The 57,671-nt window shown below is 65.3% G+C and carries 47 protein-coding genes (2 of these 47 only partly in view); 31 read left to right on the top strand and 16 right to left on the bottom strand.

Going from position 1 to position 57,671, the window contains the following annotated elements; genetic code table 11:
- Nucleotides 1–833: the 5' portion of an O-acetylhomoserine aminocarboxypropyltransferase/cysteine synthase family protein gene (locus LDB05_RS14725; protein ID WP_226004744.1), read on the bottom strand. The gene continues 586 nt to the left of window position 1, outside the view; the window shows 833 of its 1,419 coding nt (coding positions 1–833); it begins with the start codon at nt 831–833; its stop codon lies beyond the left edge, outside the window.
- Between the two features lie 165 nt (nt 834–998).
- On the opposite strand from LDB05_RS14725, the gene LDB05_RS14720 reads away from it, so the two are divergent.
- The gene (locus tag LDB05_RS14720; protein WP_226004743.1) at nt 999–1,337 is read left to right on the top strand and encodes a DsrE family protein; all 339 of its coding nucleotides are present in this window, start codon (nt 999–1,001) and stop codon (nt 1,335–1,337) included.
- Between the two features lie 56 nt (nt 1,338–1,393).
- Here the strand turns inward: LDB05_RS14720 and LDB05_RS14715 are convergent, their stop codons facing one another.
- Nucleotides 1,394–2,050, bottom strand: coding sequence for a DUF6517 family protein (locus LDB05_RS14715; protein ID WP_226004742.1), 657 nt, complete (start codon nt 2,048–2,050; stop codon nt 1,394–1,396).
- Nucleotides 2,051–2,189: 139 nt separating this feature from the next.
- Between LDB05_RS14715 and LDB05_RS14710 the strand changes: the two genes are divergently transcribed.
- The 3 genes from LDB05_RS14710 (at nt 2,190) to LDB05_RS14700 (ending at nt 5,370) form a co-directional block, all read left to right on the top strand.
- Entirely contained in the window at nt 2,190–3,422 is a 1,233-nt protein-coding gene (locus tag LDB05_RS14710; protein WP_226007918.1) for an MFS transporter, read from the top strand.
- Nucleotides 3,423–3,543: 121 nt separating this feature from the next.
- Complete coding sequence (locus tag LDB05_RS14705) at nt 3,544–4,035, top strand: plastocyanin/azurin family copper-binding protein (RefSeq protein ID WP_226004741.1); 492 nt, start codon at nt 3,544–3,546, stop codon at nt 4,033–4,035.
- Between the two features lie 222 nt (nt 4,036–4,257).
- Nucleotides 4,258–5,370 (top strand): pyridoxal-phosphate-dependent aminotransferase family protein, encoded by a 1,113-nt coding sequence (locus LDB05_RS14700; RefSeq protein ID WP_226004740.1) that lies wholly within the window; start codon nt 4,258–4,260, stop codon nt 5,368–5,370.
- Nucleotides 5,371–5,708: 338 nt separating this feature from the next.
- Here the strand turns inward: LDB05_RS14700 and eif1A are convergent, their stop codons facing one another.
- A complete protein-coding gene (eif1A, locus tag LDB05_RS14695) occupies nt 5,709–5,999 on the bottom strand; it encodes a translation initiation factor eIF-1A (RefSeq protein ID WP_226004739.1) in 291 nt (96 codons plus the stop codon).
- Between the two features lie 129 nt (nt 6,000–6,128).
- Here eif1A and LDB05_RS14690 point away from each other — a divergent pair, with 129 nt between their 5' ends.
- Together LDB05_RS14690 and LDB05_RS14685 are read left to right on the top strand one after the other, a co-directional pair.
- Nucleotides 6,129–6,308 (top strand): DUF7470 family protein, encoded by a 180-nt coding sequence (locus tag LDB05_RS14690; protein ID WP_226004738.1) that lies wholly within the window; start codon nt 6,129–6,131, stop codon nt 6,306–6,308.
- Between the two features lie 68 nt (nt 6,309–6,376).
- A complete protein-coding gene (locus tag LDB05_RS14685) occupies nt 6,377–6,637 on the top strand; it encodes a DUF8015 family protein (RefSeq protein ID WP_226004737.1) in 261 nt (86 codons plus the stop codon).
- A gap of 6 nt (nt 6,638–6,643) precedes the next feature.
- Here LDB05_RS14685 and LDB05_RS14680 read toward each other — a convergent pair whose 3' ends face one another.
- On the bottom strand, nt 6,644–8,617 hold the full coding sequence (locus LDB05_RS14680) for a DUF460 domain-containing protein (RefSeq protein WP_226004736.1): 1,974 nt from the start codon (nt 8,615–8,617) through the stop codon (nt 6,644–6,646).
- A gap of 710 nt (nt 8,618–9,327) precedes the next feature.
- Between LDB05_RS14680 and LDB05_RS14675 the strand changes: the two genes are divergently transcribed.
- The 6 genes from LDB05_RS14675 to LDB05_RS14650 all read left to right on the top strand — a co-directional run bounded on the left by LDB05_RS14675 (nt 9,328) and on the right by LDB05_RS14650 (nt 20,592).
- Complete coding sequence (locus LDB05_RS14675; protein WP_226004735.1) at nt 9,328–11,133, top strand: cellulase family glycosylhydrolase; 1,806 nt, start codon at nt 9,328–9,330, stop codon at nt 11,131–11,133.
- A gap of 43 nt (nt 11,134–11,176) precedes the next feature.
- Complete coding sequence (locus LDB05_RS14670; protein WP_226004734.1) at nt 11,177–13,684, top strand: fibronectin type III domain-containing protein; 2,508 nt, start codon at nt 11,177–11,179, stop codon at nt 13,682–13,684.
- A 223-nt stretch (nt 13,685–13,907) separates the two neighbouring features.
- A complete protein-coding gene (locus tag LDB05_RS14665; protein WP_226004733.1) occupies nt 13,908–14,630 on the top strand; it encodes a hypothetical protein in 723 nt (240 codons plus the stop codon).
- A 443-nt stretch (nt 14,631–15,073) separates the two neighbouring features.
- A complete protein-coding gene (locus tag LDB05_RS14660) occupies nt 15,074–17,146 on the top strand; it encodes a cellulase family glycosylhydrolase (RefSeq protein WP_226004732.1) in 2,073 nt (690 codons plus the stop codon).
- Between the two features lie 144 nt (nt 17,147–17,290).
- Entirely contained in the window at nt 17,291–18,796 is a 1,506-nt protein-coding gene (locus LDB05_RS14655; protein WP_226004731.1) for a glycoside hydrolase family 5 protein, read from the top strand.
- A 317-nt stretch (nt 18,797–19,113) separates the two neighbouring features.
- Nucleotides 19,114–20,592, top strand: coding sequence for a glycoside hydrolase 5 family protein (locus tag LDB05_RS14650; RefSeq protein ID WP_226004730.1), 1,479 nt, complete (start codon nt 19,114–19,116; stop codon nt 20,590–20,592).
- Between the two features lie 84 nt (nt 20,593–20,676).
- Here the strand turns inward: LDB05_RS14650 and rnz are convergent, their stop codons facing one another.
- Nucleotides 20,677–21,603, bottom strand: a complete 927-nt coding sequence (gene rnz, locus LDB05_RS14645) for a ribonuclease Z (RefSeq protein ID WP_226004729.1) — start codon at nt 21,601–21,603, stop codon at nt 20,677–20,679.
- 301 nt (nt 21,604–21,904) lie between these two features.
- Here rnz and LDB05_RS14640 point away from each other — a divergent pair, with 301 nt between their 5' ends.
- Together LDB05_RS14640 and LDB05_RS14635 are read left to right on the top strand one after the other, a co-directional pair.
- Nucleotides 21,905–23,026, top strand: coding sequence for a DUF7282 domain-containing protein (locus tag LDB05_RS14640; RefSeq protein ID WP_226004728.1), 1,122 nt, complete (start codon nt 21,905–21,907; stop codon nt 23,024–23,026).
- 54 nt (nt 23,027–23,080) lie between these two features.
- Complete coding sequence (locus LDB05_RS14635; protein ID WP_226004727.1) at nt 23,081–24,085, top strand: AAA family ATPase; 1,005 nt, start codon at nt 23,081–23,083, stop codon at nt 24,083–24,085.
- Nucleotides 24,086–24,114: 29 nt separating this feature from the next.
- Here LDB05_RS14635 and LDB05_RS14630 read toward each other — a convergent pair whose 3' ends face one another.
- A complete protein-coding gene (locus LDB05_RS14630) occupies nt 24,115–24,630 on the bottom strand; it encodes a CNNM domain-containing protein (protein ID WP_226004726.1) in 516 nt (171 codons plus the stop codon).
- Nucleotides 24,631–24,729: 99 nt separating this feature from the next.
- On the opposite strand from LDB05_RS14630, the gene LDB05_RS14625 reads away from it, so the two are divergent.
- Both LDB05_RS14625 and LDB05_RS14620 read left to right on the top strand, forming a co-directional pair.
- Nucleotides 24,730–25,167, top strand: coding sequence for an acyl-CoA thioesterase (locus tag LDB05_RS14625; RefSeq protein WP_226004725.1), 438 nt, complete (start codon nt 24,730–24,732; stop codon nt 25,165–25,167).
- A 95-nt stretch (nt 25,168–25,262) separates the two neighbouring features.
- Complete coding sequence (locus LDB05_RS14620; protein WP_226004724.1) at nt 25,263–27,509, top strand: carboxylesterase family protein; 2,247 nt, start codon at nt 25,263–25,265, stop codon at nt 27,507–27,509.
- A 152-nt stretch (nt 27,510–27,661) separates the two neighbouring features.
- Here the strand turns inward: LDB05_RS14620 and LDB05_RS14615 are convergent, their stop codons facing one another.
- Nucleotides 27,662–28,756, bottom strand: a complete 1,095-nt coding sequence (locus LDB05_RS14615) for a TIGR01177 family methyltransferase (protein ID WP_226004723.1) — start codon at nt 28,754–28,756, stop codon at nt 27,662–27,664.
- 204 nt (nt 28,757–28,960) lie between these two features.
- On the opposite strand from LDB05_RS14615, the gene LDB05_RS14610 reads away from it, so the two are divergent.
- Nucleotides 28,961–29,521, top strand: coding sequence for a TATA-box-binding protein (locus LDB05_RS14610; protein WP_007109921.1), 561 nt, complete (start codon nt 28,961–28,963; stop codon nt 29,519–29,521).
- Nucleotides 29,522–29,883: 362 nt separating this feature from the next.
- Entirely contained in the window at nt 29,884–30,303 is a 420-nt protein-coding gene (locus LDB05_RS14605) for a DUF7344 domain-containing protein (RefSeq protein WP_226007917.1), read from the top strand.
- A gap of 35 nt (nt 30,304–30,338) precedes the next feature.
- Here the strand turns inward: LDB05_RS14605 and hisG are convergent, their stop codons facing one another.
- Nucleotides 30,339–31,199 (bottom strand): ATP phosphoribosyltransferase, encoded by an 861-nt coding sequence (gene hisG / locus LDB05_RS14600; RefSeq protein WP_226004722.1) that lies wholly within the window; start codon nt 31,197–31,199, stop codon nt 30,339–30,341.
- A 146-nt stretch (nt 31,200–31,345) separates the two neighbouring features.
- On the opposite strand from hisG, the gene LDB05_RS14595 reads away from it, so the two are divergent.
- Both LDB05_RS14595 and merB read left to right on the top strand, forming a co-directional pair.
- Nucleotides 31,346–33,610 carry a copper-translocating P-type ATPase gene (locus LDB05_RS14595; RefSeq protein ID WP_425498571.1) on the top strand — a complete coding sequence of 755 codons (2,265 nt, stop codon included), beginning with the start codon at nt 31,346–31,348 and terminating at the stop codon, nt 33,608–33,610.
- A 110-nt stretch (nt 33,611–33,720) separates the two neighbouring features.
- Nucleotides 33,721–34,359, top strand: a complete 639-nt coding sequence (gene merB, locus LDB05_RS14590) for an organomercurial lyase (protein ID WP_226004721.1) — start codon at nt 33,721–33,723, stop codon at nt 34,357–34,359.
- Nucleotides 34,360–34,400: 41 nt separating this feature from the next.
- Here the strand turns inward: merB and LDB05_RS14585 are convergent, their stop codons facing one another.
- A complete protein-coding gene (locus LDB05_RS14585) occupies nt 34,401–35,018 on the bottom strand; it encodes a helix-turn-helix domain-containing protein (RefSeq protein WP_226004720.1) in 618 nt (205 codons plus the stop codon).
- 187 nt (nt 35,019–35,205) lie between these two features.
- On the opposite strand from LDB05_RS14585, the gene LDB05_RS14580 reads away from it, so the two are divergent.
- Entirely contained in the window at nt 35,206–36,159 is a 954-nt protein-coding gene (locus tag LDB05_RS14580) for an ABC transporter ATP-binding protein (protein ID WP_226004719.1), read from the top strand.
- Nucleotides 36,156–37,052, top strand: coding sequence for an ABC transporter permease subunit (locus tag LDB05_RS14575; protein ID WP_226004718.1), 897 nt, complete (start codon nt 36,156–36,158; stop codon nt 37,050–37,052). Before LDB05_RS14580 ends, LDB05_RS14575 begins: the two co-directional genes overlap by 4 nt.
- A gap of 84 nt (nt 37,053–37,136) precedes the next feature.
- Here LDB05_RS14575 and LDB05_RS14570 read toward each other — a convergent pair whose 3' ends face one another.
- Nucleotides 37,137–37,505, bottom strand: coding sequence for an SHOCT domain-containing protein (locus LDB05_RS14570; RefSeq protein ID WP_226004717.1), 369 nt, complete (start codon nt 37,503–37,505; stop codon nt 37,137–37,139).
- Between the two features lie 467 nt (nt 37,506–37,972).
- Between LDB05_RS14570 and LDB05_RS14565 the strand changes: the two genes are divergently transcribed.
- Nucleotides 37,973–39,370 carry a permease gene (locus LDB05_RS14565; protein WP_226004716.1) on the top strand — a complete coding sequence of 466 codons (1,398 nt, stop codon included), beginning with the start codon at nt 37,973–37,975 and terminating at the stop codon, nt 39,368–39,370.
- 99 nt (nt 39,371–39,469) lie between these two features.
- Here the strand turns inward: LDB05_RS14565 and LDB05_RS14560 are convergent, their stop codons facing one another.
- Complete coding sequence (locus LDB05_RS14560; protein WP_226004715.1) at nt 39,470–39,667, bottom strand: CopZ family metallochaperone; 198 nt, start codon at nt 39,665–39,667, stop codon at nt 39,470–39,472.
- 127 nt (nt 39,668–39,794) lie between these two features.
- On the opposite strand from LDB05_RS14560, the gene LDB05_RS14555 reads away from it, so the two are divergent.
- Both LDB05_RS14555 and LDB05_RS14550 read left to right on the top strand, forming a co-directional pair.
- Complete coding sequence (locus LDB05_RS14555; RefSeq protein ID WP_226004714.1) at nt 39,795–40,385, top strand: AsnC family transcriptional regulator; 591 nt, start codon at nt 39,795–39,797, stop codon at nt 40,383–40,385.
- A gap of 107 nt (nt 40,386–40,492) precedes the next feature.
- Entirely contained in the window at nt 40,493–43,084 is a 2,592-nt protein-coding gene (locus LDB05_RS14550; RefSeq protein ID WP_226004713.1) for a heavy metal translocating P-type ATPase, read from the top strand.
- A 77-nt stretch (nt 43,085–43,161) separates the two neighbouring features.
- On the opposite strand, the gene LDB05_RS14545 is transcribed toward LDB05_RS14550, so the two are convergent.
- Both LDB05_RS14545 and LDB05_RS14540 read right to left on the bottom strand, forming a co-directional pair.
- Nucleotides 43,162–44,133, bottom strand: coding sequence for a DUF4382 domain-containing protein (locus tag LDB05_RS14545; protein WP_226004712.1), 972 nt, complete (start codon nt 44,131–44,133; stop codon nt 43,162–43,164).
- Nucleotides 44,134–44,246: 113 nt separating this feature from the next.
- A complete protein-coding gene (locus tag LDB05_RS14540; RefSeq protein ID WP_226004711.1) occupies nt 44,247–44,921 on the bottom strand; it encodes a stage II sporulation protein M in 675 nt (224 codons plus the stop codon).
- Between the two features lie 101 nt (nt 44,922–45,022).
- Between LDB05_RS14540 and LDB05_RS14535 the strand changes: the two genes are divergently transcribed.
- The 3 genes from LDB05_RS14535 (at nt 45,023) to LDB05_RS14525 (ending at nt 48,673) form a co-directional block, all read left to right on the top strand.
- Nucleotides 45,023–46,318, top strand: coding sequence for an amidohydrolase (locus LDB05_RS14535; protein ID WP_226004710.1), 1,296 nt, complete (start codon nt 45,023–45,025; stop codon nt 46,316–46,318).
- A gap of 129 nt (nt 46,319–46,447) precedes the next feature.
- Nucleotides 46,448–47,098 carry a hypothetical protein gene (locus LDB05_RS14530; RefSeq protein WP_226004709.1) on the top strand — a complete coding sequence of 217 codons (651 nt, stop codon included), beginning with the start codon at nt 46,448–46,450 and terminating at the stop codon, nt 47,096–47,098.
- A 285-nt stretch (nt 47,099–47,383) separates the two neighbouring features.
- Nucleotides 47,384–48,673 carry an adenosylhomocysteinase gene (locus LDB05_RS14525; protein ID WP_226004708.1) on the top strand — a complete coding sequence of 430 codons (1,290 nt, stop codon included), beginning with the start codon at nt 47,384–47,386 and terminating at the stop codon, nt 48,671–48,673.
- 258 nt (nt 48,674–48,931) lie between these two features.
- Here LDB05_RS14525 and LDB05_RS14520 read toward each other — a convergent pair whose 3' ends face one another.
- Together LDB05_RS14520 and ddfA are read right to left on the bottom strand one after the other, a co-directional pair.
- Nucleotides 48,932–49,750, bottom strand: coding sequence for a PAS domain-containing protein (locus LDB05_RS14520; RefSeq protein WP_226004707.1), 819 nt, complete (start codon nt 49,748–49,750; stop codon nt 48,932–48,934).
- Between the two features lie 45 nt (nt 49,751–49,795).
- Nucleotides 49,796–50,053 carry a DdfA family disk-determining factor gene (ddfA, locus tag LDB05_RS14515; RefSeq protein ID WP_226004706.1) on the bottom strand — a complete coding sequence of 86 codons (258 nt, stop codon included), beginning with the start codon at nt 50,051–50,053 and terminating at the stop codon, nt 49,796–49,798.
- 277 nt (nt 50,054–50,330) lie between these two features.
- Between ddfA and LDB05_RS14510 the strand changes: the two genes are divergently transcribed.
- The 3 genes from LDB05_RS14510 to hjc all read left to right on the top strand — a co-directional run bounded on the left by LDB05_RS14510 (nt 50,331) and on the right by hjc (nt 57,098).
- Entirely contained in the window at nt 50,331–55,607 is a 5,277-nt protein-coding gene (locus LDB05_RS14510) for a PAS domain S-box protein (protein WP_425498570.1), read from the top strand.
- Nucleotides 55,608–55,693: 86 nt separating this feature from the next.
- Entirely contained in the window at nt 55,694–56,506 is an 813-nt protein-coding gene (locus LDB05_RS14505; protein ID WP_226004704.1) for a CPBP family intramembrane glutamic endopeptidase, read from the top strand.
- A 70-nt stretch (nt 56,507–56,576) separates the two neighbouring features.
- Complete coding sequence (gene hjc, locus LDB05_RS14500; RefSeq protein WP_226004703.1) at nt 56,577–57,098, top strand: Holliday junction resolvase Hjc; 522 nt, start codon at nt 56,577–56,579, stop codon at nt 57,096–57,098.
- A 50-nt stretch (nt 57,099–57,148) separates the two neighbouring features.
- Here the strand turns inward: hjc and LDB05_RS14495 are convergent, their stop codons facing one another.
- Nucleotides 57,149–57,671 carry the final stretch of an acyl-CoA dehydrogenase family protein gene (locus tag LDB05_RS14495; protein ID WP_226004702.1) on the bottom strand. The gene runs 1,316 nt beyond the window's last position, so the window shows 523 of its 1,839 coding nt (coding positions 1,317–1,839); its start codon lies off the right edge, out of view; it ends in the stop codon at nt 57,149–57,151.

The raw sequence follows: 57,671 nt of genomic DNA, 5'->3' as shown, positions 1-57,671 counted from the left end.
TTCAGCCCCGCGATCTCCTCGTAGCCGTGCTCGCCCCAGGGGAACGAGCCGCCGTCGACGAGGACCCCGCCGACCGTCGTGCCCGAGCCGTGGAGCCACTTGGTGGTCGACTCCCAGACGACGTCAGCCCCGTGCTCGAGGGGGCGACAGAGCGCCGGCGTCGCGAAGGTGTTGTCCACGACTAGCGGCACGCCGTTCTCGTGGGCGATCTCGGCGACGCGCTCGAAGTCGGGCGTCACCAGCGAGGGGTTCCCGATCGTCTCGACGTGGACGAAGGCGGTGTCCTCGTCGATGGCGTCCTCGTAGGCGTCGTACTCGAGGGTGGGGACGAATTTCGGCTCGATGTCCCGTCGGGTCGCCGTCTTCGAGAAGTAGGCGGTCGTCCCGCCGTAGGTGTCGGTCGAACAGACCACGTTGTCGCCCGCCTCGGCGAGGATCAGTACTGCAGAATCCAGCGCGGCCATGCCGCTGCCCGTCGCGACCGCGCCCGCGCCGCCCTCGAGGTCCGCGAGGCGATCCTCGAGCGTGCTGACGGTCGGGTTCGCGATGCGAGAGTAGATGTAGCCGTCGTCCTCGAGGGCGTACCGGTCGGCGGCCGTGTCGGCGTCCTCGAAGACGTAGGAGGTCGTCTGGTAGATCGGCGGTGCCATCGCGCCGGTCTCCGGATCGGGGGACTGTCCGGCGTGGACGCTGCGCGTGCCGAGACCGCGCTCGCCGTCTCGGGACCTCGGAGACGTCTCGCGATCGGAGTCGGCGGTTTCACCGCCTCCTTTTCGAGACGCCGGAGGCGTCTCGCCATCGGCGTCGTGCCCGTCGCTCGCGTCGTCGCTCATGTTTAGTATGCATACTCCCCCACATTCATATGCGTCGCAGTAACGGCAAAAAACGAAGACTAGAGAATGTCACGCACGACTCTCGGACGCTCGAGCCGTCGGTTGCGTCGAATGCGTTCGCTCGCAGGCTCAACCACTATTGGGAGACGCCTGTGTTGTCAATACGTGCAGACCGTTTTCCACCTCATCGCAGACGAGCCGGCGCAGCAACAGACCGCACTCACCATCGCGGAGAACCTCACGAAGGACGACTCCGTGGAAATCGAGGACGTCGCCGTCGTCGCGCAAGCTGACGGGATCGAGCCCCTGACGATCGGCGGAGACGGCAGCGAGATGGTCGAGTCGCTGCTCGAGACCGGTATCGAAGTCAAAGCCTGTAGCAACACGCTCGACTTGAAAGACCTCGCCGAATCGGACCTCGTCGAGGGCGTCGAAACAGTGCCCTCCGGTGGCGGCGAACTCACCCGCCTGCAGAGCGAGGGATACGCCTACATTCGCCCGTAGTCCTGGTGTGTTTCGAGACCACATTCGTCCGTAGATCCCGCCGCGTTTCGAGGGCCTTACTCGTGCTCGAGGGACTCGAGCATCGTCCGCACGGCCCCCGACTCGGTCTCGAGGCCCTGAAACTGCGGGTAGACCGCGATGCCGATCACGAAGTCGTCCCCGTGGGCGACGGGTTCGCTGATCTGCAGGTAGACGTCGAGCGTCACGCCGGGATCGAGCAGTCGAGCGCGCCCCTCGTACCGGGCGAGCGTCGTTTCGGTGCCGAGAATCGATACCGACTCCTCGCCGGCGGACTGGACGTCATCGAGCCGGTCGTATCGGCTCTGGATCAGTTCGACGAGCTCGTCGGTCGAGTACTCGCCGACGGGATTGAACGTCTTCCCGAGGATGGATACCTGCGGCGTCGTGAGGACGGAGACGATCGCCGCTTGTGCGCGCGTCAGACCGACCGAATCGAGCGCGATCGACCGATCGTACTCGGCGTACCAGTTCCGTGCCTCGATCGTCCGTTCGATTCCGAACCGGCCGACGGTCCGTTCCACAATGACCTCCTCGACGGCGTGTTCGTTGTACCCGGTCTCCTCGAGCGCCTCCTCGGACACGGTCCCCGGCGTCGACGAGAGCGAATCCCGGACGATATCCGTACAGCCGGCGACGACTCCCGTTCCGGCGGTCGCTCCCGCGGCGAGGAGCTGTCGGCGAGTGACTGTCATCGATAGCTCCGAGTTCTCGGTGAACGAAAACGCGTCGATTCCGACCGCCAGAATAGGGTACCGCTACCGATCCGGGGAAATCACGTTCGTCCGCGTCGAAACGAACGAGTTCATACTCCCGGAGAACCAAGGGACGTCCGTGCACTCGAGCGACCGCGATCGGGTGGTGCTCGCCGCGCTCGTCTTCGCGGTGTTGTTCTCGCAGCTCCTGCTCTACCCGGGCGTCGCGACGCTCGTCGAGACGCTGGGCGCCGACGCGGCGACCTCGGCGTTCGCGGCGACGCCCCTCGACGCGAGCATGTGGTTCCTGGTCGCGGAGTTCGCCGCCTACGTCGGGTTCGTCGGGGTCTGGGGACTCGCGAGCGACGTGACCGGACGCCGCACCCCGTTCATCGTCGTCGGCGCGCTCGGCGGCGCGCTCAGCTACGCCTCCCTCGCCGCCGTCCCCGCCGTCGGCTCGGTCCCCTTCGAGGGTGTGCTTCTCCTGCGCGTCGTTCAGGGCGCGATGACCATCGGCGCGTTCTCCCTGACGATGACCATGCTAATGGACCTCGAGGGCGGCCACGGCCGGAACATGGGCGCGGCCGGGATCGCGATCGGGCTCGGTGCCGCGCTCGGCGCACCGATCGGCGGGCAGCTGACGGCGGTCGATCCGATCGCGCCGTTGCTCGTCGCCGCCGGCTTGCTCGTCTGCGTGGGCGCCCTCGTTACGCTCGTCGAGGATCGGATTCCCGACGAGCGCCGGAGTATCAGTGCGCTCGTGGACGGAATCCGCCGGCGGCCGACGTTATCCATCCCGTACGCGTTCGGCTTCGTCGACCGGCTCACGGCGGGCTTCTTCGCGCTCGTCGGAACGCTCTACTTCCAGGAGGCGTTCGGCCTCGACGCCCGAACGACCGGGCTCCTGTTGGCGTGTTTCTTCGCACCCTTCGCGCTCTTGCAGTATCCGATGGGTGCCCTCTCGGACCGGATCGGCCGAACGATCCCGATCGTCGTCGGATCCGTCTGTTACGGCGGCGGGATCCTCCTCGTCGGTGCCTCCCCCTCGGTGGCGACCGCCGCGATCGCGATGGCGGGCGTCGGCGTCCTCGGCGCGCTCGTCGCCCCTGCGACGATGGCGCTGGTCACTGACCTCGCGGACGAGAACGAGCGCGGCGTCGCCATGGCGGGGTTCAACCTCGCCGGAAGCCTCGGCTTTCTCGGCGGCTTCCTCGTCGGCGGCACCGTCGCCGGCACCTACGGCTACGAACTCGCGTTCGTCGTCGTCGGCGGCCTCGAGATCGCGATCGCCGTCGTCACCGTGCCAGCGTTCCTGCGGCTCTCGCTCGAGTCGACTGATCGGTTCCGATCGGGGGATCGAGGTGACGCCTGAGCTCCGGTAAGGACGTGCAGTGTCTCCCTGGTCGACAATACATATATTATGGTATGCATTGTCATAACATCGGAGTGATAGAAGGTATCAATTTTTATGTTACCGACCCCAAATCCCGATGATGGCACGAGACAAGGCAGTTTCACGGCGGACAGCACTGAAGCTTACGGGCGCGGCCGCATCGACGGCGCTCGTCGCCGGCTGCAGTGGCGGTAACGGCGGCGGTAACGGTAACGGCAACGGAAACGGTAACGGCAACGGTGGCGGCGCAAGCGAGTACGAAGCCAGCGCTGGCGACGAGATCATGTTCAGCGGCCAGACCTCCCACTGGGAAGGCGTCAGCCCGTCGGCGATCGAAGGGTCGGAGAACCCAACGATCATCCTCTCGGAGGGTGAGGAGTACACGATCGGCTGGAACGAGGGCAACGGCCAGCCACACAACATCGAGATCCGCAACAGCGACGGTAGCGTCGTCAACGACCTCTCGACCGAGCAGGTGTCTTCCGAGGAGCCTTCGGACCAGACGCTGACCTTTACGGCCAGCAGCGAGATGGCCCAGTACGTCTGCCAGCCCCACTCCTCGCAGATGGTCGGCGACATCACGGTCGAGTAACGACTCTCACCGCCGTTTCCGACAGCGACTGCCGTTGAGGACTCTCTCGCGGCTCGCATCCGATCGCACGGCTGTCGGGCCGGAGAGGCGCAGGCCGTTTTCTCACCGCGGTTACCGCTCTCATTGCAGCGACCGCTGCGTCACTCTCCCCGCCACTCCCGGTGTGGTATCAAAAGTACCATACCGTCACGCGTCCCAGTGACCCGTACTCGAGTGGTTTCCGTGACCAAGAAACGCGAATACAAAGACGACTATCCCGACAAGACGCTGTATATCCCGGGTCCGACGGAAGTGCGCGACGACGTCATCGAGGCGATGTGCGAGCCGATGTTCGGCCACCGTATGGACCGGATGACGGACCTGTACACGACTATCGTCGAGGACACGAAGGAATTCCTCGGCACCGACAACGAGGTGGTCATCTTGACAGGGTCGGGAACGGAATTCTGGGAGGCCTCGACGCTCAACCTCGTCGACGAGAACATCCTCGTCCCGACCTGTGGCAGTTTCAGCGAGCGCCACGCCAACGTGGCCGAGCGATTGGGCAAGGACGTCGACAGGCTCGAGTACGAGTGGGGACAGGCGATCAAGCCCGAAGACATTCGCGAGACCCTCGAATCGAGCGACAAGCACTACGACGTCGTCGCCACCGTAATGAACGAGTCCTCGACGGGCGTCCGCAACCCCATTGAGGAGATCGGCGACGTCGTCGCGGAGTACCCTGATACGTACTTCGTCGTCGACGCGGTTTCCGCGCTGGGCGGGGACGTCGTCGATATCGACGAACACGACATCGACGTCATCTTCGCCTCGAGCCAGAAGGCGTTCGCCATGCCGCCGGGGCTCGCCATCTGCGTCGTCAGCGACGACGCCTACGAGCGCGAACTCGAGAAGGATTCGGCATCGTGGTACGGCGGCTTCCAGCGCACGATCGACTACTACGACCGGAAGGGGCAGACCCACTCCACGCCCGCGATTCCGATCATGCTGGCCTACCGCAAACAGATGAAACGCATGCTCGATGAGGGCCACGACGCGCGCGATCAGCGCCACCGGGAGATGGCCGAGTACACCCGCGAGTGGGCCCGCGAGCACTTCGACGTGTTCCCCGAGGAAGGGTACGAATCGCAGACGGTGAGCTGCATCGAGAACACGCAGGGGATCGACGTCGCCGCGACGATCGAGGCCGTCAGCGAGGAGTACGACATGGTCTTCTCGAACGGCTACGGCTCGCAACTCGGCGAGGAGACGTTCCGAATCGGCCACATGGGCGAACACGACCTCGAGAGCATCAAAACGCTGACCGACGCTATCGAAGACGTCGCAGATCTGTAGCCTGTCATTCGTAGTACGATTCGAAGAACGGATATTTCTCGAATCCGGGGCTGCTCCATCGCCTATTAGATGTCGAATTGCAGATATCACCTCGAGTATTGTCGGCGAGCGAGCGGTTCGAAGAACCCGAGTGAAGCCGTTCACCGCGAGCGCCGTCGGCGCTCGCGGGCCGACGACTGACTCGGAACGAACGGAGTGAGTGGAGAGGAAGGAGGAGTACTTTTGATCGAAACTGAGCGGGATCGAAGATCCCGCGGTGTCCAAAAGAGCGCTTCGCGCTCTTTTGAAGATTTTGCCGAGGGCGCGGCGAAGCCGCGCCCGCAGAGCAAAATTTCGTTTTACTGGATATGACCTTCCTCGCGGAGCTGGTCGGCCTCGCTCTTCTCGTAGCGCCAGGTGATGTCGGCCTTCTCGTCCTGCCAGTCCCAGGGTTCGACGAGCACGACGTCGTCCTCGCGGATCCAGATGCGCTTTTGCATCTTGCCGGGGATGCGAGCGGTGCGTTCCGTCCCGTCGGCACAGCGTACTTTGACCCGATTCGCCCCGAGCATGTCGGTGACGGTCGCGAAGACCTCGTCATCCTCGGGCATCCGGAGGTTATTCCGACCGCCGTCTCCGTCGTCGCTCATGGCCGCGGCTTTGCGTTCGAGGGGTTTAACCCTTTATCGTTCTTTCTCCCCGATCACCGGACGCGAGCGTCTCTTCCACCCGATCGGGGAACCACGTCGTTTATTCCGCTCGGCTCTCCATCCGTGGGTATGTTACGGAACCTCGGTGCGCTCGGTATTGCGGGAATCGTGATTCTCCTCGCCGGGATCGGTCTGATCGCGTCGCAGAACCTGCTGATCGCTGCCGGGATGGCACTCATCGTCGCCGGCCTCGGATTGGTCGTCAAATCGTTGATTTCGGGGATGCTCCAGAACTTCGGCATGTTCTGATTCGTCTCGAGGACGAACCCCGGACTCTCGGGATCAAACGTTTTGCCGCTGTATCCCGTTGTTCCGGTATGGGATACTCGCTACACTATTACGATCTCGTGTTGCTCTCTATCGCGGCCAGTCTCGGCACTGGAGCGATCGTCGGCTACGCGACGGCCGTCCCGTTTACGGCCGCCGTCATGGCGCTCGGCATCGTCGCGATCGGATTCATCGCTCACGCGTTGTTCGTCAACGGACCGGTCGACAGCACCGAGGATCTGACCGAGGAGGTCGAACTCGAGGAGGTCCCGCGGGTACTGTCGCCGATGGAATCGGGGCCGGAAACGTAGGCCCGATCAGACTTCGTTGTCGCCCGCCCGGTGCTCGCTGATGAGCTGGTCGACCATCGATGCCTTGCGGTCGCGCTTGCGTTCTTCCGCACGGTCGTGCCAGTCGTCGATCGCGGCTTCGACGTCGTCCTCGCGGGCCACGGCCAGTTCGTCGACCTCCTGCATGGCGACGTCGTCGGCCGGACCGACCGGAATTTCGGCCTCGAAGAGGATCTCGTCCGCGATCTCCGAGAGGCCGCCGTCCTTGAGGACGACGCGAGGGTCGAACTCCGCGAGCAGTTCGGCGGTCGACCGGCCCGCACCGCTCGCATCGCGGATGTAGACGACGTCGCCGCTCGCGATGCCGTACTGGTCGTCGGCCTCGCGGATCGCGCCCTTCGTGAACTTCTCGACGACCTTGACCGGGACCAGCCCCTCCTTTTCCGCGGAGACGTCGCTGAAATTGGAGTGGTCGAGCTTCCAGAGGGCCTTCATCCGCTCGACTTTCCCCTCGAGCGCCTCGACTTCCTCACGGGCTTCATCGCGCTCGCGCTCGAGTCGGTTCGCCTTTCGCTCGAGACGACTCACTTCTCGGTCCCGGCGGACTTCCTTGCGTTCCTCGCGGCGGGCGACGCCGAGTTCGGTCTCGAGCTCGTCGATCCGGTCGTCGCGCTCGGCGACGCGGCCCTCGAGGCGGTCGACGTGCGACTGGAGGCGCTCGACCTGTCGCTCGAGGTCTTTGATCCGCTTTTCCTCCGCGGTGAGTTCGCGGGGCTCGTGTTCGGTGGATTCCTCCTCGGTTTCCTCGCCGTCGTCGAGATCGGTCAGGACGGCTTCGACGCTCTCTTCGCCGGCGACGACGCGAGCGGTGACTTCGCCGCGGTCGACGCCCGGCGGGAGCTTGTCGGCGATCCGCTCGAACTGATCTTCGTGGGCGTCGATGGCATATAGCGCGGCGGCCATCGCGTCGCGCTGGTGGTCGTCATCATATGGATGTTCGCGCGTGCGGTGTTGTTTCTCGTCGACGGGGAGGTCGCTCTCGGGGGTCCAGCCCGCGGCGTCGAAACTCCGGCGGAACTTCTCGACGGTTTCGGGAATCGGCGTCACGTCGGCCGCGACGATGATCGGACGGCCGCGCTCGACGATCCACTCGATCACGTCGGCGGTGTCGCTGGTTCGCGAACTCCAGACGTCGAGGACGTCGCCCTCGAGGTCGACGATGGCGACGGCGGTCGTCGTTCCCGGATCGATGCCGACGACGACGTGATCGCGCCGCTTGACCAGCGGTTCGAATTCGATGCCGTCGCGGCGCTCGCGCTCGATTTCGACTCGAACGTCGCCCGAGCGATTTCGAGAGACGGGGATGTCACTGGGCCGGGCTTCCACGGTGAAGACGGCGTTGGCGAAGCCGCCGTAGGCCTCTCGGACCTCTCGCTCGTACTCGAGGTTCGCGTCCTCGAGTTCGGACTCGACCTCTCGTGCCCGTTTCCTGACGGAGCCGTGAATGCGGCGGGTGTAGCGGTCTTCGCTCCAGCCGCCGCTGCCGGTCGAGCGGCCGCGGGCGACCTTGACTTCCGTCGTGTCGGTAAAGGCCGATACTTCGTGGCCGACGTTGTGGGCGGCCAGTCGGGCGGCGGCTTCGGCCTCTTGCATCGGGTCCTTTCCGTACGGGACGTTGTGGCGTTTCGCGACGCGGGAGAGGGGCTCGGGCTGTTCGGCACCCGTTACCTGCACGAGCATGGTGTCGGACGGGAGCGAACCCAGAAAGTGGATGAGTTCGTCCTTATCCGCGGCCAGCTCGTACATGTTGTCGGTCGCGACGATCGTCGGCTCCTCGTCGTCGATCAGTCGTCTGAGCTTCCGGTGGCTGACGACGTCCCGGCTGACGTCCTCGCCGTCGTAGATCGCGAGTGCGTACGACGGGGCGTCGCCGCGCACGTCACCGCTCTGGATGTCGACACCGAAGACGACCGCATCGAGCGCACTCGTTCGCGTACTCACAGGGGGTCGTAGGAACGAGGTAGCTATAAATCCGGCGCGGGGTTTCAGCGGTCGAATCGAACGTGGGCATGATGCCCTCGAGGGGACGTAGCGGTCGTCGGTTACAAATGGGTGTCCGGTGTCGGTTTTCCGTGGTTGATTCCCGACGTGGTCCGTGAGTGAGCGTCCCATCGCGGACGGCAACGGACCGATAGTCGATGGCGGCGAGTTCGAGTGACGTCTGACCGTCGCTGGTTCGTGAAGCGCTACGCGAAAATGTAATATAATTCACAACATATCCTGAATATGGCGGCTAAAAATCATTTTTGTCGCAAATTGTATTCGGAGATCGGAAGCAGAGACTAACTACTCGTATTCCTCAAACCGGAATATATCTGTTTTTGTTGGATATATGGCCTGAATATGCTTACTTGGGACTCTCGTTACTCGTCCGTTATTCTCGCGTAATAGTTCCCCACCAAACATATTGGTCCGTTTATTTTTGTACGACTCAAACGTAATGTTTATCACAATAATCAAAAATTTCATTACTATTGATCGAAATTATATATCGAGGAGGATCCAAAACGCCTCCGCATTCCCAGTGAACGAATCGCACATCTCGTTCGCGGGGTATCCATCACACCATGTCAAAGAATACGAATCAAACAGACTCAGCGGCTCGGTCGAATAGGAGCGGCCGCGGCGTCTCGACGTCGCGACGAACGATAATGAAGGCCACAGGGACGAGCGTGGTTGCGCTCGGCGGTCTCGGCAGCGTCACGAGTTCTGCAGCGGCCCAAGAGGTCGACCTCCCGCCGCTGGCACGGGACGGAAACAAGATCGTCGATCCGAGCGGTAAGGAAGTCCGTCTTCGCGGCGTGAACATCGCAGATCCCGGCGAACAGAGCCGAACCTGGCGGGGACAGACCGCGCCAGAGACGTTCGAGCTAGCGACGAACGAGGCCGAGGGATGGTACACCAACGTCGTCCGGGTACCGGTAATGCCGTCGTTCCTCGCGGCCGGGACGAAGAACGCGAAACCGAGCGAAATGCCCCACGGCGACGACTGGGGTCCGGCCCTGCCGGGACAGTTCGACAGGGACGACGTCAAGTGGTACTGTCGGACCTTCCTCGACGAACTCGTCGAACTCGGTGCCCAGCGCGGTGCCTACGTGATGATCGACTACCACCGTCACTACCCGGTCTTCCACCAGGAGGATCACAAGAATCACGGCGTCGATCCCAACGTCTGGCAATGCTCGAGCGACGGCGGCGAGGACTGGCGGCATCCGGAAGTCTGTGGCGAGCGCGGCGTGCTCTGGCACGGCGAGGACCAGGTCGACGAGATCTGGGACCTGATCCACGAACAGAACATCCTCGAGGCGTACGACCTCGAGGAGGACGACATCTTCCTCGAGCCGCCGGAGATCTCGAACGCGCTCGACGAGGAGTTGCACATGTTCTGGGAGATCGTCGCCAGCCGGTACGCGGACGACGATCACGTGATCTTCGACGTGTACAACGAGCCGAACGGCCCGTACGGCGGCGACTGGGGCGGCCCGCAGCGGCAGGCGGGGGAACTCTCCGCTCCGGCGGAGGCCCCCGGCGATGGGGACGCGTCCAATTACGACGTCGCCAGCGAGGACATGAAAGCCTGGTACGACCTGTGGGTCGATCGTGCCCAGCCGTGGGTCGACACGGTCGAGGAGAACGCGAACGGACAGTTGATAACGATCGGGAGTCCGCGCTGGAGTCAGTACACCTACTGGGCGCCACACAACGAGTTCGACACCGAGAACATGTGCTATACGGCCCACGTCTACACCCAGGACGATCTGCGGCCGCTCTCGAAGTACTTCGGCCAGCCGTCCGAACACGTGCCGGTCTTCTTCAGCGAGTTCGGCTGGATCGAAGGCGGCGGAATGCACGTCGATACGCCGTGGATGGACTGTAGCGGTAAGCACGACGGCGACTGTCAGCCGTACATCCAGGAGTACGAGGAGTTCATCAAGAATTACGACGTCCACCCGCTGGCGTGGTGTTTCGACCACACCTACGAGCCGAATATGTTCGAGCACGGGACCCCCGGTCTGAACGACGGGGCGAAGGGCGCCGACGACTGGATGAATTACCTGAACGACGAGACGCCCGGCGTCTGGTGGCACGAACTGAACCAGGAGATGGCCGACGGCTACGACGACTTCGCGCCCGGCGACGACCCGTATCCGGACGCCGACAACGGCGAGAACGACCTCCACATCGGTCCGGGTGACATCACCGGGGATCCCTACCCCGACGACGGCGGCGACGGCAACGAGACGATCTCGGTCGGCGAGTACGAGGCGCGGGATCTCGACGGCGACGGCCGCTACGAGGACGTCAACGGGGACAACGAGACGACTCACGGCGACGTCAATGCCCTCTTCGAGAACCGAAACGCCGACGGCGTCCAGAACAACCCCGAGAAGTTCGACTTCGACGGCAACGGCCGCTTCGGCTTCTCGGACATCCTCGAGCTGCTCGAGAAGATCTAACGAGAGTCGAAGTCACACCGAAAAACACGACACTACAAATCCAATGACCAACGACAACAACACGTACGACGACGCACAGCTCACCGATCAGCAGACGGACTCGTCCGCGTCGCGACGCACCTTCATGCAGGCCGCCGGGGCCAGTGCGGGCGCACTCGCGGTCGGGACGTCGACCGTCGCAGCCGACGACCACGTCACGCTCTCGGCCGACCTCGCCGACGACCAGATCGGGGCTGGCGAGACCACGACCGTGACGTTTTCGATTTCGAACGGACCCACCGGAGTGATGGGCTGGGGCCTCGAGGCCACGGTCGATTCCGCGGTCGCGGAGATCGTCGGCGTCACCCTCGGCGACGAGTGGCCGTCGAACTGGGATGATCGAAACAGCGTCGACGAGCCGACCGACTCGTTCCGGGCGGACTACGCTGCGTTCAGGCAGGACGGCGGGGTCATGGACGTCGGAACGAGCGAGTACGAGTTCGCCACCTTCGTCCTCGAGGCACAGGAAGACGGGACGACCGACGTCGAACTGTCGGACTTCCTGCTGACCGACGCCGAGGACGAAGCGGTCGCGGTCGACTACGAGACGCCGACGCTCAGGGTCGGCGACGACCCCAGCGTGCCCGATATGCCCGCGGACCTCGCGGTCGTCGACGAGAGCGAGACCTCGGTCGAGGTCGAGTGGAGTCCGGTACCGGACGCCCTCGAGTACGCGGTTTCCGTCGACGGCGAGCAGGAGCTGACGACGACCTCGAGCAGCGCGACAATCACGGGGCTCGAGGCCGACACGACCTACGATATCGGCGTCAGTGCCGTCGGTGAGGGCGAAACCGCCTCCGGGATGGCGACGGTGCAGGCCACGACCGTCGCGGGGTCGGAGCCGGAGACGCCCACGGTGACCGTGGATCTCGCCGACGCTCAGGTCGATCCGGGCCAGACGACGACCGTCGATATCGGCATGACGGCGGTCCCCAACGGGCTGTCCGGGTTCGAACTCGATATCGACGTCAACACCGAGGCCGCGATCATCGTCGACGCCGAGATCGGTGAGACGTTCGCCGATTCCCTGTTCCCGCCCGAGATCGACGTGACCGACGGGTCCGCGACCGTCGCAGCGGCGGGAAAACGGATCAGCGAAGGAACGACCGACCTCGACCTCGCAACCGTCGAACTCGAGGGCGTCGCCGACGGCGAGACGGTCGTCGACGTCGCGGAGGGGAACACCCCGATGGAAACGCTTCCCGGCAACGACGGCGCGAAACTCATCGAACCGAAATTCGAAGAGGCGATGCTCACCGTCGGCGACGGCGAACCGGACGAGAAGCCGCCGAGCGTTCCCGAGGATCTCGAAGTGGTCGCCGAAACCGAGACCTCGATCGAGGTCGCGTGGGCGACCGATCCGAACGCCGACGAGTACGCCGTGTACGTCGACGGCGAGCAGGAAACGACCACGACAGCGACCAGCGCCACCGTCACCGACCTCGAGTCGGGCACGACCTATCAGATCGGTGTTAGCGCCATCGGCGGGGAGGACACCGAGACCGACCCCGCGACGATTTCCGCCACGACCGCGGAGGCCAATACGCCGCCGAGCACGCCCGAGGGTCTCGAGGTCGTCGCCGAGAACGAGACGTCGATCGAAGTCGCGTGGGACTCTGACCCGAACGCCGTCGAGTACAACGTCTGGGCCCGCGGGGAGGAGACGCTCACCACGACCTCGACCAGCATTACGGTCCCCGATCTCGAGTCGGGAACCACCTACGACATCAACGTCAGCGCGGTCGGCGAGGAAGGGACGGAGACCGACCCCGCTACGGTCTCCGCCACGACTGCGGAGCCCCACGTGCCGCCGAGCACGCCCGAGGGCCTCGAGGTCGTCGCCGAGAACGAGACGTCGATCGAAGTCGCGTGGAGTTCCGACCCGAACGCCGTCGAATACGTCGTCTCCGTCGACGGTACCGAGGAAACGACCACGAGCTCGACCAGCGCCACCGTCACCGACCTCGAGGCCGAGACGACCTACGAGATCGGCGTCAGCGCGGTCGGTGAGGAGGGGACGGAGACCGATCCCGCGACGGTCTCCGCCACGACTGCGGGAGGTGACGACGGCGACAACGAAGACGGTGGCGACAGCGAGTATCCCGAGTGGGACGCCAACACGCTCTACCAGAGCGGCGAGCGCGTTCACTGGAACGGCGAAGACTGGGAAGCACGGTGGACGAACCAGGGTACGGAACCGAAGTACGAGGAAAATTACGCCTGGGAGCCCGTCGACGGCGAGATTCCCCTCGAGGTCGACCACCTCGCGAAGATCGACCCGAGCGCCACGGACGTCGAGACCGGCGAGCGCATCGGCTTCCATGTCAGGGACGACACGCCCGGCGATATCTGGATCACTGGGCTCGAGTGGGACCTCGGCGACGGAACGTCCGTCAGCGGCTGGTACGCCGGGCATTCCTACGAGTCCAGTGGCACCTACACGGTGACGCTTACCGCGACGGATCAGCGCGGACGGCAGACGACCCACGACGTCGAGATCACGGTCTCGTAATCCCGACGTCGGGGGGACCGACCGCCGTCGTCGCGTCGGTACCTCGAATTCGGTACCCCGTCGACTCCCGTTTCGATGCGGGGTTCGACGGAATACCGTGACATCGAGGCGAACAACGAGAACGAATCGATTCGAACGAGTGCCGTCCGTTGCCACCGCCGGCCCGGTCGTCGAGCGACGATCTGCGGGACGCGGTCGGTGGCCCTGACGGAGTTGTCTACCAATGCACGAAACTACGGAAACGAAACGGGTGGAAGGGGCGAGTCAGTGCGCCGTAACGTCCGACGATGCGATCGGCCGGCGGGGATTCCTGGCGGCCGCCGGCCTCGTCAGTGCGGGCGTAGCGGCCGGACCGGTCGCCGGGAAGACTGGACCGGTTGCCGAGACGAGTGAGACACCGACGGTAACGATGACGCCGGCGGAGACGGCGATCGATTCGGGCGAGACCACGACGGTCGATATCGGCCTGACCGAGGCCCCCGATGGACTCTCGGGGTTCGATCTCGAGGTCACCGTCGACACGGACGTCGCGACCGTCGCCGACGCCGGGCTCGGCGAGACGTTCGCCGACGCCCTGGTTCAGGACGTCGAAACGACGGACGGGACGGCGAGTCTCGCCGCGGCGAAGTCGATCGATGCCGGTGCTACTGACCTCGATGTCGGCTACGTGGAAGTCGAGGGAGTGGCAGTCGGTGAAACCACAGCCGAGGTCGAGATCGTCCGGCTCGAGGACGGCGACGGCAAGGTCGTCGAATCGACGGGCGAATCGGCGGCGCTCACCGTCGGAGATGGCGAATCGGCGGACGGTGGCGGTGGACCTGAGACGACTGCCGGTACCGACGACGAAATTCCGGGCTTCGGTCCCTCGGCTACGGTGATCGGCGCTGCAGGGCGGATCGCGTACGCGCTCGGGAGACGGGGTGACCGATCCGGGAGGTCGGAGTGAGAGTCGACTGAGGCGTCGGCTGTACTCGGAGTCCGAACCGGCGGCCGGTTCGATCTGGATCGCGAGGCCACTCGTGTGGGTGGCGATCCGACCGGACTGGTACTGCCCGGACTACCGACCGAGAACAGGCGGCCGACGAATACAGCGACACTCGTCGGACCGACGCTCTCGAGATCGTCGTCCAGACGCGGGCCGAAGGCCGTTCCAGAATGCGATCGCGGTCGTCGAGATGCGAGATCGTGGGTACGGGCTCGCCGCTGCCCTTCGAGGAGCACGGTCGGGCGGTTACGTGTATGGAATGTTACAACAAGGCGCGTAACAATAATTTCTTCTACTACTCTAGTTAATTTTAATGTGGTAGAAAGAAGACTTGTGGGTGGATCTTCGCAGATATCGCGGACGACCCGTGACGGACGCACGCGGATCCGATCGACGAAATGACAATGAAACAGACTGATAACGCGCAGCAGACGGACGAACCGACGAACGAGAGCACGCGACGAAGTGTACTGAAGCGGACGGAGGACGACGCGACGTCGCCGATCAACCTCACTCGGCGTAGCGTGATGCGAACGACCGCCGCCGCGGGCGTCGCCGGCCTCGGGATGAGCGCCGGCTTCGCCGGCAGTGCGGCGGCCGGCGGGCTCGACGAGTTCCAGGACCTGACGGTCAGCGACGACAACCGAATCGTCAACGAGGACGGCGAGACGTTCAAAATGCGGGGGCTCAGCATTCCCGATCCGAAGCGGCTCCACCGGACGCGGAACCTCCGCGGGAAGACGCCGGAACAGCTCCTCGATATGGTCACGAACAACGAAGCCGGCTGGCACCCGCGGGTTATCCGGGTTCCCGCACAGCCACAGGACATCGGCACGAAGGACGACGGTTCGCACCACCCGATGGGACACACCGGACCCGAGTACGAGTACGGCGAACTCGAGTCGCCCCAGGCGGTCGACGACGACCGGCGCAAGCAGCGCCCGGCACAGCCACAGGCGTTCACGCGAGAAGAACTCGAGGACTACCTCGAGAACTACTACGACCCGATCGTCGAACGCTGCAAGGAGCGCGGCGTCTACTGCATCGTCGACTACCACCGCCACTGGCACGAGCAGCCGCCGGGCATCGAGGAACCCGCCTACGCCGAGAACCACCTGCCCTACAACAGCGAGTACACGAACTACTGGGCGTACAACAGCCACGAGATGTTCGGCAAGGACGCGCCCGGCTCCTGGGGGTACGTCGACCAGACGTACATCGAGAACACGCCCGGTGACGACTACGTCGAAGGGATTAGCGAGGGCAACCTCGAGGGCACGCCGTACGCGTACGAGAACTGGACGGTCAACCAGGAGCTGCTCGACGAAGTCCTCATGTTCTGGGACGTGGTGGCCGAGCGCTACGGCGAGATGGAGCACGTGCTCTTCGAGCCGTACAACGAGCCGACCGCGCCGGGGATCTGGGGTCCCGTCGAGGGTTGCGGGGCGTTCAAGCAGAAGCCCCTCTGGGACACGTTCCTCGATCAGTTCATGGGACCGATCATCGAGAAGATCAGGGAGTACCAGTCCGATCGCGTCCTGCTGGTCGGCGTCCCCGGCTGGTGTCAGTCGGTGCAGGCGCTTCACTGGCGGAACTTCAACGACGCGGGCTACGACAACATCGCCGTCACCTGGCACAACTACGCGGGCCACGACGTCAGCCAGATGAACAACTGGTTCAACGACACGAACTACCAGAGCCCCGACGCGGTCGAGGCCGAAACCGGCGAGGACCTCGAGAGCCCCTATCTCCCGGTGGAGGACGACCCCTACGAGCAGGAGTGTTACGGCTGGGAAGCCTACGAGGCGGCGGGTCTGCAGAACGCGATGGAGCACCACCCCGTCGCGATCACCGAGTTCGGCTGGATCAACGACGCGGACGTCTCCCACTGGCTGCGCGGGACGACCACCGGGCAGGGGACGCTCCCCGAGTACGGTGTTCCGTTCCTCGACCAGGTCGAGCAGGACGACCGAATCAGCTGGGTCGGCTGGTGTGCCGACGTCCGCTGGCTGCCGAAGATGTTCGACAACCCGAACGCGCCGGAAGAGGGCGAACTCGACCTCGTCAACGACAACTTCTACGACACGCCCTTCGAGGACCTCCCGGTCGGATGCGACGAGCTTCCCTGCGAGTGGGACCTGATCGGGGGCGAGGACAGCGGCGTCTACATCAAGCAGATGCTCGAGGAGCACAAAAACGACAAGGTTCCCTTCGACACGCGGACAATCGGTGACGGGGACGACGGCGGCGACGGCAACGAGACGATATCGGTCGGCGAGTACGAGGCGCGGGATCTCGACGGCGACGGCCGTTACGAGGACGTCAACGGGGACAACGAGACGACCCACGGCGACGTCAACGCCCTCTTCGAGAACCGAAACGCCGACGGCGTCCAGAACAACCCCGAGAAGTTCGACTTCGACGGCAACGGCCGCTTCGGCTTCTCGGACATCCTCGAGTTGCTCGAGCGGATATAACGCAGAGCGCTTCGGGATACGAGCGACCGCAGTCGAGACCCCGTTCCAGTAGCGTCGCACTCGCACAGTATCCGCGCTCGAGCGACATTTTATTACACGCTTGAGTAAGTTATATTTGACTTCGAACCATGCGTGATAGTAAATATGGTAGATCATAACACTACGGGAGAGAATCGGCAACCAGAACGGGGAGATCGGGGATCGCTCCGACCGACGCGACGGACGTTCGTGAAAGCGGCGGGCGTCGGCGCGGCCGGGCTCGCACTCGGCGGGCTGTCGGGATCGGTAGCGGCCGTGGACAACCCGACGCCGCGACTGGGAACCGACGGCAAGTGGATCGTCACCGAGGACGGGAAGCGAGTGAAACTTCGCGGCCTCTCGCCGGCGTCGCTGGATTACATCGACGCGTCGTGGTTCCCGAAGAGTCAGCGGGAGATCCTCGAGCACGCGACCGACGGGGACCGGTGGCATCCGAACGTCGTCAGGCTCCCGGTCGGGGAGGACGCGGTCCACGAAGAGGGAACGGACTACATCGTGGAGGACCTGTTGCGGCCGGCCGTCGACCTGCTGGCCGACCGGGGGGTCTACGCGATGATCGACTTCCACCTCATTCGACCGTACGTGGAGGCGATGGCCCACGGGGAAGGAATGGTCGACGACGGGTGGGCCGATAGCCTCGACGGCCTCGGGTTCGATCCACACGTCGACACCGACGACCTGTTGACGGAGTTCTGGGGCGCGGTCGCCCCGGCCTTCGCCGACGACGAGAACGTCCTCTTCGAACTGTACAACGAACCGACGCTCCCAGTCACGTGGTCGTCGTACGGGGAGCACGGGCCGGATATTCGGACGCGCGAAGACGAGTGGTTGCTGTGGCGCGATACCGCGCAGTCGTGGGTCGACCTGATTCGGAACGACGCTCCCGAGACGCCGATCGTCATCGGCTCACCCGACTGGACCTCTCGGACCAAGTTCGCCCCCGAGTACCCCTTCGAGGGCGAGAACCTGATCTACGCCGCCCACATCTATCCGGCCCACGGACTCCCCTACGAGACGGTCGAACGGGGGTCGGAAGGCGACACCGAGGAGGTCGGCCCGTTCGATCCGGAGTACGGTGCGCCGGCCGATGACGTCCCAGTGGTCGTCACCGAATTCGGGTGGGATCCCGCCGAGGAATTCGAAGAAAACGTCGATTCCGGCACGACGAGCGACTGGGGAGAACCCGTTCGCGAGTGGATGGAGTCCTACGAGAACATGGGCTGGCTCGCCTGGTGTTTCGACGACACGTGGGCTCCGACCTTCTTCGACTCGCCCGGCGAGGGGGCCGCCGAACCGTGGGAACTGAAAGACGACCCCGAACAGATGGGCTGGTTCGTTCGGGAGTGGCTCGAGGACACGAAAGACGACACGTTCGTCGGCGGCGGCGACTCCGACTGGATCGATCTGGGCGACCACAGGGCCTACGACAGGGACGGCGACGGCCGCTACGAGGACGTCAACGGGGACAACGAGACGACCCACGGGGACGTCAACGCTCTGTTCGAACATCGGAACTCCGAGGGCGTCCAGAACAACCCCGAGAAGTTCGACTTCGACGGCAACGGTCGTTTCGGTTTCTCGGACATCCTCGAGTTGCTCGAGGAGCTCTGAACGGGGTCGCGGGAGGACAGAAAAATTACATATGGCCGAGGAAAACGAATTATTTCCTAATAAAAATACTTGTACAAATACGGGGTAGAGCGAGTGTAGTCGGACCGAGAACGGGAGCCGAGACGGAATCGCCGTTACCGGCTCCCAACTCTCGGCCGGTCCCGGAACGCGGACGACGTGCGAAACCGGATGCCGAACGAGCAACGCGAGCACTGGCGATCGCCAGTCACGGATCGACCACTTACCGATCGCTCGGTACGCGTGCGTGTGTCCGGTGACCCACAGCGACCGCTCGGCGAAGACGAATCCCGATACACATGACCAGGAACGAATCGATTGCGGACGGTCGCACGACTGATCGAACAGCACAGCACACCCGTCGCCGCTTCGTCAAAGCGATCGGCGCCGGTGCGGCGATCGCCTCGACGGGCATCGGCACTGCAGCGGCAGCCGCGGAGCCGATGACCGACCCCGACGACCTCGCGTTCGTCGAGACCGACGGAACCGAGTTCGTCGTCGACGGCGAACCGGTCTACTTCAACGGGGCGAACAACTTCTGGATCACCCACGAATACGAGGGAACCAGGCAACGCATCGACGACGTCCTGGATCTCTACCAGGAGCTGGGGATCGACCTCGTCCGGTTCTGGGCGCACGGCGAGGGGAAAGACGGTCCCCTCGCACTCCAGCCCGAACCCGGCGAGTACAACGAGGAGGCCCTCCAGAACCTCGATTACCTGATCGAAGCGGCCAGGGAGCGGGGCATCAGGCTCATCGCGACGCTCGTGGACAACTGGGACCACGAGGGCGGCATGCTCCAGTACGCCGAGTGGGCCGGGGGCGAGTCGCGCTACGAGTTCTACACGATGGACGAAACCCGGGAGATGTACCGTACCCACGTCGAAACCATCCTCACACGGGAGAACTCGATCAGCGGAATCGAGTGGCGCGAGGATCCCACCATCGCACTCTGGGAACTGGCCAACGAACCGCGCCTCGAGCAGGACGACGTCCCCGACGACATGGACTCCCTCGAGTCGCCCGAACACCGCGAGATCCTCGGGACCTGGTTCGAAGACATGTCGACGTACGTCAACGACCTCGACGGGAATCACCTCGTCTCGACGGGGTCGGAGGGCCACTACTACGGAACCCGGGAGGACGAGTACCCGGACGGCAACTGGGACGGGCAGGACTACGTCGACCACCACTCGATCGAGACGATCGACGCCTGCTCGTTCCACCTGTATCCGGATCACTGGAATTTCCCGCTCGAGGAGGGGGCGGCGTACATCCGGAACCGCGTCGTCGACGCCCACGAGGAGATCGGCAAGCCCGCCTACCTCGGCGAGTTCAACGTCGACGACACCCAGCACGACCTCGAGACGAAAAACGAGACGCTCGCGTCGTGGTACGACGTCGCCGACGAGTACGATTGCAACGCCGTCCTCCCGTGGCAAGTCGTCCTCGAAGAAACCCAGGACCACGACGGGTTCCAGCTCTACGCGAGCGAGTCCGGCCACCTCATCGAGGAGTACGCGGCGATCGTCGACGAGAAGAGCGGCGGGTCCGGCCACGACACGATCTCGGTCGGCGAGTACGAGGCCCGGGATCTCGACGACGACGGTCTGTACGAGGACGTCAACGGGGACAACGAGACGACTCACGGCGACGTCAACGCCCTCTTCGAGCACCGGGATTCGGACGGCGTCCGGAACAACCCCGAGAAGTTCGACTTCGACGGGAACGGCCGTTTCGGCTTCTCGGACATCCTCGAGTTGCTCGAGGAGATCTGAGGTCGGATCGCCATCGAAGCGGATCGGACACGAGTCGTCAGCGCTCCCGGAGCTGTCTCGAACGCCGGCCGAACGGGCGATCGATCAGTCGTCGAGGTACGGAAGTTCGAGTTTCTCACCGTCGTGGGGGACGAACGCCGTTCCCTCGAATACCTCGCGGGCCTCCCGTTCGTGATCGTCGGTGTTGCCAGCGTACCGGGAGGAGAGGTGCATCAGTGCGAGCCGGTCCGCGCCCGCCCGGTTTGCGATTTCGGCGGCCTGTCGAGCCGTCGAGTGAGCCGTGTCGGTCGCTCGATCGGCGCGATCGTCGGCGAAGGTCGCGTCGTGAATCAGCAGGTCCGGGTCGTCGGCGACCTCGATCGTCGCCTCCGCGGGGCGGGTGTCGCCGGTGTACACGATCGAGCGGCCGGGGCGGGGCTCGCCGACCACCTGCTCGGGGTCAACGACGGTGCCGTCCTCGAGTTCGACGGACTCGCCCTCGTGAAGCCGCGAGAACTTGGGACCGACCGGGACGCCGAGTTCTTCGGCGCGCTCGCGGTCGAACCGGCCCTTGCGGTCGTCTTCGACGAGCGCGTAGCCGACCGACCGGGTGTCGTGGTCGGTGTCGAACGCGCGGACCTCGTACTCGTCGGCGCGGTAGGCGACGTCGCCGCCGCCGACCTCGCTGATCCGCACGGGAAACGAGGGCCGGTTCCCGAGCGCGTTCACGAGCGATTTCAGCTGGCCGCGCGTGCCGTGGGGCGTATGGATCGCGAGGGGCTCCTCGCGATCGTTGAAGGCCATCGTCTGGAGCAGGCCCGGAATCCCGAGCACGTGATCGCCGTGGAGGTGCGTGACGAACAGGTGCGAGACCGAAAATCCCGTCCCGAACCGCATCATCTGACGCTGGGTTCCCTCGCCGGCGTCGAACAACAACCCCTCGCCGTCCCGGGCGACGAAGACGCTACTCGGATTCCGCTCGGTCGTCGGAATCGCCCCCGCTGTCCCCAGAAACGTCACGCGCAGTGGCATCGGTACACGCTCCGCGGGCCGCGACTAAACCGGCTTCGGATCGCTCGAGCGTCAATCTCGCTCGTCCCACCAGCCTCAGTACCTGGGAACCGCGGTCGATCGGGGTTAAGTCGGCTACTGATCCCGTCTCGAGCGTTGGAATCTTTTTCCGGCGCAGCGTCAGTTCCAACGACGAACGGGGCGGGTGAACTGTCGTAACTGGCGCCTATTCGGGCAACCCGTCGCGGAACGAGCCACCGTCCTGCGAACGGACGGCGCATTTTACCTTCGTCCGGTACGAAACGACAACCGACGACACCCAATGAGTTCGAGATTGACGTTCGGGACGCTCAAGCGGATCATCGCCATCCTGATCGCGATCGCGGTCGTACTCGCGGCCGGTATCATCGTCGGCCAGGCGCCCGCCATCTTCGGCGTCGAGCAGGATCCCGAGGCCTCGATCACGTTCGAGGATCAACAGGGCGACGGGACCAACGTCACGATTCAGTCCGTCTCCCTGTCGGACGGTGGCTACGTCGTCATCACTGGCAGTGGCGGCGAGACGCTCGCCGTCTCCGACCGCCTCGAATCCGGCAGCCACGAGAACGTCACCGTCGAGCGCGACGACGAGGCGCCCCGCGAACTCGTCGGCCAGCTCACGGCGACGGTCCACCGAGACACCTCGGAGCAGGACGGCTACGCGTACGAGGCGACCGACGGCGAGGAGGATCGCCCTTACCTCGAGGACGGGTTCCCAGTCAGCGACACCGCGACGGTGACGACGAGCGAGGAACCCATCGGAGGCGACTCCTTCGTCGTGGACTCGATCGACGCGCCCGCGAACGCGACGACGAACGAGACCATCGAACTCAGTGCCGAGATTCGCAACCCGACCGAGTTCCAGACCCAACAGGCCATCACGGTTCGCATCGACGGAGCGGTCTTCGAGCGGCAGGTGCTCGAACTCGAAGGCGGCGAATCGCGGACGGTGACGTTCGAGACGGACACGAGCGGTGCAGCGCCCGGAAACCGGACGATCGGCGTCTACACCGACGCTGACGGCGCGGTCGCGCCGATCGAACTCGAGTTCCACACCGATCCGAGCGTCACCGTCGACGACGCAGGCAATGAGAGCGTGACGGTCGCCGCCGCGATCCCCGAGACGGGGTTCGTCGCCGTCGAACGGAACGGCACGGTACTGGGAACGAGCGGCGAACTCGAGCCCGGCGAACACGAGAACGTCACCGTCGATCTCTCGGAGAACGCCTCCGTCGCCGAGGACGACGAACTGACGGCGACGCTCTACGGCGGCGCTCCGGGCGATGTCGATTCCGCGTCGCCGATCGAACACGAGGGCGAGCCGGTCCGAACGACGTTCACGCTCGCGGACGCGGGCGACGGCTCGAGCGACGGCAGTACCGGGAACGAGTCGACCGGCGGATAGCGGACCGATCGATAACCGACCGATTCTTACCCGTACCGGCCCTATCCGCTGGCGATGGACGCGCCGCTGTGGACCGAAACCCACGCCCCGGAGCTGGCCGAGTTGCCACAGGACGACGCTCGCGAGTACTTACAGCGAGCGGTCGAGGAGCCGATCAACCTCCTCCTGCAGGGACCGCCCGGGAGCGGGAAGACCGCGGCGGCGCGCGCACTGGCCCGCGAGGCACACGAGGACCCTGACAACGATTTCGTCGAGATCAACGTCGCCGACTTCTTCGGCCGGACCAAGACCGAGATCAAGAACGATCCCCGCTTCGAGCACTTCCTCGTCGGTCGCTCCTCGATGTCCAAGCGGGACATGATCAACCACGTCCTCAAGGAGTCCGCGAGTTACGCGCCCGTTTCGGGCGGCTACACGACGGTCCTCCTGGACAACGCCGAGGACGTCCGCGAGGACTTCCAGCAGGCCCTGCGCCGGATCATGGAGCAACACCACCGGACGACGCAGTTCATCGTCGCGACGCGCCAGCCCACCAAGCTCATCCCGCCGATCCGCTCGCGGTGTTTCCCCGTCTCCTTCCCCTCGCCGACCAGCGAGGAGATCGTCACCGTCCTCGAGCGAATCGTCGAGGCCGAGGGCGTCGACTACGACGACGACAGCCTCGAGTTCGTCGCGGGCTATGCCAACGGCAACCTCCGGCAGGCGATTCTGGCTGCCCAGACGACCGTCGAGGACGAGGGCGAGCTCACGATGAGCGCGGCCTACGAGACGATCGGCGAGGTCGGTCTGGACGAGGAGATCGAGTCGATGCTCGACGACGCCGAAGCCGGCGAATTTACGGACGCACGGTCGACTCTCGACGACCTGCTCGTCGACGAAGGGTTGGACGGCAACGAGGTGCTCGAGGCGATCCTCCGCATCGCTCGCAAGCGGTATCAGGGCGACCAGCTCGCCGAGATCCACCAGTTGGCCGCGGACATCGATTTCGAGATGCACGAAGGCACGAGCGATCGAGTTCACGTCTCGCATCTGCTGGCGGAACTCGGCCGGGACGCCTGACTGTCCCGGACGACTGGCCGGCTCGTTTTTCAATCGACGTACGGCTTCTCGAGATCGGTCGTCCCGCCGAGGCGGTCGCTGATCCACCCGGTCACGACGTCGAAGACGGTCACCAGCGGCGACAGTGCGCGCTCGACCAGCGAGACCGGTCGGGCGACCCGCATCGCCCACCCCTGGGCATTGCCCAGTCCGTAGGACTTCGGGACGATCTCGCCGAAGACGAGGATGACGACGCTGACGGCCACCGTCGCGGCAGTGACGGCGATGCCGGTCGGCAGGTAGGTGGCGAAGACGACCGTCACGATGCTCGAGAGGGCGACGTTGACGACGTTGTTGCCGACCAGAACCGTCACCAGCAACCGGTGTGGGTCGTCCCGTAACCCCTTGAGCACGCCCGCCCGCGGATCGTCGGTCGCTGCCTGCTCGTCGACCCACGCCATCGGGAGGGTGAAGATCGCGGTTTCCGCGCTCGAGAAGAAGGCGCTACAACACAGCAAGACGACGGTGGCACCGAGTCCGAACCAGGCCAGCGTGAGGTCAACCATGGCCCCCGATTTAGAGACGACCCTCAAGAAGGAACGGGATTCACCGGCCAATATCGTGACGGCACGGGTCGTTTTCCGATCGCCGGACGAAGGGCGGGTATGCCCACGCTTCTCGAGACGCACATCCGGAACCGATTTCGCGTGCAGCCCAACCACGCGAACAACAACGACACGCTCCACGGCGGCAACCTGATGAAGTGGCTCGACGAGGTGAGCGCGATGTCTGCGATGCGCTTCGCCGGCGAGACCTGCGTCACCGCCCGCGTGAACGAACTCGACTTCGAGCGGCCGATTCAGATCGGCGATACGGCCCTCGTCGAGGCCTACGTCTACGACGCCGGCCGGACGAGCGTCCACGTCGCGCTGCGCGCGTGGCGGGAGGAACCCCGCAGCGGCGAGACCGAGAAGACCACCGAGTCCACGTTCACGTTCGTCGCGATCGACGAAAACGGCGAGAAGGTCCCCGTACCCGACCTTTCCGTTGAGTCCGAGGAAGGAGCGCGACTTCGGGATCGCGTCCACGAGTTCGACAGCTAACCCGATCCCCCGTTCTCATCCGCTCGAGGAATGCGAACAGTTCTCTTGGATGGAATTGTCACAATGCCTTTTGTCGGAATCGTGCCAGGGGTGGTATGGGTTATGAACGCACAGCCCCTACCGACCACGAGATCGAGAATGAATCGTCCCGTCGACGCGTGCTCCGCGCCCTCGGTGCGGCCTCCGCCGGCGGCCTACTCGGTGCTGGTACCGGCCCGACGGGCGTTGCCGCCGAGCCCGACGGCTGTCCCGGTGCCGACCACCTCGAGTCGCCGCGACCCGGCCCCGACGTGCTGTACGACGACCCCGTGACGCCGCCGGAACTCGAGCCGACCGACGGCTGGAGCGCGGATCCCCTGCTCGTCTGCGGCCGGACCGCCTACGCCGACGGCGAGTTCCTCGCGCAGGCGTGGCCGTTCGACGACCGCGGGGCGAACAACGAGCGCAGCTATCCGGACGGGGACCGTTACGCGAACAACGCCGCGGATATCCTCGAGGTCCGCGTCCGGTCGACGGCGGACGGGATCGCCTACCGGATCGCACTGAACGCGATGGTCGAGTCCGACGCCGCGATCATCGCTCTCGGGATCGATACCGGGGGCGGCGATCGCACCGACTGGAGACACGGTCTCGGTGACCTGGGCGCCGGCGTCGACCACGTGGTCGCGACCTGGGGTACCGGCGCGACGCTGGACGGCGAACCGCTGCCCGACGACGCGGTCGCGGTCGATCCCGAGCGCAATCAGCTGGAAATCGAGGTGCCCCTCGAGCCCGGCCGGGAGACGTGGCGTCACTACGCGGTGTCCGGGGTTCACGACGGAGACGGTGGATTCTCCCGCGATTCGGGCCCGTTCGACGCGAACGAGCCGCCGGTCTACGACGTCGGGTTCCGGACCGTCGCGGACGAACCGCTCGAGTCGCGCGAGGAGGACCGGGACGCCCTCTCCGAGACGGGGGACTACACGACGCTCCTCTCGGACGGCGAGGGGATGTGGCGTGCAGCGGGACAGGCCGAGGCGCTCTCCGAGCGCGACGTTTCCGCACTCGGTGCCGACGTCGACTTCGGCCGGCTCGCGGACGGCGACGTCGACCGATCGGTCCCGCGAGCGGGCTATCACAACCGGCTCTACGCCTCGCGGTACGATCTCGGGGCGGGGATCGACCTCGAGGAGCCCCGCGAGGTGTACCAGAGCCGGGTGCAACCCTACTCCGTCTACGTACCGGAGAGCTACGAGCCCGGCGAACCGTCGGGGCTTCTGGTGCTGTTGCACTCGCTTGGCCAGAACTACAACCAGTACTCGGCGTCGCCGAACATGCTCGCTCAGCTCGGCGAACAGCGCGACGCGATCGTATTGATGCCCCACGGCCGCGGCCCGGCGGGCTGGTGGAAGAACGAGGCCGAACTGGACCTCTTCGAGGCCTGGGCGGATCTGCGGGCCCGGTACGACATCGATTCGGACCGCGTCTCCGTCAGCGGCTACTCGATGGGAGGCCACGGGACCTACCGCATGGGTTCGCTGTATCCCGATCTGTTCGCGCGCGGCTACGCCGTCGTCGGCCCGGCGGACGAGTCGATCCTCGGCGCGCCGACGGACGGGCTCTACGGCGAGTACTCGAGTTCCTCCGAGAACCCGCAGAATATGATGCGCGTGACTGACAATCTGCGCCACGTCCCGCTGCTCATGTGGGCCGGAATGCTCGACGAACTCGTCCCCTACGCGGGCGTCCGTAACTACCGCGACGACCTCGTCGAGCACGGGTACCGCCACCGGCTCGACTCGTTCCCGGAGGACGACCACTTCTCCTTCTTCGCGAAGGACGAGTGGGGGCCGGGTCGGGACCACCTCGGCGACGCCACCGTCGACCGCCTGCCCGCTCGCGTCACCTACCGCGCCGTCCCCGAGTTCGGCAACGAGACCTACGACATCCGCCACGACGGCGCGTACTGGGTCCACGATATCACGGTCGCCGGCGACGTCGAGGACGGGCTGATCGACGTCCTGTCGCTCGCCGACGGCTACGGCGAGCCCGTCGCCGAGGAGTTCGAAGCGGAATCGACCGAACCGAGAGCCAACACTCGAGAGGGAATCCGCTGGCGGCCGCCGCTCCAGTACCGTCCCGCCGAGAACGCGATCGAACTTGTGGCCGAAGCCGTCACCGCGGCCACGCTGTACGTCGACGACGCCCGGGTCGACACGACCGAACCCCTCGAACTCCGCGTCGAGACGTCCCGCGATCTGACGCTCACGCTGACGAGCGGGGCCGGCGAACGGACGCTCGAGTTCCCCGCGGGCGACTCGAGCCGGACGGTCGCGCTGTGCGAGGAAGGCTCGAGTTCGTAGGGTCGCAGCTGCGAGCGCCACCGCGGCGCGCGGTCGCGGCGAGTCGACGACGAACCACAACTCGGCCGAGGAGGGCGCGGAACCCCTCGCCGCTGCGATCGCAGCGCGTTCTTCGTCTCCGATTCGAGTGAATTCGACTGATTCGAGGACGATTATCGCCGCTCGAGCACCATCACGTACCGCGTTAGCGACTGATGCACCCGGCGCTCGAAGGAGGCCTCGAGCTCCCACCCGGCGGCACGCGCCTCGCCCGCCCACGAGCGATCGGCGACCACGACCGCACGCGGCGCGACCCGATGGGCCTCGGCGAGCGCGCCCGAGACGAGGTCCTCGAGCCGATGCGTGTCGATCTTCGACTGGCGGCCGTAGGGCGCGTCGAAGACGACGCCGTCGACGGCGTCGTCGACCAGCGGGAGCCGCATCGCGTCACCCCGACCGACGTGCCACGACCCCCGCTCGAGGCCGGTCGGAGAGGGCTCGTCCCGCTCGAGGAAGTGCCGCAGGTTCTCCCGCGCCCCACGGGCCATCTTCGCCTGCGCGTCGGTGCCGATTACGTCCGCCCCGACCAGCCCCGCCTCCACGAGCACGCCGCCCGTGCCACACATCGGGTCCAGAACCGTCGCTCCGGCTCGAGCGCCCGCGAGGTTCGCGACCGCGCGGGCGAGCAGGGGATCCATGCTCCCGGGCTGGAAGAACGGTTTGTCCGTCGGGTGGCGCGTCCCGAAATCCCGGACGCTCTCGGCCGCGAGCCAGCCGAGCGCACAGACGGAGACGTGCTCTCCCGCCGGCCTCTCGGGTCCGTCATCCTCGCCCCCGACGCGCTCGAGGGCGTTCCCTCCCGCATCGGCCTCGAAGACTCCCTCCGAAAAGACGACCCGCAGGAGGTGGTCGGGCTCGTCGAGATCGACGGCGAACCCGCGGTCGACCAGGATTTGTCCCAGTTCGCGTTCCGCCCGTTCCGTACGCACGCCGCTCGAGCCGTGGACGTCCGTCGCCCGGACCGCGACCGACCCCTCTCGGTCGATCGACGCGGCCTCGAGGACGGCGCGAGCGCTCGCGAGGTCGGCGTCGCCCCGTCCGAGGAGCTCGCTCGCGCGGTGCGTGTAGGCGAGGCCGCGGACGCGCTCGGGGACGATTCCCCCGGCGACGGCGAGCCCGGGTGCGATTCGGCGGATTCCGGTCGCCGCGCTGGCCGCCTCGCGGGCCGCGAACGCGTCGTCTTCGCCGCCGAGCTCGAGCAGATACACGGCCGATGATCGCTCCGGACCGGCCATGAGCCTACCGCTTTCCGCCGACCGACCGATCGAACGCGGCGGCAAATATCACTCCGTTGACCCGTCGAACAACCGAAAATCGGGTATTCCCGGAATGACCGCCGACCGTATAAACCGGATATATCAGGTGGCGGTACTAACCTTTATAAATCTTAAATACGTCTTTTTAAGCGACTAATGACGGATCCGAAGGATACCATCAACATCGAAAACGTGGTGGCGTCGACCGGTATCGGCCAGGAACTCGACCTTCAGAGCGTCGCAATGGACCTCGAGGGGGCCGACTACGACCCCGAGCAGTTCCCCGGTCTCGTCTACCGAACCCAGAATCCCAAATCCGCCGCCCTGATCTTCCGCTCCGGAAAGATCGTCTGTACCGGCGCGAAGAGCACCGACGACGTCCACGAGAGCCTGCGCATCGTCTTCGACAAGCTCCGCGAACTCCAGATTCAGGTCAACGAGGACCCCGAGATCGTCGTCCAGAACATCGTCACCTCGGCCGATCTGGGCCGGAACCTCAACCTGAACGCGATCGCCATCGGACTGGGACTGGAGAACATCGAGTACGAGCCCGAGCAGTTCCCCGGCCTCGTCTATCGACTCGACGAACCGGAAGTCGTCGCCCTGCTCTTTGGCTCCGGGAAGCTCGTCATCACCGGCGGCAAGAAGCCGGTCGACGCCGAACACGCCGTCGACAAGATCGTCTCCCGGCTCGAGGACCTGGGCCTGCTCGAGTAACGCCGTTAGCGGTCGGTCGCCGCGACCGACTCGAGCGATGCCGCGCCACCAGCGTGCCGTCCGGTCGCAGAGGCGTCGTTGGAACGCGACCGGTCGCCTGCTTTTGTCGCTCCGGAATCGGTTCGATCCGACCGTCATCGGAGCGTAGCCGTCGGTAATCCCGTGTTACCGCTCTAGAGTACCGACGTGTCCGTCGAACGGCCGCCAGTTCCGGTCCCAGTTCGTCCCACTCTATTCCGTTCCACCGGATTGGCGACCGTTTAATCCCGTGCGAGCAGGTCTGACTCGACTGAATCGAGCCTGATTCGATGAAACGACCGTTCGCGTTTATCCGGCATCCAACCCCTGACTCTCACGTGCCCATGACGATCCACCCAGATCGAACGACGGCCGGTTCGGATCGGTTCCACCTCGGTAGCGACGGCGCGATGGGACGTCGCCCGCTCCCGCGAGAGACGGTCCGCCACGTGGTCGACAGCGACCGTCGACGCGAGGTGATCCGCTGCGTACTCGCCGCGGACGATCCGATCGCATTGCAAACGCTGGTCGGACGACTCGCCGACGCCGAACACGATCCGACGGTTGGGACGACGATCCACCAACTCCGCCAGCGCATCCACACCTCGCTGCGTGAAACCCACCTTCCTCTCCTCGAAGAACACGATATCGTCCGCTACGATCGGGTGCGGAACCTCGTCGCGTCGGCGGCGAACTGTGCCGCGTTCGAGTCACTCCTGGAGTTCGAATCGCTCGAGCGACCGATCGCCGCCCGGCTCGAGTAAGCTCCGCGTCGAGTAATCCCTCCTTTCGGCCGCGATCACTCGACCAGTCGCTCGATTTCGGTGACCAGAATATCGCTCGCGCCGGCTCCCTTGACCTCGGTGATCGTCTCGAAGACGTCCCGTTCGTTGACGACGGCGTGGACGGCGACCATCGCCCCGTCCTCCTCGTCGTCTGCGATGTCCATGATCGTCGGCCCGCCGAGTCCCGGAATCACGTCGCGCACGTCCTCGAGTCGGTCCCGGGGAACGTTCATCATCAGGTAGCGCTTCCCCTCGGCGCTCTTCACGGAGGAGAGCGCAGTTCGGACTTCGCCGACTTTCGGCTCGTCGAGGACGTCGTCCCGACCGAAGAGCCGGACCGAACTCGAGAGCACGTCCTCGACGACGGCCAGTCGGTTCATCTTCAGCGTGGTCCCGGTGCTCGTGATGTCGACGATCGCGTCGGCCATCTCGACGTGGGGCGTGAGCTCGGTCGCGCCCGAAACCTCGACGATGTCGGGCTCGACGCCGGTGTCCGCGAAGAAGTCCGCGGTGATGTTCGGGAACTCGGTGGCGACGGTCTTGCCCGCGAGATCCTCGATACCGTCGATATCGCCGTCTTCGGGTGCTGCTAGAACGAGCCGGCACCGGCCGAACTCGAGGTCGAGCAGTTCCGAAACGTTGTCGACTCTCGCCTCCTGCACCTGGTCAAACCCCGTGATCCCGAGATCGGCCGCGCCGTCGGCGACGTACTCCGGGATGTCGGCCGCGCGGGCGAACAGCACTGTCACGTCGGGATCGACGGTATCCGCGTAGAGCTTTCGGTCGGCACCGTTCTCGAGGTGGAGCCCCGCCCGCTCTAAGAGGTCGATCGTCGGCTCGTGCAGGCGGCCCTTGTTGGGAACGGCGATTCGCATATGGACAGTCTTCGGTATCGGCGGGGAATTGTCTTTTCATCCCGGCGAACGGTTGCCTCGAGTCGTCCGAATTCGATGCTCACTCGGGAGTGGCCTGCCTCACTATCTTGGTGTTCGATGGCGTATCGTCCGACAAGAACCGACCGATGGAGGACCACGACCGCCGAAGCGAAGACGATCAGGGGCCAGCGGATACCGGAGGCGACGGTGACCGGTCGGACCGGGTCGAGGAGTCGCTACTCGAGGACGAGGCCGCCGACGCCGAGCGGGGACGCGACGAGATCCGCGACCGGCAGGAGCACGGCGGAGACCAGGCCGAAGCGGACGCTCAGGATCACGGCGGCCACGAGGCCGGCGGTGACCACGATCACGGCGGCGACCACGGCGACGGCGGCATGCACGCCGGTCACGAGACGATGTTTCGGCGACGGTTTTTCGTCTCGACGCTGCTCTCGATCCCCGTCCTCCTCTACAGCGAGACGCTTCAGGAGTGGCTCGGCTTTTCGGTGCCGGCGTTCCCCGGCAGCGAGTGGATCAATCCCGTCTTCGCGGTGATCGTCTTCGCCTACGGTGGCGTTCCATTCCTCCGAATGGCCGCCCCGGAACTGCGCGATCGGACGCCGGGGATGATGACGCTCATCTCGATGGCGATCACCGTCGCGTTCGTCTACAGCCTCGCGAGCGTCGTCTTCCCCACCCAGTCGGCGTTCTTCTGGGAACTCGTCACGCTGATCGACATCATGCTGCTCGGCCACTGGATCGAGATGCGAAGCGTCCGCCGGGCCTCGAGCGCGCTCGACGAACTGGCCCAGCTCATGCCGGACACGGCCGAGCGGATCACCGACGAGGGCGAGACGGAGGAGGTTCCGGCGAGCGAACTCGAGGAGGGGAACCTCGTCCTCGTCCGACCGGGCGCGAGCGTGCCCGCCGACGGCGTCCTCGAGGAGGGCGAGTCGGACGTCGACGAGTCGATGATCACCGGCGAGTCGACGCCCGTCGGGAAGGAGCCCGGCGACGAGGTGATCGGCGGGACGGTAAACGGCGACGGCAGCCTCCGGGTTCGAATCAGCGCGACGGGCGAGGAGACGACGCTGGCGGGGATCATGCGCCTCGTCGAGGAGGCACAGGAGAGCAAGTCCCAGACGCAAATGCTGGCCGACCGGGCTGCGGGATGGCTGTTCTACGTCGCCCTCGGCGCGGCCGTCGTCACGGCCGTCGCGTGGACGATCGCGACGGGGTTCGAGTCGACGGTGATCGAACGGGTCGTCACCGTCCTCGTCATCGCCTGTCCGCACGCGCTCGGGCTGGCGATTCCGCTCGTCGTCGCGATCAACACCTCGCTGGCGGCCCGAAACGGGATGCTCGTCCGGGATCGGATCGCGATGGAGCAGGCTCGCACCCTCGATACCGTCGTCTTCGACAAGACCGGAACGCTCACCGAGGGCGAGCAGGGCGTGGTCGATATCGCGACCGTCGACGGCGTCTCCGAGGAGGACGCCCTGCGACTCGCCGCGACCGTCGAAGGCGACTCCGAACACATGATCGCTCGAGCGGTTCGCGAAGCGGCCGAGGAGCGCGGCGTCTCGAGGGGATCCGCCACGGAGTTCGAGGCGCTGAAAGGGCGCGGGGTTCGCGCGACAGTGGACGGTGAACGGATCCACGTCGGCGGCCCGAACCTGCTCTCGGAACTCGAGGGTGACGTGCCCGCGGACCTCGAGCGCTTCGCCGATCGGGCCGGCGAGAACGCCCGGACTGTGGTCTACCTGATCCGCGATGGCGAACCCGTCGCCGCCTTCGCCCTGGCGGACGTGATCCGCGAGGAGAGCTACCGCGTCGTCGACGCGCTCCACGAACTCGGGCTCGAGGTGGCGATGCTGACCGGCGATTCGGAAGACGTGGCCCGCGCGGTCGCGGCCGACCTCGGGATCGATACGGTCTTCGCGGAGGTGCTGCCCGAGGACAAGGACGAGAAGATCACGGAGCTCCAGGAGCAGGGCAAGTCGGTCGCGATGGTCGGCGACGGGGTTAACGACGCCCCGGCGCTCACGCGAGCCGACATCGGCATCGCGATCGGCAGCGGGACGGACGTCGCGGTCCAGTCGGCGGATATCATCCTCGTCCAGAACAACCCGATGGACGTCGTTCGACTCGTGAAACTGAGCCGGGCGAGCTACCGGAAGATGAAGCAGAACCTCGTCTGGGCCGCGGGGTACAACGTCTTCGCGCTCCCGCTCGCTGCGGGCGTCCTCGCTCCGATCGGGATCCTCCTCTCGCCGGCCGTCGGCGCGCTGCTCATGTCGCTCAGTACGGTGATCGTCGCGATCAACGCGCAGTTCCTCCGGCGCGTGGATCTCTCCGTGCCGAGCCTCCCGGGGGTCTCCGCACCGAAGGAACCGCGGCCGGCGGACTAATTCGCTTATCGGGTCGTTCTGATCGTCCCGCGCGATCACCCGCGGACACGTAAACGGTCCCAGCACGTTGGGAGTCACGGCAATGGCCTCGGCGGGTCTTCTACTGCAGTATGACGGACAACCCGTGTCCCCGCGACAGTCCCGCCGACGACCGGGAGCACGACCTCGAACCAATGTCCGATCGCTGGATCCCCGAGTCGCAGCCTCTCGAGGCACCGCTCCCTGACGATGTCCGAGCCGCGCTGGGACGACTCCTCGGCGGGGGGTCGGTCGAGACGCTGGACGAGTGGGTCACCGCGGTCCGTCGTCGAACCGGCGGTGGACCGATCACAGTCGACGATCTGTGCCACGCCGGAGAGGAGACGGCTCACTGGGGCGAGATCGAGGGAGAGCGATACCACTTCCGGTGTTTCTACGACGCGGTGATACTGTCGGCGCTCACGGAAACGCCGGTCACGATTCGAACGGAGAGTCCGGACGGAATGGTGATCGAAGCGCGATCCGTGGGGACCGCCGAGCTGACAGTCTCGCCCGACGAGGCAGTGTTTTCGTTCGGCGTCGACGAGACCGTCGCACCGCCAGCGGACGGCGAGCCGTCACGCGCGGACATCTACGCCGCAGTCTGCCCGTCCGTCAGGGCCTTCCCGGACCTCGAGGCGTACGAACGGTGGGCGGCGACCGTCCCGGTGGCAACCGTCGCGATGCCGCTCGCGGGTGCCACGGATCTAGCGGCCGAACTCGTCGCGTGAACGACGACGGAGAGAGCTATCCGGTCGCGATTCGCACCGGTTCACAGGTACTGTCCCAACAGGTTCCGCTCGGCCCGCTGGAGATGCTCGGCGACCGTCGACGGATCGACGTCGAGTTCGGCGGCGACGTCTTCGGTCGTCACCGTTCGCGGCACCTCGTAGTACCCCATCTCGTAGGCGGTCCGGACCATCTCCCGTTGGCGGTCGGTCAGTTGGTCCAGCGGCTGATCGCGGCCGTCGTACGCCCCGAATTTCCGCAGCTCCGGCGAAACGCCCGCGCTTTCGTACTCGTCGAGGGTTTCGGCGATCGCCTCCTGCGATCCGACCAGGGAGAGCGTGGTACCCCGATCGGTCACGTCGGGTTCGCAGGTTCCGACCAGCTCGTCCGCCCGCTCCCCGAGGCTCTCGGGGAGGCCCGGTGCAGTAAACGCGATTACGTATCGGTAGTCGTCGGCCGACTCCCCGATCTGCTCCCACCAGTCGACGCACTCGAGGCCGGCCAGCCGGCCCTCGTCGATCGCTCTCTCGACCGCAACCTGGACGATCCCGCCGGTCCCGTGACACGCGAGTTCCTCGAACCCCAGAACCCCCGCTTCGCGAGCGAGCGTAACGAGTTCCGCGATCCCCATCCGATCGAACGCGGGGTCGCTGAGTGACACGTGGGCTTCTCGCATCTTTTCGACTGAGACCAGACCGGCATCGAATAAAGTGTTATCCACCGGTCACTTGGCCGACTACTCTCCACAGGTACCGAACTGCCGTTCGATGGGTGCTCGAGCGGGTACATAAACCGTCCCAGTATACTCGGAGAACGGGCCTTGCGTGCTGCCCCGGTATGGGCGGGTGATGCCTGCAATCCAGACGGACGATCTGACCAAACGCTTCGACGACGTCGCGGCCGTCGACGGCCTCGACCTGCACGTCGAAGACGGCGACGTGTTCGGCTTCCTCGGACCGAACGGTGCCGGCAAATCCACGACCATCGACATGCTGTTGGATTACGTGCGCCCGACGGCTGGAACCGCGACGGTACTCGGCATGGACGCACACGAGGAATCGGAGGCGCTCCGTGAGCGAATCGGCGTCTTTCCGGACGGAATCAGCCTTTACGACCGGTTGACTGGTCGCCGCCACCTCGAATTCGCGATCGAGTGGGCGGATGCGGCCGACGATCCGGACGCGATACTCGACCGCGTCGGACTGGACGAACGCGACGCGGCCCGTTCGGTCGGCGACTACTCAACGGGCATGCAACAGCGGCTCGCGCTGGGAATGGCGCTGGTCGGCGACCCCGACCTGCTCGTCCTCGACGAGCCGTCCTCGGGGCTCGACCCGAACGGTATTCGCCGAATGCGGGAGCTAGTCCGCGAGGAGGCCGCGAACGGGACGACGGTGTTCTTTTCGAGCCACGTTCTCGGCCAGGTCGAGGCGGTCTGTGACCGCGTCGGGATCCTGTCCGAGGGCGAGCTAGTGGCCGTCGACACCGTCGAGGGGTTGCGGCGAACGGTCGGGACTGGGTCAGAACTACGTCTTCGCGTGACCGGCGACGTGGACCTCGACGTGGCCGCCATCGACGGCGTCGAGTCGGTGCGGCTGGCGGACGGTATCCTCCGGGTCGCGTGTTCGGACCCGCGTGCAAAAGCGCGGGTCGTTACCCGGCTGACGAACGCCGGTATCGAAATCCTCGACGTCGACTCCGAGGAGGCGTCACTCGAGGACGTATTCACGGCCTACACGACCGATTCGAACGGTTTCGAATCCGAAACGGACGAAACTGCCGTCACGGAGGTACCAGCATGACGGCCACCTGGACGGACGTCGCGCGGAAGGACTTCGAGGACGCCGTCCGCTCGCGGCTCCTGTGGGGGCTCATCTTCGTGTTCGTCGCCTTTCTGGTGATGTCACTGCTCTCGGCCGAGCAGCTCTTTCCGGAGCCCGTGACCGTCGACGCTGCGATGGCGCTTTCGGGCGTCGCGATGCTCGCGCAGCTGTTCGTCCCGGGCATCGCACTGGTCGCCGGCTACATGGCCGTGGTCGGCGAGCGGCGATCCGGGAGCCTGCGAGTGTTACTGAGCTATCCGTTTTCCAGGGGTGACGTCGTGGTCGGAAAGCTCGCTGGTCGACTGCTCGTCACCGGCACGGCGCTGACTATCGGGTTCGCCGTGGCCAGCGTGCTCGTCCTCGGACTGTACGGCGTCCCTGACGCGGTGACGTTCGTCGGGTTCGTGGCGACCGGCGTTCTGCTCGGATTGACGTTCACGGCCCTCGCGGTCGGCGGATCGGCCGCCGCGTCGACCCAAGGACGGGCGCGGACCCTCACTATCGGATCGTTCGTGGGGATGGTGTTCTTCTGGAAGCCGGTCGTCGTCGGCATCTACTACGCGGTCACCGGCTCGTTGCCGGGGATTCGGGTCGAGCCGTGGTACGTCCTCCTGAAGCGACTCAACCCCCTCGAGGCCTACCGCGTCCTCGCCGGTGCCGTCCTCGACCAGCGGGTAGACGGAGTCCCGGAATTCCCACTCGAGGACGTTCCCGCGAGCGCGCCGCCCGAAACGCTCGAACTTTCCAACCGGCTCGCAGGAGATGTCCCGTTCTACCTCGCGGACTGGTTCTCCGTGCTCGTGTTGCTCGCGTGGGGGCTCGTTCCCGTCGTCGTGGGCTACTGGCGGTTCGAGGACGCGGATCTCGGGTAACGAAGACTCGTCGTCGATCGATTCGAGACTGCGCGTCGATCGATGCCGGTTACCGTCGTACTGAACACGGGCCGGTTCCGGTCTTCACCTGTCCCGCTCGAGCGTGTTTCGCCGCTGTTCGTACTCATCGTCGTCCAACTCGCCGCGGGCGTACGCGAGGCGAAGCTCCTCGAGCGCTCGATCGGCGTCGTCCGATCCGGTCATCGCTCGATAGAGGAGGTATCCGGCCCCGACAATGAGAGCGACGAACAGGAGCTGCATCAGGACGGCCACGAGGGGCATCCAGCCGGGGACCGTTCCGCCATCCCACGCTCCGTGCCCCCACATTCCGCCCATCATCGGGCCGAACCCCATCAGTCCAAAGCCCATGAAGAGCATCGGCAGAACCACGAGGGCGCCGAGGGTAACGAGGACGATCGTGACGAGTCGCGTATCGCGTGTGTCCGTTGCCATATGAGTTCACCAGTGACGGATCGGTCCGTCTCTATCTCTAGAGACGGTCTCCCTACTCAATGCGATTCCCCCTTCGAATCCAATGTTCGGATCGGATCAGTCTTCGATATTCATCGTTCAGTATCGCTCGACCGTCGATTTATCGAATCAGCGTTTTCGTGGGACCAGCACTGCCTGACAGCGGTCTCGAGGCGCTGTCGCCTTCGATTGCAGCCACGTGCCGACGATCGATGGCTCTCTCGAGAATCCCGTGAGGAACGCTTGGATACCGATGAGTAGCGTCCGTGCCACTGACCCGGGTCACACACTGATCGCAACGACACCGTGCGCTCGGGTGTGCAGTGACCAAGTTGCTCCGACAGCCAAAGCGATATTCGTCATTCACTTTCGAATACGTCGTTCAGTGGGTTCGAATCATTACGTTTCGAAGAACAACTGCAATAGCCGATCCGTCCGACGTAGTACGTATGGAGGGGACACTCATCGAGGGGGTGCTCGAGTCGCTCCGAATCGGCGTCGGGTTCCTCTGGACAGCAGCGTGGGCGATCATCATGGGGCTCGCCATCACGAGTCTCGTTCAGGTGTACGTCTCGAAGGAGCGAATGGCCAGGGTTCTGGGTGAGAACGACGTCTCGAGTCTCGCGAAGGCGACGGCGTTCGGCGCGGCGAGCAGCGGCTGTAGCTTCGGGGCCGTCGCCATCGGCAAGGGACTGTTCGCGAAGGGCGCGCACGCGGTGAATTTCCTCGCGTTCATGTTCGCTTCGACGAACCTCATCGTCGAACTCGGACTGATGATCCTGATACTGCTGGGCTGGGAGTTCCTCGTCGCGGAACTCCTCGGCGGGCTCGTCCTCATCGCGATCATGGCCGTCATCGTCCGCGTGACGCTCCCGGAGACGCTGTTCGAGGAGGTTCGCACGGAACTCGAGCGTCAGGATCGCGACCGCGGCGATATGACGGACCCGACCTGCGGCATGGAGGGGACGGACGAGCACGCCATCGTGACTGACGGCGGCGAGACGCTGAAATTCTGCTCGGAGGGCTGTCTGGAGACCTACCGGCAGCAGACGGCGAGCAGCGGCGAGTGGCACGACGAACTCCGCTCCTGGGGCGGCTGGTACAAACTCGGCAACCAGTACCGCAAGGAGTGGTCGATGATCTGGACGGACGTCGTCGCGGGGTTTCTCATCTCGGGATTCGTCATCGTCTTCGTCCCGCAGTGGGTCTGGAACGCGCTGTTCCTCGAGGGCGATGGCCTGCTCGTGACCGCCGAGAATGCGGTCATGGGCGTCGCGATCGCCGTCATCAGCTTCGTCGGAAGCATGGGAAACGTCCCCTTCGCGGTCGCCCTCTGGGGTGGTGGGGTCAGCTTCGCCGGCGTCATCGCGTTCGTCTACGCCGATCTCATCACGATTCCGGTGTTGAACGTCTACCGGAAGTACTACGGCTGGTCGGTCATGCTGTACATCCTCGGCGTCTTCTTCGTGACGATGGCGTTCACCGGCTTTCTCATGGAACTGCTGTTCGACGCGCTCGGAATCGTCCCGAACCTGGCCGGCGGCGAGACGGCGACCGAGCGGCAGTACTTCGAGGTGAACTATACCTTCTACCTCAACCTCGTCGCGTTCGCTCTCTCCGGGTTCCTCCTGTACGTGTACCGTCGCGGCCTCGGTGCCCCCGGCCAGTACCGTGATCCGGTCTGTGGGATGCGGACCGATGACGACGGCCCGACGGCGACGCACGATGGCGAGACCTATCACTTCTGCTCGAGCACCTGCAAGCGGACGTTCGAGGACGCGCCGGACGACTTCGCGGAGCACCCGCCACGAATTTCGGACGCTGACTCGTCGCACGACCATCACTGACGCCGCTGCCAATTTATCGCTGAAAACGGGGACTCCGACGGATCAGGGCGCGGATCTCGGGTGCGGCGAATAGAACGGGTCGAAACGCGCGGCGCTCGATCACGCGCTTGCGTCGTAGCCGGCGTCGTCGACCGCGGTAACGAGCGTCTGCGTGTCCACGTCTCCGTCGACGGTGGCTCGTTCCGCCTCGCGATCGACGTCGGCCGACTCGACGCCAGCGACGCCCTCGAGTGCCTCCTCGACGGTCTGCTCGCAGTGTTCACAGGACATTCCTTCGACTGTAATGGTCTGACTCATACGAAACCATAGGGGCGGCTCTTCTTTGTGCGTTACTGCTTTCGATGCTAGGGCTACGACGGAAGATACTTTGTGTTCTAAAGCAATCGCCGCCACATTCTTTGATCGGTGGACACAACGGTGAGCTATGCGCGACCTCGACGAAACCGACATGGAGATCCTGCGATTGCTGGGCGACGACGCGCGACGACCGTACAGCGAGATCGCCGAGGCGGTCGGCCTCTCCGGGCCGGCGGTCTCCGACCGCGTCGAGCGCCTCGAGGAGGCCGGAATCATCGAACGCTTCACCGTCGACGTCGATCAGTCACAGCTCCGGGCCGGCGTTCCGGTATTCGTGCGGGCGACCGTTCCCACGGGCGCTATTGACGACTGTAAAACAACGGTCGCGGAGGCCGACGCGGTCGAACACGTCTTCGTCACCGCCGATGGCGACGTCTGGTTTTACGCTCGCGCGCAGGTCCAGCGGGTCCACGAGTGGCTCGAGGGACTGCTCCCCGACGCGGACGACATCGACTACGACGTGACGCTGGTCGACGACGCGGAGTGGACGCCCTCGCTCGAGGGCACGGCGTTCGCGCTCACCTGCGCGGAGTGTGGCAACACCGTCGACGACGAGGGGGAATCGGCCCGCATCGACGGCGAGGTGTACCACTTCTGTTGTCCGTCCTGTCAGAGTCGCTTCGAGGGCCGATACGATCGACTCGAGGAAGGCGTCTGATGCGACCCGAGGACGGTTGCTGAGTTTCGATTCCAAAGAACGCGTCCCGGTTCTCTTTGACTTCTGATCAGTAAAGGGGGTAAGACGGGATCCCCTACTAGTCAGTAATGAGTACCCGAACTGCACAGCTGGACATTCGGGGCATGAGCTGCGCGAACTGCTCGCAGACGATCGGTAGTGCCCTGGAGTCCCTCGACGGCGTGTCCGAGGCGAACGCGAACTTCGCCACCGACGAGGGAAGCGTCGAGTACGACCCCGAGGAGGTATCGCTCGCCGAGATCTACGCGGCCATCGAGGACGCCGGCTACGAGGCCGAACGCGCGAGCCGGTCGATCGGGATCACGGACATGACCTGCGCGAACTGCGCCGAGACGAACGAGTCGGCACTGGAGTCCGTGCCCGGCGTCATCGGCGCGGAGGTCAACTACGCGACCGACGAGGCCGGCGTCGAGTACAACCCCCGCGACGTCTCGCTCGACGCGCTCTACGAGGCGATCGAAGACGCCGGCTACACGCCCGTACGCGACGACGGCGGCGAGGAGTCGGATCAGGAGCGTCGCGACGCGGCCCGACAGGCGGAGATCCGCAAGCAGCTCCGCCTGACCCTGTTCGGGGCGATCCTGTCGGTCCCGTTCCTGTTCTTCCTCGCAGATAAGTTCCTGCTCGGGGGCGCGTACGTGCCGGGGAGGGTCTTCGGCGTCGAATTCGGCTGGGTCGAGTTCCTGCTCGCGACGCCCGTCTACGTCGTGCTCGGCCGCGAGTTCCTCGCGAACTCCTACACGGCGCTCGTGAAAAACCGGACCGCCAACATGGACGTGTTGATCGCGCTGGGCGCTTCGACGGCGTACGTCTACAGCCTCGTCGTCCTGCTGGACCAGCTCGCGGGGAACCTCTACTTCGACACCGCCGTCCTGATCCTCGTGTTCATCACGCTGGGCAACTACCTCGAGGCCCGCTCGAAGGGCCAGGCCGGCGACGCGCTGCGGAAACTCCTCGAGATGGAGGCCGAGACGGCGACGCTGGTCGACGAGGACGGGACCGAGGAGGAGGTCCCGCTCGAGGACGTGGAAGTCGGTGACCGGATGAAAGTGCGGCCGGGAGAGAAGATTCCGACGGACGGCGTCGTCGTGGACGGCCAGTCCGCCGTCGACGAGTCGATGGTGACCGGTGAGTCCGTGCCCGTCGAAAAGGAAGACGGCGACGAGGTGATCGGATCGACGATCAACGAGAACGGCGTGCTGGTCGTCGAGGCGACGAAGGTCGGCGAGGACACCGCGCTGCAGGGGATCGTCCAGACGGTCAAGGAAGCCCAATCGCGCCAGCCGGAGATTCAGAATCTGGCGGATCGGATTTCGGCGTACTTCGTCCCCGCGGTCATCCTCAACGCGATCTTCTGGGGGCTCCTCTGGTTCGCTTTCCCCGAGACACTGGCCGCTATCGGCGGCGCGGTGCCGATATTGGACCTCGTCGGCGGCGGCCCGGCCGCCCTCTCGACGTTCGAGTTCGCGGTCGTCGTCTTCGCCTCCGCGGTGTTGATCGCCTGTCCCTGCGCGCTCGGACTGGCGACGCCCGCGGCGACGATGGTCGGCAGCACCCTCGGCGCGCAAAACGGCGTCCTGTTCAAGGGCGGTGATATCTTGGAGCGCGCGAAGGACGTCGACACCGTCGTCTTCGACAAGACCGGGACGCTGACGACCGGCGAGATGACGCTGACCGACGTGGTCGCGCTCGAGGGAGAGCGGGCTGCCACGGACGGCGGCGACGCGGCTACTGACGGCGGCGCGCTGGCCGCTCGCGAATCGCTCGACGAGGACGCGGTGCTCCGCCTCGCCGCCAGCGCCGAGCGCAACAGCGAACACCCGCTCGCACAGGCGATCGTCGCGGGTGCCGAGGAACGCGGCCTCGAGCTATCCGATCCCGACGAGTTCGAGAACGTCCCCGGACAGGGCGTTCGGGCGACCGTCGACGGTCGTGAGGTCCTGGTCGGCAACCGGCGGCTGCTCGAGGAAAACGGCGTGGATCCGTCATCCGCAGGCGACGAGATGGAACGGCTCGAGCAAGAGGGCAAGACCGCGATGCTGGTCGCGGCCGACGGCGAAGTCGTGGGCGTGGTCGCGGACGCCGACTCGGTCAAGGAGAGTTCGACCGAGGCGGTCGCTGCCCTGCAGGAACGCGATCTCGACGTCATGATGATCACCGGCGACAACGAGCGGACGGCCCGCGCCGTCGCCGAACGGGTCGGAATCGATCCGGACAACGTCCGGGCGGGGGTCCTCCCCGAAGACAAGGCTGACGCCGTCGAAGACATCCAGTCCGACGGTCGAAAGGCGATGATGGTCGGCGACGGGGTCAACGACGCGCCGGCGCTCGCCGTCGCCTACGTCGGCACCGCTATCGGTTCCGGGACCGACGTGGCCATCGAGGCGGCGGACGTGACGCTGATGCGCGACGATCCCCTCGACGTGGTGAAGGCGATCCGCATCTCCGAGGCGACGCTGCAGAAGATCAAGCAGAACCTGGTCTGGGCGCTGGGGTACAACACGACGCTGATTCCGCTGGCCTCGCTGGGCTTGCTCCAGCCGGTCCTCGCGGCCGGGGCGATGGCGCTGTCGTCCGTGTCGGTGCTCTCGAACAGCCTGCTGTTCCGCCGGTACACGCCCGACCGCGACTACGAACTGTTCGGTCGGCTCCGGCGGTGATCGGCGGTGCTGGACGGGATCGGTGAGTCGTTCAAAGAATAGCGTTCTCGTATGGTGTCGAATCGACGGAACCGATACTACCGGAGAGGGGCCATTTCCATGGTAGTTTCGTTCCCGTCGGTTTCGTTGGCCTGCTGTTCGTCGTCCGCTTGCGCGTCTTCGTCGTCCGTCTCTTCGTCGTCCGTTTCTTCCTCGCTCTCCTCGTCGGTCTCGTCTTCGCTCTCGTCCTCCGCCTCGTCGTCCTTGTCGATATCGTTGATCTCGACCTTGTCACCCGTTCCGCTCTGGCTGATCACCGGCTTGAGGATGTACTTCCCGCTGTTGCCGGCCTTGTGGGGTGCGATGTCGTAGACGAAGTCGACCCGCTCGCCGTCACCGATGGTGAATTTCGAGTTGATCTGGAGCTTGTTGCTGGGTAGTTTCACCTTCGTCTCGCTTCCGTCGGTCAGGATACCCTCGGTGTCGCTGACGTAGATGAAGACCTTCTCGTAGTCGCCGGCCGGCAGCTCGAACTCGTCGATCATGGACGCGTTCGCGCCTTTCAGCTCGGTGAGGTCGACCGTCCGGTTGTCGACGTCGTGCTCGACCCATCCGCCGTCGCTCTCGTCGCCGTCATCGTCTCCACCTGCCTCCTCGTCTTCCGCTTCCGATTCGTTGCCGTCTGTCTCTTCGTCGGTTTCGTTGGTTGATTCACTGTCGTCGGTCGTCTCGTTGGACGATTCGTCGTCATCCGCCTCTTCGTCGGTCGACTCGTCGTCGGACTCGTTCGTGTCGTCTTCGTCGGTTTCGTTCGAGTCATCGTCGCCTCCATCGCCGGCCTTCTTGAACCCGACTTTCGTGATCGTCACGTTGAGGTGTTCGAAGTCGTCGATCACGTTCGGCTCGTCGCTGACGTAGAACGCGGCCGTTCCCGCGCCGCCGTCCGAGTCCGTCACGGAGGAGTCATCAGTCGTCGAATCGTTCGTCAGGTCCCCGCCCATACCGCCGGTGCACCCGGCGATTGCGACGAGTGCTGCAACGAGTACCAGTTGGATTGCGCGTCTGTTCACATCGGGACACAGTCACCTCGCAGAGAAAAAGGGGAGCGACCATTGGATCCGTTCACGATCGTTCAGGCCCGCGAAATCCGTCGAAAGAGTCGTTGAACGGGGGCAAGTGGTCGCTACGGTGCCGCGCTCAGTCCCTCGAGCCGGTCGGCGAACAGGGTCTCGAGCAGCGCGGGCGTGACGAAGGCCTCGACGAACGCTGCCACGACGAGCAGCAACCAGCCGACCAAGACGAGGAGGCCGGTTCGGTACACGTAGGGTTTCGTGACGATCGCGTCGCGCGTGCCGAAAATCCGCTCGCCGAATCGGTAGAGCAGCCGGAAGCCGACGCCGGCGGCGATGAAGAGCGCGGGAAGTTCGAAGATTCCGTGGGGGAGCAGTCCGACGAGGATGTAGTCGAATCCGACGTTCTCCGTGACGATGGCGGCGACGTTCCCGACGATGACACCGTTGAACAGCATCGCCCAGGCGGTGAGGAGCCCGAGCGTCAACGCACCGAGGATCGACAGGAAGAACGCCTGCGTGTTGTTCACAAACAAGAAGCGTGCCAGTTCGATGCGACTCTGCTCGCCGATGTCGGGGAAGAGGGGTTCTCCGAGCGCGTCCTGGATAATCTCGAGCAGGTTGTAGCCGGCCGCAAAGAGGACGACGCCGATGAGGACGCCGAGACCGAACAGGCCGGCCGCGAACCCGACGTACCGGCGGTGCTCGTTCCACGCGTCCGTGAGCGCCTCGCCGGGCGGATACCCGTCCTCGCGGCGGTCGTCGTCGTATCGCGTCCCGGAATCCATACGGATACGTCATCGAAAGAAACCATAAACCCGGCGACCGGGGTCGGGATACTGCCCAGCGGATCGACAGTATAAGGCCGCCCGACGAGAACGGTGAGTCAATGACGACGCTTGCGATCACCGACGGGCGGGTCCTCCGACCCGACCTGACGGTGGCGGCTGCGGACGTACTGATCGATCGAGACGTCGGCGAAATCCTCGAGATCGGTCCCGATCTCGCGGGCGACGCCGACGACACCCTCGACGCCGCGGACTCGCTCGTGACGCCGGGGTTCGTCAACGGCCACTGCCACGTCGCGATGACGCTCCTGCGGGGGTACGCCGACGACAAACCGCTCGAGGCGTGGCTTCAGGAGGACATCTGGCCTGCCGAGGGGGAGCTAACGCCCGAGGACGTCCGCGCGGGTGCGGAACTGGGCCTGCTCGAGCTGATACGGTCGGGCGTCACCGCGTTCGCGGACATGTACTTTCACGTCCCGGAGGTCGCCGACGCGGTCGAGGCGGCCGGCGTCCGAGCCCGTCTCGGGCACGGAATCGTCACCGTCGGGAAAGACGGCGAGGCGGCCCGCGAGGACGCGAAAACGAGCCTCGAGATCGCTCGCGAGTACGACGGTGCGGCCGACGGCCGGATTTCGACGGCCTTCATGCCCCACTCGCTGACGACCGTCGGCAGCGAGTACCTCGCGGAGTTCGTTCCCGAAGCGCGGGAGGCGAGCGTTCCGATCCACTATCACGCCAACGAGACGGAGGACGAAGTCGCACCGATCGTCGACGAACACGGCCAGCGCCCCCTCGATTACGCCGCTGAGCACGGTCTCCTCGAGTCCGAGGACTTCGTCGCCCACGGCGTCCACGTCGACGAGTCGGAGATCGAGCTGCTCGCCGAGGCCGGCACCGGCGTGATCCACTGTCCGGCCTCGAACATGAAACTGGCGAGCGGGATGGCCCCGGTCGAACGCATGCGCGAGGCGGGCGTCACCGTCGGCCTCGGGACGGACGGCGCGGCCTCGAACAACGACCTCTCGATGCTCGACGAAGCCCGCGACGCGGCCATGCTTGGTAAACTGGCCGCCGACGACGCCAGCGCGGTCCCTGCCGAGGCCGTCGTCGACATGCTGACGCGAGGAAGCGCCGACGCGATCGGCCTCGAGTCGGGCCGTCTCGAGGCTGGCGCACCGGCCGATCTCGCGGTGATCGACCTCGAGGCGCCCCACCTGACGCCGCGTCACGACCTCGTGAGCCACCTCGCGTACGCTGCCGCGGCGGCCGACGTGCGCCACACCGTCTGCGACGGAGACGTGCTCATGCGCGACCGCGAGGTGCTGACGCTGGACGAAGCCGGTGTTCGGGAGCGCGCGCTTGAAGCGGCCGACGCGCTGGCCGCCCGTGTCGAGTGATGACCGCGAGTTGAACTCTCAAAAAAGTCTATAAACGGTATAAACGCTTCTTATCGCTCGAGACAAGTCTTCGAACTGATCGAACTGCCGGAGGGGTTTATTCAGGAATCACTGAATGTTCGACTCGGAATGAGACAGAACCGACTCTTTGCACTTGTACTGGCGGTCGCGATGGTCGCGTCCGTCTTCGCACCGATGGCCGCAGCGGCCGATACGGGCGGGGCCGATGCGGCGTCCGTCGACGGCGATGCGACGTTCTCGCTCGCAGCGGATAACACGACGGACAACGAGACCGACGACAACGATACTGATGACCTCGATAACGACACCGAGGATAACGAGACCCTCAACGACGCTGAGGACAACGAAACTCTCGATAACGATACAGAAGATAACGAGACCGAGGACGAGTTAGACGGAAACGAGACGGACGACAACGAGACCGAGGACAACGAAACGAACTTCGGATCCCTCGTCTCCGATTACGTCGAGAATCTGCAGAACGAATCGAACGACTCCAACGACTCGATCGGTCTGTCGGTCGCGAGCTTCGTCGTCGAGAACAACCCGGGTAACGCACCCGCGCACGCCGGCCCGCCGAGCGACCCCGGCCCGCCGGGCGAAGACGATGACAAGCGAGGCCCACCGAGTGACGTCGGCCAGTCCGGTCAGGACGACGGTGACGACGAGGACGACAAGCGTGGCCCGCCGAGCGACGGCGGTCCGTCCGGCAACAATGGTGGAAACGGCGGCGGCCCGCCGAGTAACGCCGGCAACTAACGACGGATAGCGATTCAGATTCGCGTTCGAACGACTGATGCCGGTCGACGTCGCTGCCACACCAAAGCGGCCGTCGCCGGTGTCGGTACCCGATCGCGGCGGTCGCGGTCGATGCTGACCGCCCCGATCGAAAAGGCACGTAGCGATTGCGGATCACCCACCACCTTCGCCGATCGTTTTTCAATCCCGTACGGACACGTCTCCGCTGCCGAAACCGGGCCGCCGCGCCACCGTTCGCCGGTACGGTTCGGTAGCGTTTTGGCCCTACTCCCACTCAGTCGACCCATGACAGACACCGAGTATCCCCCGATCAGCGAGCAGCTGGACGACCTCGAGTCCGCTCGCGAGGAGGGACGCCGGAAGATGGACTGGGCCGCCCAACACATGCCGATCCTCGAGCACGTTCGCGAGGAGTTCGTCGCCGACCAGCCCTTCGAGGGCGAGCGCATCGGCATGGCGATGCACGTCGAGGCCAAGACGGCGATGCTTGTCGAGACGCTCGCGGAAGGTGGCGCGGAGGTCGCCATCACCGGCTGTAACCCGCTCTCGACGCACGACGACGTCTCGGCGGCGCTCGATACCCACGAGAACATCACGAGCTACGCCAAGCGCGGCGTCGACGACGAGGAGTACTACGCGGCCATCGAGGCCGTCATCGCCCACGAGCCGACGATCACCGTCGACGACGGGATGGACCTCGTCGCCGCGATCCACGAGGACTACCCCGAACTGATCGACGGTATCGTCGGCGGTGCCGAGGAGACGACGACCGGCGTTCACCGTCTGCGCGCGATGGACGCCGACGGCGCGCTCGACTATCCCGTATTTGCTGTGAACGACACGCCGATGAAACGCCTCTTCGATAACGTCCACGGCACCGGCGAGTCCTCGCTGGCCTCCATCGCCATGACTACGAACCTCTCGTGGGCCGGCAAAAACGTCGTCGTCGCGGGCTACGGCTACTGCGGCAAGGGCGTCGCCCAGAAGGCGTCGGGCCAGAACGCCAACGTGATCGTCACCGAAGTCGAGCCACGGCGCGCCCTCGAGGCCCACATGGAGGGCTACGAGGTCATGCCGATGGCGGAAGCCGCCGAAGTCGGCGACGTCTTCCTGACGACGACCGGCAACCGCGACGTCATCGTCGAAGACCACTTCGAGAAGATGCAGGACGGCGTCCTGCTGGCCAACGCGGGTCACTTCGACATCGAGATCGACCTCGAGGCGCTCGACGACCTCGCGGTCGACCGCTACGAAGCGCGAGACGGCGTCGAGGCCTACGAGATGGCCGACGGCCGCAAACTGAACGTCATCGCCGAGGGCCGACTCGTCAACCTGGCCGCGCCCGTCTCGCTGGGCCACCCCGTCGAGGTCATGGACCAGTCGTTCGGTATTCAGGCCGTCTGCGTGCGGGAAATGCTCGAGAACGGCGACGCCTACGATGCCGGCGTCCACGACGTCCCCGACGAACTCGACAAGGAGATCGCCGAGATCAAACTCGAGGCCGAGGGCGTCGCCTTCGATTCGCTGACCGACACCCAGCGCGAGTACATGGACAGCTGGGACCACGGGACGTAGGCTCGCCCTGACCGCTCTCCCGTCGAATCGCACCTCGTCTCTTCGGGCGACCGATCAACGGAGCTACGTCTCAATCTCGTTCTGACGTCTTCCTTCCGGCGGACGAGCGAACGCGACGGGGTGCTCGCTATCGTAGCCACTGAACCGATTCGTACACGACTCACAACGTAATCCTACGATTCGGTTGCACCGGCTTTCGGTGGCTACGATACCCGTTGCGTGTCGGAACGTGAACGGCAACGCACGAGCGTCACCGAATCAGTCCTCGAGCCCGTCGCGATGCTCGCCTCCGTCGAGCCCGACTACCAGACTGCCGTCCTCGAGGCTCCCGAGGCGCACGCGGGCCGGGAACGTCTCACCAGTCCGTCGGCGGCCGGTGCAGGTACCGGTCCACTGCCATCCGTCCGCGACCATCGGAATCGCCGCCGACTCGAGGTGATCGACGGCGGCGTCGGTAAACAACTCCCGCCAGGGCGTGCCGGCGATGGCGTCGGTATCGTCGCCGAACTGCATCGCGAAGGACCGACTCGCGAACTGGACGTCGCCGCTTGGGTCGACGACTGCGATGGCGGCCCCGGCGAACTCGATGCTCGCCAGGGACCGTCGCGACAGCGCGGCCAGTCGACGCCGCTCGAGGAGGCCGTGGACGCGGTCGGCGAGTCGATCGCCGATCTCGGACTCCTCGAGAACGGCGGTCCAGTCGTGCGACCGAACCGTGCGTGCGATTTCGGCGGTTCGCTCCGGCACGAGGACGACAGTCGGCAGCTCGGGCGCGTTGGTCTCGATCGCCTCGAGCCGGTCGTTCAGGTCTTCGACGTCGATCTCGGGCGCGTCGTCGCGGGTCGCCTCGTCGGTGTCCGGTTCCGACGCGATGACGAGGCAATCGACGTCGTCGACTCGGTTCCAGGCGTCCTCGAGCGTCGCCACGGTTTCGACGACGACGTCGGCTCCGTCGCCGTTGAACGATCGTTCGACGGCCGCAGCTATCCGGTCGTCGTCGTCGACGACCAGGAGAGACAGGCCTAATTGGCGGTTTCGATCGGTCGGAACGGTTGTTTCGGTTGGCGGGGTTAGCATTGACACCACCCGTGCCGGATCGGCGTTCGATGGAGTCGACACTGCTCACCGATCGTCATGGACCGTTCCGTCGACCGTGACGGTACCGTCGCTTCGAACTTCGACCGACGAATCGTCATACTCGAACTCGACGCGAATCGGGACGTTCGAGTCGCGCTCGAAGAGGGTATCGAGCGCTTCGGGATCGACGACGTTGTACAGCGGCTCGAGTTCGTGTGCATCGGTGTCGGTCGCGTCCGCGAGCGCTTCGACGACCCGCAGACTGATCGAGTCGTTGTGGTAATCCAGTGTGGTCCCAGGCATCTTGGATAGAGGGACGACACTGGAGGGTTTCCGCTTGCTCGTTATACACGTAATTTCCTCGCGGCGGCGACGCTACGTGTATAGTGTGTCGGAGAAACAGCCCGACTGCGATCGGGTTCTGGGACCTGATCGACCGAAGCCGCGGGTGCTATGGTTCGGCTCCGGTTCGAGTTTCGTTCTTTCGGGAGTTATCGTCGTAATTGACTCCTACTGATACTTATGTGTTGAACGCGGAACCAACCGCGCGTATCTTTGTCAAGCGTCGCATAAGAGGTCCATGATCGTTACTGCGGTTTACGCCAGGATACTCGCGGCCGGGTCGCGACGGCCGTTGGGAGGGATTCTCGGCGTGATCGGTATCGTGATCGGCGTCGGGGCGGGGCTACTGCTTTTGGAGCCCGCAACGCTGGGAATCGGACCGGCGCCGGGACCGGGAGTGTTCGTCGTCGGTCTCGCCGCACGAAGCGGATCGGATCCGAGGGGCGACATCGAACGCCTGACCGACCAGCTCCGACAGTTCGTCTCTCGAATCGAGGACGAACGGCCCACGGCGTTCGCCGAGGAGACCGGTGACGGACCCGTCGACACGGATCGTCCGATCGACTTTACGATCGACCGGGACGACGATATCGGACGGCTTTCGGCGGCCGTCGACGACCTGGCGGGAGCGGTACGTGATCGCGAACGACGGCGTGCCGAGAGCGAACGCTATCGACAGGACCTCTATCGGATCACGTCGGACCCCAACTGCCAGGGTGAGACGAAGGTTCGTCGACTGCTCGAGCTCGGCTGTGAGCGGCTGGGCGTCGAGACGGGGCTCATCGCTCGGATCGACGAGTCGGCCGACCGGTACGAGATCGAGACGGCCGTCGGACGCGAGGGTGACCGGGAGGGAACGGTGCTGGACCTCTCGACGACCTACTGTCAGGAGACGATCGGGTCGGACGATATTCTGGGGATCTACGACGCCGCGGCGACGGGGCGAGCGGATCATCCGATCGCCGACCAGCTGGGCATCAGTTGCTACGTCGGCGGGAAGATCACGGTCGAGGACGACCGCTACGGGACGCTGTGCTTTCTGAACTCCGAACCTCGAGATCGACCGTTTACGCCGGCCGAAAAGTCGTTTATCGACCTGATGGCCCGGTGGCTCAGTCAGTCGTTCGAACGCCGACGGTACGTTCGCCAGATTCGGGAACGAGAACAACGACTCGAGCGCGCCCGCGAGTTCACCGACGACATGCTGGACGCCGTCGACGACGTCGTCTATCTGCTCGACGAGGACGGCGAGTTGCAGCGCTGGAACGAGTCGCTGACCGAGGTAACGGGCTACGTGGACGACAAGATCGCGGAGATGCACGCGCTGGACTTCTTCGACGAATCGAACTGTGAAATGGTCGCGAACGCGATCGAAGAGGCCCTCGAGACCGGTCGAACCCGGGTCGAATCGAGGATCGAGACGAAGTCGGGCGAGACGATTCCGTACGAATTCTCGGCCTCGGCGCTCGAGGATCCGGCTGGAAACCGGGTCATCGCCGGCATCGGTCGCGACGTCAGCGAGCGCACGACCAAGGAACAGCACCTCGAGCGCTACGAAATGTTCATGAACGACGTGTTGGACGCGCTGGACGACGTCTTCTACCTCCTCGACGACGACGGCGACCTCCGGCGCTGGAACGAGTCGCTGGCCGAGGTGACGGGCTATACGGACGACGAGATCGCCGGGATGAACGCCCTGGACTTCTTCGACGAGACGAATCGGCCGATCATCCGAGACTCGGTCGAGGAAGCCTTCGAAACGGGGGATACGCACGTCGAAGCGGCACTCGAAACGAAATCGGGCGAGCGAGTCCCCTACGAGTTCATCGCGTCGGTGCTCGAGGATCCCGACGGAACCCCGGTCGAAGCCGGCATCGGCCGCGACATCTCCGACCGAAAGGAGCGAGAACGAACGCTCGAGCGGACGAGGCGGCTGCTCTCTCAGGCCCAGCGGCTGGCGAACGTCGGTGGGTGGGAACTCGACGCGACCGTCGACCCGCCCGAACTGGAGTGGAGCGACGAGGTGTACCGGATCCATGACGTTCCGATTGACGACCCAATCGATGTGGATCGCGGCGTCGAGTTCTACCATCCCGACGACCGCTCCCGCATCGAGGCCGCAATCGACGGGGCGCTCGAGAACGGAGAGAGCTACGACCTCGAGTTGCGGTTGATCACGGCGGACGGCGATCGCCGCTGGGTTCGGTCGATCGGCGAACCCGTGTACGAGGGCGGGGAAATCGTCAAAATTCAGGGCTCCGTTCAGGACATCACCGAGCGCAAGGAGCGCGAACGCGAACTCGAGCGGACGACGGAGCTGCTCGAACAGGCCCAGCGGATCGCGGGGTTCGCCGGCTGGGAGCTCGACGTTCGCCCCGACGAGAACGAGTTGGCGGTCACGGAAGGGCTGTATCAGCTGTTCGATATCCCTCCCGGGGCGGACGTCGGTCCGGCGGACTCCTTGGAATTCTACCACCCCGAAGACTACCCCGAAGTCGCGCGAGCAACGCGTGCCGCGATCGCGGACGGCGAGAGTTACGATCTCGAGGTGCGACTGTTTTCCGGCAACGGATCCGAGCGGTGGGTGCGGGTTATCGGCGAACCCGTCACCGAGGGCGACGAGGTCGTCGCCATTCGCGGGTCGATACAGGACATCACCGGCCGCAAGGAGCGCGAACGCGAACTCGAGCGCTTCGAGACGATCGTTCAGGCGCTCGACGAACTGGTGTACACGCTGGACGAGGCGGGCCGCTTTACCTTCCTGAACGACGCCGTCACGCGGATCCTCGGATACGAGCCGGGGGAGCTGCTCGGCGAGCCCGCGGCGACCGTGATCCCGGCGGCGGACGTCGAGAACGCCCAGGAGATGATCCGCGAACTGCTCCGATCCGACGACCCCTCCCGAACGGTCGAGATCGCCCTCGAGACCGCCGACGACGACCTGATCGACGTAGAAAACCACATCGCGCTGTTACCGATGGGAGACGGCGAGTTCGCCGGAACCGCGGGCGTCGTCCGCGATATCACCGAGCGCAAGGAGCGCGAGCGTCGACTCGAAACGACGAGCTCTCGGCTCGAGGCGCTGTTCGAGAACTCCCCCGACATGATCAACGTCCTCGATACCGCTGGGACGATCGTCGACGCGAATCGGCGGTTCGCCGACGAGTTGGGCTACGCCAAGCACGAGCTGGTCGGAACGAACATCTGGGAACACGATTCCGCGTTCGACTCGGACCATGTCGTGACCTTCCTCGAGGACCTATCGGTCGGTGAACGGCGGAAGTTCGAGTCGCAGTACCGGCGTCGCGACGGCTCGACGTTCCCCGTCGAAGTCCACCAGATCTGTATCGATATCGACAACGAAAACCGATTTATCGCGATCAGTCGGGACGTGACGGAACGAAAGAACCGCGAGCGGGATCTCCGCGAGACCAAACGCCGTCTCGAACTCGCACTGGAAGGGACGAACACGGGCGTCTGGGAGTGGGATCTGGACACCGATACGGTTTCCTGGAACGAGACGCTCGAGCGAATAGTCGGACTCGAACCGGGATCGTTCGAGGGGACGTTCGACGCGTTCGAGGAGTACGTCCATCCGGACGATCTCCCGCGGATCGAGACGGCGGTCGATCGGGCGATCGCGAACGACGAGCTGTTCCAGACGGAGTTCAGGTTGCGCCACGAGGACGGGACCCGGATCTGGGTCGGGGCACGCGCTCGGGTCGTGAGCAAGGAGGGTGGCGGCAGTCGGATGGTCGGAATCAACAACGATATCACCCCGCGCAAGGAGCACGAATTCGCACTCGAATCGCTCCACACCGCTGCTCGCGACTTGCTCGGGACCGATTCCGAAGCGGAAGTCGCGGAGCTAGTCGTCGAGACGGCCGCGGAAATCCTCGACGCGTCGGGCGTGGCCGTCTATCAACTCGACCCCGAGGTGAACCGGCTCGAGCCGGTCGCGTACACTGACGAGTTCGCGACGCTCTGTGCGGGGCCGCCGTCGGTCGCCGTCGGCGATCCTGACTCCGCCCTCTGGAACGCCTACGTGACCGAGGCGGGAACGGTCGTCGACGATCCGGCGTCGTTCGATCAATCGCAGGTGTTCGGTCCGGACGTCGAACGCGGCGTCGTCGTCCCGGTCGGCGATCACGGCGTCTTCGCGGTCGCGTCCAGCGGCGAGGCGATCGACACCGGAGCCCGCCAGCTCATCGAGACGCTCGTCGCCACGACCGAGGCCGCGTTCGACCGCCTCGAGAGCGAGGCCAGCCTCCGCGAGCGGGAGGCCGAACTCGAGGACCGGAACCGGCGGCTCAACCGCCAGATCTCGATCACCGAACTCATCCGGCGCATCGACCAGTCGCTCATCGGGGCCGACGGTCGGGAGGAGATCGAACGCACCGTCACTGACCGACTGCTCGAGGCCGACGACATCGCGTTCGGGTGGATCGGCGCGCTCGACGCCAGCGGGACGCGACTCGAGCCCCGAGCCTGGGCCGGCCCCGGACAGGAGTATCTGGACGACGTCCCGCTCGAGCACGACGGGGCGACCGAGCCGGCCGTCCGGACCGCCCGGAGCGAAACGCCGACGGTCGTTTCGAACGTCGTCGACGGGCTCCAGGACGAGGAGTGGCGGCGAGAGGCCCTGAACCGCGGGTTCCAGTCGGTCATAAGCGTCCCCATCTCCTACGCCGAGTACACGTACGGCGTCCTCACGGTCTACGCGGACGAGCCGGACGCGTTCGGTGAGCTCGAGCGGACGGTGCTGACGGAACTCGGGGAGGGCATCGCGAGCGCCATCACCGCGGCCAAGACGCGAGAGGCGCTCCACGCCGAAACGCTGCTCGAACTCACGCTCGAGATCGAGGGCTCTGACGATCCTCTCTCCCGGATCGCGACGACGACGGGGGCCACCGTCGAGTACGAGGGTCTCGGGGCTCACTCCACCGACGAGATGGTGCTGTTCTTCGAAACCAGCGGCGTCCCGGCCGACGAAGTCCGGGCGGCCCTCGACGACCTCGTCTCGGTCACCGCGTATCGACTGATCAGCGAGACGGACGACGACGAGTGCCGGTTCGAGGCGACCGTCACGGGCGATATCGTCGCCTCACGGCTGGTTCGACACGGTGGCAGCCCGCGCTCGATGACCGCTGCCGGGGACGGCATGGAAGTCACCGTGGACGTCCCCACGGGAACCGACGTTCGCGAGTTCGTCGAGATGCTCCGTGACCAGTACACGACCGTCGAACTGCAGGCCCGCCGCCACGTCGAGCGCTCCATGGGGACGCGAGGCGAACTCGTCACGTCGCTGTTCGACGGCCTCACCGACCGGCAACTCGAGGTGCTGCGGACCGCGTACTTCGCCGGCTTCTTCGAGTGGCCCCGCGAGAGCACCGGCGAGGAGATCGCCGACATGCTCGACGTGACCCAGCCGACGGTCAATCGGCACCTGCGGGTCGGTCAGCAGCGGCTGTTGGCACAGTTATTCGAGGACGAGGTTCCGGTTCCCGCGGAGTGAGCGCGGGTTCCGGTTTCGACCACGCGAGACCGGACGGCTCGACGCGGAGAGGAACGCCCAAGGGCCCGGTGACCCTACCGGTCCACATGGCAACGTCTTCACGCCGCTGGACCGATGATCCGCTCTGGTCGACGCTCATCGCCGCCGGGCTCGCGATATCCGGCCTGTTTGCGGCGCAGTTTACGACGCTGCCGGCGCTGTTGCTCGATCCGGCGCTCTTTACCGCGCCGACGGAGACGTCGATCGCCAGTCGGGCGACGCTGTTGATCCTGAACTTCGTCGGGTTCGCCCTCGCGGGAGCCATCTATCTCGCCGCCACCGGCCGGGGCTGGGCGTACGTCGACCTTCGGATGCCGACGCGACGGGAGTGGGGGTACGTCCTCGCCGGTATCCTCGGCGGCCTCGCGTTTTACGTTCTCGTCAGCGTGACCGTCCAGGTACTCTCGCTGCCGGCCGCCGAGAACCAGGTCTCGACCTACATCGGTGACGATCAGACGATGGTACTCGTCATGATCGTCATCGTGTTCCTCTTCAACGCACCCGCCGAGGAATTCCTCTACCGGAACATCGTCCAGAAACGACTCTACGATGCGTTCTCTCGCCTGCAATCCGTCGCCATCGCCAGCGTCATCTTCGGCCTGATTCACTTCCCGGTGTACGCCGCCCTCTCGGAGTCGCTGCTCGCGACCGCAGTTCCGGTCACCGTCGTCGTCGGCGGCGCGGCCATCTTCGGCTACCTCTACGCGAAGACCGACAACCTCCTCGTTCCCATCGCCGCCCACGCCGTGTTCAACGGGTTCCAGTTCGGGCTCCTCTACCTCGCCCTCGAGTACGACCTCGAAGCCGCCGACCCCACGTCGTCGCTGCTGGTCGACGTCGCGATGGCCGTTCCGCTCTAAGCGTCAGCAGCGGACCACGTCCGCCGCGCCGTCCGGTCCTATTATTAGCGGCCGCGAGTGAGGGAGAGGTATGTCTCAGGCGAAGGGCGACCGCCGCGAGCGGGAACTCGTCAACGAACTCGACGGGGCCGGCTTCGCGGTGATGCGCGCGCCCGCCAGCGGCTCCGCGACCGAGCGCGAACTCCCCGACGTGCTCGCCGGCGACGGCGAGCAGTTCTACGCGATCGAAGCGAAGTCGAGTTCGGGCGATCCGATCTACCTCACCGGCGAGGAGGTCGAGGCGCTGACCTTCTTCGCGCGAAACTTCGGCGCGAAACCCCGTATCGGCGTCCGCTTCGACCGCGAGGACTGGTACTTCTTCCACCCCGGCGACCTCCACGTCACCGACGGCGGGAACTACCGCGTCAAGAAGGAAACCGCCCTCGCGGAGGGGACGGACTTCCCCGAGTTCACCGGTCAATCGGAAAAAGTCACGCTCGAGGAGGTCGGCGACGACGGCCAGGACGGACCGGACGAGGAGATCGTTCGCGTGCTGAACGCGGTCGCGCAGGGGATCATGGACGTCGACGAGGCCGCCGAACTGCTCGAGTAGTCCCGTCCCGGTCGATGCCGGACGCCGGCGGCGAACCGACGGCTCGGCTCTCAATCGTCGGCCGCGATCGCCTCCGAAACCGTCTCGGGATCGACCGGGGCGTGGTGGACGATCGGCTCGAACGCCTCGAGGGCGAACCGGTCGCCGCCGGTGATCCCTCGCGCCTCCCGGTCCGCGAGCGTCGTCGAAACGAACCGTCGCGCGACCATCGCCATCCGTCCGTCTCCGTTCTCGAGACCGGTCTGGGCCTCGTCGAGCAACAGTGCGGCGGTGAAGACCTCGAAGACGTAGTGGGCGAGGCGCTTGGCCGAGAGCTGGGCGTACTCGGTATCTTCGCCGGCCAGCGCGATCAGCGCCCCGGTCAACTCCTCGTACTCGTCGGCGACGGTGTCGGCCGCGTCGGCGAGCGCGGGATGGGCGACGGCCTCGAGTCGCTCCTCGACGACGCGCGCGAACGGCTCGTGGGCGTCCTCGCGCTCGAGGGCGCGGAGCGCGTCGAGCGAGAGGATGTTCTCGGTCCCCTCCCAGATCGGGAGCACCTGCGCGTCCCGGAGCAGCCGGTTGGTGACGAAG

The organism is Natrinema salinisoli, assembly GCF_020405205.1.
Taxonomy (GTDB): domain Archaea; phylum Halobacteriota; class Halobacteria; order Halobacteriales; family Natrialbaceae; genus Natrinema; species Natrinema salinisoli.
The sequence above is the reverse complement of the archived record's forward strand: the minus strand, read 5'-3'. Positions and strand labels throughout refer to the sequence as shown.

What these genes read in the sequence shown, in the direction of transcription:
- LDB05_RS14715 (WP_226004742.1), bottom strand. Translation starts at nt 2,050, where the DNA reads ATGACAGTCACTCGCCGACAGCTCCTCGCCGCGGGAGCGACCGCCGGA.
- LDB05_RS14705 (WP_226004741.1), top strand. Translation starts at nt 3,544, where the DNA reads ATGGCACGAGACAAGGCAGTTTCACGGCGGACAGCACTGAAGCTTACG.
- eif1A (WP_226004739.1), bottom strand. Translation starts at nt 5,999, where the DNA reads ATGAGCGACGACGGAGACGGCGGTCGGAATAACCTCCGGATGCCCGAG.
- LDB05_RS14690 (WP_226004738.1), top strand. Translation starts at nt 6,129, where the DNA reads ATGTTACGGAACCTCGGTGCGCTCGGTATTGCGGGAATCGTGATTCTC.
- LDB05_RS14685 (WP_226004737.1), top strand. Translation starts at nt 6,377, where the DNA reads ATGGGATACTCGCTACACTATTACGATCTCGTGTTGCTCTCTATCGCG.
- LDB05_RS14675 (WP_226004735.1), top strand. Translation starts at nt 9,328, where the DNA reads ATGAAGGCCACAGGGACGAGCGTGGTTGCGCTCGGCGGTCTCGGCAGC.
- LDB05_RS14670 (WP_226004734.1), top strand. Translation starts at nt 11,177, where the DNA reads ATGACCAACGACAACAACACGTACGACGACGCACAGCTCACCGATCAG.
- LDB05_RS14665 (WP_226004733.1), top strand. Translation starts at nt 13,908, where the DNA reads ATGCACGAAACTACGGAAACGAAACGGGTGGAAGGGGCGAGTCAGTGC.
- LDB05_RS14660 (WP_226004732.1), top strand. Translation starts at nt 15,074, where the DNA reads ATGAAACAGACTGATAACGCGCAGCAGACGGACGAACCGACGAACGAG.
- LDB05_RS14655 (WP_226004731.1), top strand. Translation starts at nt 17,291, where the DNA reads ATGGTAGATCATAACACTACGGGAGAGAATCGGCAACCAGAACGGGGA.
- LDB05_RS14650 (WP_226004730.1), top strand. Translation starts at nt 19,114, where the DNA reads ATGACCAGGAACGAATCGATTGCGGACGGTCGCACGACTGATCGAACA.
- rnz (WP_226004729.1), bottom strand. Translation starts at nt 21,603, where the DNA reads ATGCCACTGCGCGTGACGTTTCTGGGGACAGCGGGGGCGATTCCGACG.
- LDB05_RS14640 (WP_226004728.1), top strand. Translation starts at nt 21,905, where the DNA reads ATGAGTTCGAGATTGACGTTCGGGACGCTCAAGCGGATCATCGCCATC.
- LDB05_RS14635 (WP_226004727.1), top strand. Translation starts at nt 23,081, where the DNA reads ATGGACGCGCCGCTGTGGACCGAAACCCACGCCCCGGAGCTGGCCGAG.
- LDB05_RS14630 (WP_226004726.1), bottom strand. Translation starts at nt 24,630, where the DNA reads ATGGTTGACCTCACGCTGGCCTGGTTCGGACTCGGTGCCACCGTCGTC.
- LDB05_RS14625 (WP_226004725.1), top strand. Translation starts at nt 24,730, where the DNA reads ATGCCCACGCTTCTCGAGACGCACATCCGGAACCGATTTCGCGTGCAG.
- LDB05_RS14620 (WP_226004724.1), top strand. Translation starts at nt 25,263, where the DNA reads ATGGGTTATGAACGCACAGCCCCTACCGACCACGAGATCGAGAATGAA.
- LDB05_RS14610 (WP_007109921.1), top strand. Translation starts at nt 28,961, where the DNA reads ATGACGGATCCGAAGGATACCATCAACATCGAAAACGTGGTGGCGTCG.
- LDB05_RS14605 (WP_226007917.1), top strand. Translation starts at nt 29,884, where the DNA reads ATGACGATCCACCCAGATCGAACGACGGCCGGTTCGGATCGGTTCCAC.
- hisG (WP_226004722.1), bottom strand. Translation starts at nt 31,199, where the DNA reads ATGCGAATCGCCGTTCCCAACAAGGGCCGCCTGCACGAGCCGACGATC.
- LDB05_RS14595 (WP_425498571.1), top strand. Translation starts at nt 31,346, where the DNA reads ATGGAGGACCACGACCGCCGAAGCGAAGACGATCAGGGGCCAGCGGAT.
- merB (WP_226004721.1), top strand. Translation starts at nt 33,721, where the DNA reads ATGACGGACAACCCGTGTCCCCGCGACAGTCCCGCCGACGACCGGGAG.
- LDB05_RS14580 (WP_226004719.1), top strand. Translation starts at nt 35,206, where the DNA reads ATGCCTGCAATCCAGACGGACGATCTGACCAAACGCTTCGACGACGTC.
- LDB05_RS14575 (WP_226004718.1), top strand. Translation starts at nt 36,156, where the DNA reads ATGACGGCCACCTGGACGGACGTCGCGCGGAAGGACTTCGAGGACGCC.
- LDB05_RS14570 (WP_226004717.1), bottom strand. Translation starts at nt 37,505, where the DNA reads ATGGCAACGGACACACGCGATACGCGACTCGTCACGATCGTCCTCGTT.
- LDB05_RS14565 (WP_226004716.1), top strand. Translation starts at nt 37,973, where the DNA reads ATGGAGGGGACACTCATCGAGGGGGTGCTCGAGTCGCTCCGAATCGGC.
- LDB05_RS14560 (WP_226004715.1), bottom strand. Translation starts at nt 39,667, where the DNA reads ATGAGTCAGACCATTACAGTCGAAGGAATGTCCTGTGAACACTGCGAG.
- LDB05_RS14555 (WP_226004714.1), top strand. Translation starts at nt 39,795, where the DNA reads ATGCGCGACCTCGACGAAACCGACATGGAGATCCTGCGATTGCTGGGC.
- LDB05_RS14550 (WP_226004713.1), top strand. Translation starts at nt 40,493, where the DNA reads ATGAGTACCCGAACTGCACAGCTGGACATTCGGGGCATGAGCTGCGCG.
- LDB05_RS14540 (WP_226004711.1), bottom strand. Translation starts at nt 44,921, where the DNA reads ATGGATTCCGGGACGCGATACGACGACGACCGCCGCGAGGACGGGTAT.
- LDB05_RS14535 (WP_226004710.1), top strand. Translation starts at nt 45,023, where the DNA reads ATGACGACGCTTGCGATCACCGACGGGCGGGTCCTCCGACCCGACCTG.
- LDB05_RS14530 (WP_226004709.1), top strand. Translation starts at nt 46,448, where the DNA reads ATGAGACAGAACCGACTCTTTGCACTTGTACTGGCGGTCGCGATGGTC.
- LDB05_RS14525 (WP_226004708.1), top strand. Translation starts at nt 47,384, where the DNA reads ATGACAGACACCGAGTATCCCCCGATCAGCGAGCAGCTGGACGACCTC.
- LDB05_RS14520 (WP_226004707.1), bottom strand. Translation starts at nt 49,750, where the DNA reads ATGCTAACCCCGCCAACCGAAACAACCGTTCCGACCGATCGAAACCGC.
- ddfA (WP_226004706.1), bottom strand. Translation starts at nt 50,053, where the DNA reads ATGCCTGGGACCACACTGGATTACCACAACGACTCGATCAGTCTGCGG.
- LDB05_RS14510 (WP_425498570.1), top strand. Translation starts at nt 50,331, where the DNA reads ATGATCGTTACTGCGGTTTACGCCAGGATACTCGCGGCCGGGTCGCGA.
- LDB05_RS14505 (WP_226004704.1), top strand. Translation starts at nt 55,694, where the DNA reads ATGGCAACGTCTTCACGCCGCTGGACCGATGATCCGCTCTGGTCGACG.
- hjc (WP_226004703.1), top strand. Translation starts at nt 56,577, where the DNA reads ATGTCTCAGGCGAAGGGCGACCGCCGCGAGCGGGAACTCGTCAACGAA.